The sequence below is a fragment of the Janthinobacterium sp. OK676 genome (assembly GCF_900103595.1).
Lineage (GTDB): Bacteria > Pseudomonadota > Gammaproteobacteria > Burkholderiales > Burkholderiaceae_D > Janthinobacterium.
Genome location: NZ_FNHA01000016.1, coordinates 1 through 56,334, shown reverse-complemented (window position 1 = coordinate 56,334; position 56,334 = coordinate 1). Strand labels below are relative to the sequence as shown.

The 56,334-nt window shown below is 63.6% G+C and carries 53 protein-coding genes and 1 pseudogene (1 of these 54 only partly in view); 28 read left to right on the top strand and 26 right to left on the bottom strand.

Annotated elements, in window-relative coordinates; genetic code table 11:
• Window positions 1–583: the 5' portion of a LysR substrate-binding domain-containing protein gene (locus BLU39_RS25845; protein WP_092718723.1), read on the bottom strand. Its footprint begins 320 nt before the window's first position; 583 of the gene's 903 nt are visible here — the first part of the coding sequence; it begins with the start codon at window positions 581–583; the stop codon falls past the left edge of the window.
• Window positions 580–1,344 (bottom strand): RNA methyltransferase, encoded by a 765-nt coding sequence (locus BLU39_RS25840; RefSeq protein WP_092718720.1) that lies wholly within the window; start codon window positions 1,342–1,344, stop codon window positions 580–582. The genes BLU39_RS25845 and BLU39_RS25840 overlap by 4 nt, the downstream gene beginning before the upstream one ends.
• Before the next feature lie 195 nt (window positions 1,345–1,539).
• Between BLU39_RS25840 and BLU39_RS25835 the strand changes: the two genes are divergently transcribed.
• The gene (locus BLU39_RS25835) at window positions 1,540–2,322 is read left to right on the top strand and encodes an inositol monophosphatase family protein (RefSeq protein ID WP_034758799.1); all 783 of its coding nucleotides are present in this window, start codon (window positions 1,540–1,542) and stop codon (window positions 2,320–2,322) included.
• Window positions 2,323–2,374: 52 nt separating this feature from the next.
• On the opposite strand, the gene BLU39_RS25830 is transcribed toward BLU39_RS25835, so the two are convergent.
• The 4 genes from BLU39_RS25830 to BLU39_RS25815 all read right to left on the bottom strand — a co-directional run bounded on the left by BLU39_RS25830 (window position 2,375) and on the right by BLU39_RS25815 (window position 5,302).
• Window positions 2,375–2,533: a XapX domain-containing protein gene (locus BLU39_RS25830; protein WP_046682465.1), complete on the bottom strand. Its 159-nt coding sequence runs from the start codon at window positions 2,531–2,533 to the stop codon at window positions 2,375–2,377.
• Entirely contained in the window at window positions 2,530–2,721 is a 192-nt protein-coding gene (locus BLU39_RS25825; RefSeq protein WP_092718718.1) for a DUF1427 family protein, read from the bottom strand. The genes BLU39_RS25830 and BLU39_RS25825 overlap by 4 nt, the downstream gene beginning before the upstream one ends.
• A 9-nt stretch (window positions 2,722–2,730) precedes the next feature.
• On the bottom strand, window positions 2,731–4,581 hold the full coding sequence (locus BLU39_RS25820; protein WP_092718715.1) for an amidohydrolase: 1,851 nt from the start codon (window positions 4,579–4,581) through the stop codon (window positions 2,731–2,733).
• 67 nt (window positions 4,582–4,648) lie between these two features.
• Window positions 4,649–5,302, bottom strand: a complete 654-nt coding sequence (locus tag BLU39_RS25815) for a hydrolase (protein ID WP_092718713.1) — start codon at window positions 5,300–5,302, stop codon at window positions 4,649–4,651.
• A gap of 219 nt (window positions 5,303–5,521) precedes the next feature.
• Between BLU39_RS25815 and BLU39_RS25810 the strand changes: the two genes are divergently transcribed.
• A complete protein-coding gene (locus BLU39_RS25810) occupies window positions 5,522–5,773 on the top strand; it encodes a hypothetical protein (protein WP_092718710.1) in 252 nt (83 codons plus the stop codon).
• A 6-nt stretch (window positions 5,774–5,779) separates the two neighbouring features.
• Here the strand turns inward: BLU39_RS25810 and BLU39_RS25805 are convergent, their stop codons facing one another.
• The 3 genes from BLU39_RS25805 to BLU39_RS25795 all read right to left on the bottom strand — a co-directional run bounded on the left by BLU39_RS25805 (window position 5,780) and on the right by BLU39_RS25795 (window position 9,801).
• Window positions 5,780–7,918 (bottom strand): TonB-dependent receptor plug domain-containing protein, encoded by a 2,139-nt coding sequence (locus BLU39_RS25805; protein WP_092718708.1) that lies wholly within the window; start codon window positions 7,916–7,918, stop codon window positions 5,780–5,782.
• A 74-nt stretch (window positions 7,919–7,992) separates the two neighbouring features.
• Window positions 7,993–9,420: a M23/M56 family metallopeptidase gene (locus BLU39_RS25800; RefSeq protein WP_092718705.1), complete on the bottom strand. Its 1,428-nt coding sequence runs from the start codon at window positions 9,418–9,420 to the stop codon at window positions 7,993–7,995.
• A 3-nt stretch (window positions 9,421–9,423) separates the two neighbouring features.
• Window positions 9,424–9,801: a BlaI/MecI/CopY family transcriptional regulator gene (locus BLU39_RS25795; RefSeq protein WP_092718702.1), complete on the bottom strand. Its 378-nt coding sequence runs from the start codon at window positions 9,799–9,801 to the stop codon at window positions 9,424–9,426.
• Between the two features lie 406 nt (window positions 9,802–10,207).
• Here BLU39_RS25795 and BLU39_RS25790 point away from each other — a divergent pair, with 406 nt between their 5' ends.
• From BLU39_RS25790 to BLU39_RS25765, 6 genes are all read left to right on the top strand, one after another.
• Complete coding sequence (locus BLU39_RS25790; RefSeq protein WP_092718700.1) at window positions 10,208–11,578, top strand: DEAD/DEAH box helicase; 1,371 nt, start codon at window positions 10,208–10,210, stop codon at window positions 11,576–11,578.
• A gap of 233 nt (window positions 11,579–11,811) precedes the next feature.
• Window positions 11,812–12,603, top strand: a complete 792-nt coding sequence (gene otnI / locus BLU39_RS25785; protein ID WP_092718698.1) for a 2-oxo-tetronate isomerase — start codon at window positions 11,812–11,814, stop codon at window positions 12,601–12,603.
• Window positions 12,604–12,691: 88 nt separating this feature from the next.
• On the top strand, window positions 12,692–13,498 hold the full coding sequence (locus BLU39_RS25780) for a hypothetical protein (RefSeq protein WP_092718695.1): 807 nt from the start codon (window positions 12,692–12,694) through the stop codon (window positions 13,496–13,498).
• Window positions 13,483–13,956 (top strand): hypothetical protein, encoded by a 474-nt coding sequence (locus BLU39_RS25775; RefSeq protein ID WP_092718694.1) that lies wholly within the window; start codon window positions 13,483–13,485, stop codon window positions 13,954–13,956. The genes BLU39_RS25780 and BLU39_RS25775 overlap by 16 nt, the downstream gene beginning before the upstream one ends.
• An 80-nt stretch (window positions 13,957–14,036) precedes the next feature.
• The gene (locus BLU39_RS25770; RefSeq protein ID WP_092718691.1) at window positions 14,037–14,456 is read left to right on the top strand and encodes a VOC family protein; all 420 of its coding nucleotides are present in this window, start codon (window positions 14,037–14,039) and stop codon (window positions 14,454–14,456) included.
• A gap of 108 nt (window positions 14,457–14,564) precedes the next feature.
• Complete coding sequence (locus tag BLU39_RS25765) at window positions 14,565–14,945, top strand: TraR/DksA family transcriptional regulator (protein WP_092718689.1); 381 nt, start codon at window positions 14,565–14,567, stop codon at window positions 14,943–14,945.
• A 163-nt stretch (window positions 14,946–15,108) separates the two neighbouring features.
• Here BLU39_RS25765 and phbB read toward each other — a convergent pair whose 3' ends face one another.
• Window positions 15,109–15,855, bottom strand: coding sequence for an acetoacetyl-CoA reductase (gene phbB / locus BLU39_RS25760; RefSeq protein ID WP_092718686.1), 747 nt, complete (start codon window positions 15,853–15,855; stop codon window positions 15,109–15,111).
• A 168-nt stretch (window positions 15,856–16,023) separates the two neighbouring features.
• Between phbB and BLU39_RS25755 the strand changes: the two genes are divergently transcribed.
• Complete coding sequence (locus BLU39_RS25755) at window positions 16,024–16,890, top strand: universal stress protein (RefSeq protein ID WP_092718683.1); 867 nt, start codon at window positions 16,024–16,026, stop codon at window positions 16,888–16,890.
• A gap of 20 nt (window positions 16,891–16,910) precedes the next feature.
• Here BLU39_RS25755 and BLU39_RS25750 read toward each other — a convergent pair whose 3' ends face one another.
• The 7 genes from BLU39_RS25750 to BLU39_RS25720 all read right to left on the bottom strand — a co-directional run bounded on the left by BLU39_RS25750 (window position 16,911) and on the right by BLU39_RS25720 (window position 23,270).
• Entirely contained in the window at window positions 16,911–17,270 is a 360-nt protein-coding gene (locus BLU39_RS25750; RefSeq protein WP_092718681.1) for a hypothetical protein, read from the bottom strand.
• Window positions 17,271–17,461: 191 nt separating this feature from the next.
• Window positions 17,462–18,028 carry a glycine zipper domain-containing protein gene (locus BLU39_RS25745; protein ID WP_092718678.1) on the bottom strand — a complete coding sequence of 189 codons (567 nt, stop codon included), beginning with the start codon at window positions 18,026–18,028 and terminating at the stop codon, window positions 17,462–17,464.
• Between the two features lie 106 nt (window positions 18,029–18,134).
• A complete protein-coding gene (locus BLU39_RS25740) occupies window positions 18,135–18,878 on the bottom strand; it encodes an amino acid ABC transporter ATP-binding protein (protein WP_092718675.1) in 744 nt (247 codons plus the stop codon).
• Window positions 18,875–19,567: an amino acid ABC transporter permease gene (locus tag BLU39_RS25735; RefSeq protein ID WP_092718672.1), complete on the bottom strand. Its 693-nt coding sequence runs from the start codon at window positions 19,565–19,567 to the stop codon at window positions 18,875–18,877. Before BLU39_RS25735 ends, BLU39_RS25740 begins: the two co-directional genes overlap by 4 nt.
• Complete coding sequence (locus tag BLU39_RS25730; protein WP_092718669.1) at window positions 19,567–20,244, bottom strand: amino acid ABC transporter permease; 678 nt, start codon at window positions 20,242–20,244, stop codon at window positions 19,567–19,569. Before BLU39_RS25730 ends, BLU39_RS25735 begins: the two co-directional genes overlap by 1 nt.
• A gap of 19 nt (window positions 20,245–20,263) precedes the next feature.
• The gene (locus tag BLU39_RS25725; RefSeq protein ID WP_092718666.1) at window positions 20,264–21,094 is read right to left on the bottom strand and encodes a transporter substrate-binding domain-containing protein; all 831 of its coding nucleotides are present in this window, start codon (window positions 21,092–21,094) and stop codon (window positions 20,264–20,266) included.
• A 91-nt stretch (window positions 21,095–21,185) separates the two neighbouring features.
• Entirely contained in the window at window positions 21,186–23,270 is a 2,085-nt protein-coding gene (locus tag BLU39_RS25720) for a serine hydrolase domain-containing protein (RefSeq protein ID WP_157808910.1), read from the bottom strand.
• Between the two features lie 164 nt (window positions 23,271–23,434).
• On the opposite strand from BLU39_RS25720, the gene BLU39_RS25715 reads away from it, so the two are divergent.
• Complete coding sequence (locus BLU39_RS25715) at window positions 23,435–25,084, top strand: histidine kinase (RefSeq protein WP_092718660.1); 1,650 nt, start codon at window positions 23,435–23,437, stop codon at window positions 25,082–25,084.
• Window positions 25,081–25,770 carry a LytR/AlgR family response regulator transcription factor gene (locus BLU39_RS25710; RefSeq protein ID WP_092718657.1) on the top strand — a complete coding sequence of 230 codons (690 nt, stop codon included), beginning with the start codon at window positions 25,081–25,083 and terminating at the stop codon, window positions 25,768–25,770. The genes BLU39_RS25715 and BLU39_RS25710 overlap by 4 nt, the downstream gene beginning before the upstream one ends.
• A gap of 4 nt (window positions 25,771–25,774) precedes the next feature.
• Here the strand turns inward: BLU39_RS25710 and BLU39_RS25705 are convergent, their stop codons facing one another.
• Both BLU39_RS25705 and BLU39_RS25700 read right to left on the bottom strand, forming a co-directional pair.
• Window positions 25,775–26,647: a M90 family metallopeptidase gene (locus BLU39_RS25705; RefSeq protein WP_092718654.1), complete on the bottom strand. Its 873-nt coding sequence runs from the start codon at window positions 26,645–26,647 to the stop codon at window positions 25,775–25,777.
• A 234-nt stretch (window positions 26,648–26,881) separates the two neighbouring features.
• On the bottom strand, window positions 26,882–27,382 hold the full coding sequence (locus tag BLU39_RS25700) for a winged helix-turn-helix domain-containing protein (RefSeq protein WP_223278908.1): 501 nt from the start codon (window positions 27,380–27,382) through the stop codon (window positions 26,882–26,884).
• A gap of 467 nt (window positions 27,383–27,849) precedes the next feature.
• On the opposite strand from BLU39_RS25700, the gene BLU39_RS25695 reads away from it, so the two are divergent.
• The 12 genes from BLU39_RS25695 (at window position 27,850) to BLU39_RS25640 (ending at window position 40,941) form a co-directional block, all read left to right on the top strand.
• A complete protein-coding gene (locus BLU39_RS25695; protein WP_092718652.1) occupies window positions 27,850–28,086 on the top strand; it encodes a hypothetical protein in 237 nt (78 codons plus the stop codon).
• Between the two features lie 398 nt (window positions 28,087–28,484).
• Entirely contained in the window at window positions 28,485–29,486 is a 1,002-nt protein-coding gene (locus tag BLU39_RS25690; RefSeq protein WP_092718649.1) for an ABC transporter substrate-binding protein, read from the top strand.
• Between the two features lie 24 nt (window positions 29,487–29,510).
• Window positions 29,511–30,332, top strand: a complete 822-nt coding sequence (locus BLU39_RS25685; protein WP_092718646.1) for an ABC transporter permease — start codon at window positions 29,511–29,513, stop codon at window positions 30,330–30,332.
• 11 nt (window positions 30,333–30,343) lie between these two features.
• On the top strand, window positions 30,344–31,135 hold the full coding sequence (locus tag BLU39_RS25680) for an ABC transporter ATP-binding protein (RefSeq protein ID WP_092718644.1): 792 nt from the start codon (window positions 30,344–30,346) through the stop codon (window positions 31,133–31,135).
• Between the two features lie 122 nt (window positions 31,136–31,257).
• Window positions 31,258–33,156, top strand: coding sequence for a sensor histidine kinase (locus BLU39_RS25675; protein ID WP_092718641.1), 1,899 nt, complete (start codon window positions 31,258–31,260; stop codon window positions 33,154–33,156).
• Entirely contained in the window at window positions 33,143–34,489 is a 1,347-nt protein-coding gene (locus BLU39_RS25670; RefSeq protein WP_092718638.1) for a sigma-54-dependent transcriptional regulator, read from the top strand. Before BLU39_RS25675 ends, BLU39_RS25670 begins: the two co-directional genes overlap by 14 nt.
• Window positions 34,490–34,605: 116 nt before the next feature.
• Window positions 34,606–35,070, top strand: a complete 465-nt coding sequence (locus BLU39_RS25665; RefSeq protein ID WP_139178490.1) for a hypothetical protein — start codon at window positions 34,606–34,608, stop codon at window positions 35,068–35,070.
• Window positions 35,071–35,097: 27 nt separating this feature from the next.
• The gene (locus BLU39_RS25660) at window positions 35,098–35,610 is read left to right on the top strand and encodes a hypothetical protein (RefSeq protein WP_092718632.1); all 513 of its coding nucleotides are present in this window, start codon (window positions 35,098–35,100) and stop codon (window positions 35,608–35,610) included.
• Window positions 35,611–35,724: 114 nt separating this feature from the next.
• Window positions 35,725–36,054 (top strand): hypothetical protein, encoded by a 330-nt coding sequence (locus BLU39_RS25655; protein WP_139178488.1) that lies wholly within the window; start codon window positions 35,725–35,727, stop codon window positions 36,052–36,054.
• A gap of 69 nt (window positions 36,055–36,123) precedes the next feature.
• Complete coding sequence (locus BLU39_RS25650; protein ID WP_139178486.1) at window positions 36,124–36,702, top strand: hypothetical protein; 579 nt, start codon at window positions 36,124–36,126, stop codon at window positions 36,700–36,702.
• Between the two features lie 193 nt (window positions 36,703–36,895).
• Window positions 36,896–39,211: a T6SS effector phospholipase Tle3 domain-containing protein gene (locus BLU39_RS25645; protein ID WP_092718624.1), complete on the top strand. Its 2,316-nt coding sequence runs from the start codon at window positions 36,896–36,898 to the stop codon at window positions 39,209–39,211.
• Complete coding sequence (locus tag BLU39_RS25640) at window positions 39,208–40,941, top strand: type VI lipase adapter Tla3 domain-containing protein (protein ID WP_092718621.1); 1,734 nt, start codon at window positions 39,208–39,210, stop codon at window positions 40,939–40,941. The genes BLU39_RS25645 and BLU39_RS25640 overlap by 4 nt, the downstream gene beginning before the upstream one ends.
• Here BLU39_RS25640 and pbpC read toward each other — a convergent pair whose 3' ends face one another.
• Together pbpC and BLU39_RS25630 are read right to left on the bottom strand one after the other, a co-directional pair.
• The gene (gene pbpC / locus BLU39_RS25635) at window positions 40,942–43,038 is read right to left on the bottom strand and encodes a penicillin-binding protein 1C (RefSeq protein WP_092718619.1); all 2,097 of its coding nucleotides are present in this window, start codon (window positions 43,036–43,038) and stop codon (window positions 40,942–40,944) included.
• A 17-nt stretch (window positions 43,039–43,055) separates the two neighbouring features.
• Window positions 43,056–48,797: an alpha-2-macroglobulin family protein gene (locus BLU39_RS25630; protein WP_254789067.1), complete on the bottom strand. Its 5,742-nt coding sequence runs from the start codon at window positions 48,795–48,797 to the stop codon at window positions 43,056–43,058.
• A 471-nt stretch (window positions 48,798–49,268) separates the two neighbouring features.
• Here BLU39_RS25630 and BLU39_RS25620 point away from each other — a divergent pair, with 471 nt between their 5' ends.
• On the top strand, window positions 49,269–50,297 hold the full coding sequence (locus tag BLU39_RS25620; protein WP_092718613.1) for an OmpA family protein: 1,029 nt from the start codon (window positions 49,269–49,271) through the stop codon (window positions 50,295–50,297).
• 70 nt (window positions 50,298–50,367) lie between these two features.
• A complete protein-coding gene (locus BLU39_RS25615; protein WP_092718610.1) occupies window positions 50,368–51,315 on the top strand; it encodes a YihY/virulence factor BrkB family protein in 948 nt (315 codons plus the stop codon).
• Window positions 51,316–51,370: 55 nt separating this feature from the next.
• Here BLU39_RS25615 and BLU39_RS25610 read toward each other — a convergent pair whose 3' ends face one another.
• The 3 genes from BLU39_RS25610 to BLU39_RS25600 form a co-directional block, all read right to left on the bottom strand.
• Complete coding sequence (locus BLU39_RS25610; protein WP_092718851.1) at window positions 51,371–52,465, bottom strand: AI-2E family transporter; 1,095 nt, start codon at window positions 52,463–52,465, stop codon at window positions 51,371–51,373.
• A 177-nt stretch (window positions 52,466–52,642) separates the two neighbouring features.
• Window positions 52,643–52,954: a BON domain-containing protein gene (locus BLU39_RS25605; protein WP_034758914.1), complete on the bottom strand. Its 312-nt coding sequence runs from the start codon at window positions 52,952–52,954 to the stop codon at window positions 52,643–52,645.
• 82 nt (window positions 52,955–53,036) lie between these two features.
• A complete protein-coding gene (locus BLU39_RS25600; protein ID WP_092718607.1) occupies window positions 53,037–53,591 on the bottom strand; it encodes a hypothetical protein in 555 nt (184 codons plus the stop codon).
• 254 nt (window positions 53,592–53,845) lie between these two features.
• Here BLU39_RS25600 and BLU39_RS25595 point away from each other — a divergent pair, with 254 nt between their 5' ends.
• Genes BLU39_RS25595 through BLU39_RS25585 form a run of 3 tightly spaced genes read left to right on the top strand, consistent with a single transcriptional unit; the run spans window position 53,846 to window position 54,851 of the window.
• The gene (locus tag BLU39_RS25595) at window positions 53,846–54,292 is read left to right on the top strand and encodes an outer membrane lipoprotein (RefSeq protein ID WP_092718605.1); all 447 of its coding nucleotides are present in this window, start codon (window positions 53,846–53,848) and stop codon (window positions 54,290–54,292) included.
• Window positions 54,293–54,351: 59 nt separating this feature from the next.
• Entirely contained in the window at window positions 54,352–54,504 is a 153-nt protein-coding gene (locus BLU39_RS25590; protein WP_010396415.1) for a DUF3309 family protein, read from the top strand.
• Window positions 54,505–54,548: 44 nt separating this feature from the next.
• Window positions 54,549–54,851, top strand: coding sequence for a hypothetical protein (locus BLU39_RS25585; protein WP_092718602.1), 303 nt, complete (start codon window positions 54,549–54,551; stop codon window positions 54,849–54,851).
• A gap of 61 nt (window positions 54,852–54,912) precedes the next feature.
• Here BLU39_RS25585 and BLU39_RS25580 read toward each other — a convergent pair whose 3' ends face one another.
• Window positions 54,913–56,067: a patatin-like phospholipase family protein gene (locus tag BLU39_RS25580; protein WP_092718599.1), complete on the bottom strand. Its 1,155-nt coding sequence runs from the start codon at window positions 56,065–56,067 to the stop codon at window positions 54,913–54,915.
• A gap of 96 nt (window positions 56,068–56,163) precedes the next feature.
• A pseudogene (locus BLU39_RS28415) lies at window positions 56,164–56,334 on the bottom strand (IS1595 family transposase); the annotation flags it as partial.

The following is a 56,334-nucleotide window of genomic DNA, read 5'->3' as shown; positions in this document are numbered from 1 at the left end:
CGACGAAATCATCTTGCGCCAGGTCCGCCAGGTCCACCTTCGCCTGGCCCGCGCAGCGGTGGTCCGACGGCAGCGCGATCACGATGTCTTCGCCGGACAGGCGCTCGAAGCGCAAGCCCGGCGTGCTGCGGCCCGGTGCGCGCAGCAAGGCGATGTCGATCTCGTTTTTTTCCAGCCACTCGACCTGCTGCTGCGTCGACGCTTCGCGCAAGGTGAATTGCACGGCGGGCGAGGCGGCGCGAAACGCACGCAAGGCGCCCAGCACGTGGGCATACGGCGTGATGTGGATGAAACCGAGGCGCAAGTGGCCCTCGATGCCCTGCGCCACGCGGCGCGCAGCGGCCACGCCCTCTTCCAGGCTGGCGAGCACCTGGCGCGCCGTGGCCAAAAAAGTGCTGCCGGCCGGCGTCAAGGCGACCTTGCGGTTCGTGCGCTCGAATACGGGGTAGCCGAGCGCCTCTTCCAGCCGCAATATCGCCTGCGACAACGGCGGCTGCGCCATGTGCAGCCGTTCGGCCGCGCGGCGAAAGTTCAGTTCCTCGGCGACGGCGATGAACTGGCGCAGCAGCCGGGTCTCGATCATGGGCCTTTTTTGGCTACCGCCAGGATATGCCGCGCGATGCCGCGCAGGATGTTGACTTCTTCCGTTTCCAGCCCCGTGCGCGAAAACAGGCGTTTCAGGCGCGGCATGAGTTTTTTCGGGTTGTCGGCGTCGAGGAAATCGATGGCGACCAGCGCCTGCTCCAGATGCGCGTACATGCCGTCAACCTGCGCCAGGCTCGCCGCGTCGCCATGGAAACCGACGGGGCTGGCCATTTGCCCATCGCCGAGCGCCGCCACGCGGCATTCATAGGCGACGACCTGCGCCGCCTGCGACAGGTTCAGCGAGGAATACTCGGGATTGGCGGGGATGTTGATCAGCACATTGCACTGCTCGACGATCTCGTTGGGCAAGCCGAAGCGCTCGTTGCCGAAGATGACGGCCGCGTGCAGCTCTTCGCTGGCCGCCAGCTGGGCCGCGATGGCGCGCGGCGCCGTGACGGGCGGCGAGAATTCGCGCAACCGGGCCGACACGGCGGCCGCGTAATTGCAGCCTTCGAGCGCCTCGGCGATCGAGCCGACGATGCGCGCGCCCGACAAAATATCCTGCGCACCGCTGGCGAAGGCCACCGCTTCCGCATCCGTCAAGGCATCGGGAAAGCGGGGGTTGACCAGCACCAGATCGGAAAAACCCATCGTTTTCATGGCGCGCGCGACGGCGCCAATGTTGCCAGAGCGACTAGTTTCGACAAGAATAAATCGCAGGCGTTTGAAAAGAGACGTGTTGATTTCGGGCAGATTCATTTAAAATAGCGCTATTGCGCGGTATCGATACAGGAAATTTCGGGAAACGGAGTCACAAAACGCTGACGCCAGGCCGGGATTTTAACCACTTCGGCACCGCTCCGCTCTTTAATTCATTCTTGCACTCTATCGTACCGGCGCCGAAAGGCGACGCTGGGCGGTCGCGTGCTTTTAACGGAAGCTCACATGCACCCAATGCTCAACACGGCGATCAAAGCCGCCCGCCGCGGCGCCGCCGTCATCAATCGCGCCTCTTTTGACCTCGACCGCGTCGTCGTCACGGAAAAACAACATAACGATTTCGTCACCGACGTCGACCAGGCGGCCGAACAAGCCATCATCGAGGTGCTGTCCAAAGCCTACCCGGACCACGCGTTCCTGGCTGAGGAATCGGGAGCTTCCGCCAACTCGCACGACGAGAATGAATATCAGTGGATCATCGATCCGCTGGACGGCACCACCAACTTCATCCACGGCTTCCCGCAATACTGCATCTCGATCGCCCTCGCGCATCGCGGCGTCGTCACGCAAGCCGTCATCTACGACCCGGTCCGCAACGACCTGTTTACGGCCACCAAGGGCGCCGGCGCCTACCTGAACGAAAAACGCATCCGCGTCACCAAGCTCGACCGCATCTCGAACGCCCTGCTGGGCACCGGCTACGTGGCCGGCAGCGCCCGCGCGCTGGACGAATACCTGAAGATGTACGCGATCATGGGTGAGCGCAGCCAGGGCGTGCGCCGCGCCGGCTCGGCCGCGCTGGACCTGGCCTACGTCGCTTGCGGCCGCCTGGACGGCTTCTACGAAAAAGGCTTGAAGCCTTGGGATATCGCCGCCGGCGCCCTGATGATCACGGAATCGGGCGGCATCGTCGGTGAATTTTCCGGCGAATCGGACTACCTGTACAAGGGCGACGTCATCGCCGCCAGCCCGAAGATCTTTGGCCAGATGATTACCTTGCTGACACCATTCGCATAAGGTTGCGCACGCGGCATCCATAAAAAAACCGGCCAAGGCCGGTTTTTTGCATTCAGGGGCTGACCTGCCCCGCCACGACAAAGCCCAATGTCATGGCCACCACCATCGCCGCGCCCGTCGGCGTGGGCGGCGTGGGCGACGGCAGGTCGAACCAGCGGCACACGGCGCCCACCAGCAAGCCCAGCAGCGACCCTGCCAGCATGACGTTCATGGCGCCTCCCTTTTCATGTCACGGCGCTGCAGGTACAAGCCCGTGAGCCAGTAGCCGCAACTGGTCAAAAACACCAGCAGCGCGGCGCCCAGCACGGGCGGCGCCGGCACGGGAATGTGCGTCAGCTGGCAGACGAAACCCACGACAAAAGCCAGCAGCAGGCCCAATATCACTTTTTTGTAATACATGAAATTCTCCTAGAAGGCGAAGCAGCTGCAGCCCAGGGTGCCCCAGAAACCGGAAAAATCGGAAATCGGCACGGCCGACTTGCGCGCCCTGTCGTGGGCATGCGCATGCACGCCGCAGGCGCCCGCGCACTGGTGCGGCATGGCCGCTTGCGCCTGCTTCGCCACGGGCCGGTAATGGCCGGGCACCGTGCGCACGGGCGACCATTCGGGCAGTACGGGAATCGGTGGCGGCGCCAGATGGGTGAACTCCGACTGACCGTAGACGACCTTGCCGCCCACCATGGTCAGCACGGAGTCGATCGACTTGATCGCCTCTTCCGGCACCGTGAAATAATCGGCCGACAGCACGCAGAGATCGGCCAGCATGCCCTCGCGGATGCGCCCCTTCTTGCCTTGCTCGCTGGAGAACCAGGCGCTGCCCGCCGTCCACAGTTCCAGCGCCGTGTCGCGCGACAGTCTGCCCGCCGCATCCGTCAGGGCCAGGCCGCCGACGGTGCGCCCCGAAACGAGCCAGTACAGGGCCGTCCACGGGTTGTAGCTGGCGACCCTGGTCGCATCCGTGCCGCCGCCCACGGGCACGCCCGCGTCCAGCATGCGCTGCACGGGCGGCGTGGCTTTCGCCGCGTCCGCGCCATAGCGCTCGACAAAATATTCGCCCTGGAAGGCCATGCGGTGCTGGATGGCCAGGCCGCCGCCCAGCGCCTTGACCCGGTCGATATTGCGCGGGCTGATGGTTTCCGCGTGGTCGAACAGCCAGTGCAGGCCGCCAAACGGCGTGTCGCGGTTGACCTTTTCAAACACGTCGAGCATGCGGCTGATCGATTCGTCATAGGTGGCATGCAGGCGGAAGGGCCAGCGCTGCTCGACCAGGTGGCGCACGACCTTTTCCAGCTCGTCTTCCATGCCGGCCGCCAGCTCGGGGCGCGGCTCGAGGAAATCCTCGAAGTCGGCGGCGGAAAACACGAGCATTTCGCCGGCGCCGTTATGGCGGTAAAAGTCGGTGCCGTCACCGGGCTTGATCATGCCCGTCCACTTCTGGAAATCCTGCAATTCCGCGCCCTTGTTTTGCGTGAACAGGTTGTAGGCGATGCGGATGGTCAGCTGCTCCTTTTGCGCCAGTTCGTCGACGACGGCGTAATCCTCGGGATAATTCTGGAAGCCGCCACCCGCGTCGATGGCGCTGGTGATGCCGAGGCGGTTCAATTCGCGCATGAACTGGCGCGTGGAATTGACCTGCAATTCGAGCGGCAGCTTGGGGCCTTTCGCCAGGGTCGCATATAAAATCATGGCGTTCGGGCGGGCGATCAGCAAGCCCGTCGGATTGCCTGCAGCGTCACGCACGATTTCGCCGCCGGGCGGGTTCGGCGTGTTCTTGTCGTAGCCGACGGCGCGCAGGGCGGCGCGGTTCAGCAGGGCGCGGTCGTACAGGTGCAGGATGAAGACGGGCGTATCGGGCGCGGCCGCGTTGATCTCATCGAGGGTCGGCATGCGTTTTTCCGCGAACTGGAATTCCGTCCAGCCGCCCACGACGCGCACCCACTGCGGGTTCGGCGTGCGCAAGGCCTGTTCCTTCAGCATGCGCAGGGCGTCGGCCAGCGAGGGCACGCCTTCCCAGCGCAATTCCAGGTTGTAGTTCAAGCCGCCCCGGATCAGGTGCAGATGCGAGTCGTTCAGGCCGGGAATCACCGTGCGGCCAGCCAGGTCGATCACCTGCGTGGCCGGGCCGCGATGGCGCATCACGTCTTCCACGTCGCCGACGGCGAGAAATTTGCCATCGGCGATGGCGACGGCGGACGCCAGCGGCTGCGTCCTGTCGACCGTGTGAAAACGGCCGTTGAGCAAGATGGTGTTTGCGTGCATGGGAACTCCCGGATCAGGTGAAAAAACGGCCCCGCCGGCGGGCGGCGGAGCCGGAGTCAGTGAAAAATCAATGGCCTTCGCTGGCGTTGAACATCGATTTGGCGTAGATCAGGCCCAGGCCATAGCCGCCGCCGTGCGCCACGGCCGTCGCCACGGTTTCATTGTAGGTCTCGCCGCGGGCCCAGTCGCGCTGCAGTTCCAGCAAGTATTGCACGGACGTCATCGGCTGCGCGCCCGCCTGTATCATGCGCTGCATGGCCATCGCATGGGCTTCGTCGGAGACGTCGCCGCTGGCGTCGGCGATCACGTAGACTTCAAAACCCTGTTCCAGCGCCGACAGCGCGGGGCCCACGATGCAGACGGACGTCCACAGGCCGGCCAGCACGATCTTGCCCTTGCCGTAGCCATTGACCTTGTCGGCGATGCGCGCATCTTCCCAGGTATTCATGCTGGTGCGGTCGATCGGCGCCTGCTCCGGGAAGACGGACTGGATCTCGTCGAAGATCGGGCCGGAGAACGATTTGGCGGCCACCGTCGTCAAAATCGTCGGCACCTTGAATTCCGCTGCCGCCTTGGCTACCAGGGCCGCATTGTTGCGCAGCAGGGCCAGGTCGATGGAGCGGGTGGCGAAGGCCATCTGCGACTGGTGATCGATCATGATCAGGGTATGATCGTTCGGGGTCAGCAGTTTTTGGGCGGCTTGGGCGGTGGCGATAGGCATGATGTTTTCCTTAGTGAAAATAATTGAATATAAAAAAAGAGAGGTCGTTATACGGTGCTTCTGCTCCTGCCCTTGCGTCACGCTGTGTGTGCCGGGCCAGTGCTATGCAGTATGGACGAGATACTTTGAAAACAAAAACGGAAAGAATGCCAAGCTATGTGCAATTTTTTCGATAATGAAAAATAGCGGCAACAGCAAGCTGTACATCAAGGAGAAAACATGGGATTTGAATTCAGGATCACGGCCAGCCTGACGCAGGAACAGCGCCGGCACCTGGCGCAGCTGTCAGAGCTGGCGACGCCGGCGCCGCGCGCGCCGGGCGCCATGCCCGACACCGACGCAAGGCTGACGGACGCCGGCCTGTATGTGTGCCAGCACCTGCGCCCGGACCCGTGGCACGGCCTGGCCGCCGTGCGCGACTGGCTCGATGCGCAGGGCGTGGACTACGCCGTCGCGGAGATCGACGACTGAAAAAACCTACAAGGAGCCTTCGAGCATGACGCGCAGGGTGCGGTAGCTGCCCGTATCGACCGTGCGCAGCAGGCTGCCGCCGCCATCCGCATACAGGCTGCGCGTGCGCTCAAGCTGGCGCAGCAGATTGGCGCCCGACAGGCGCAGGCGCAGCTGGTCGCTGAACTTCCACAACGCGTACAGATCCAGTTCGCGCCGGGCGCCCTGCCAGGCCAGCAGCTGGCTTGACGCGCGCGAGCGTCCACCGCCCTTGAAATGCAGATTGCCGCCCAGGGTCAAGGGCTTGCCGGTCAGCCGGTAATCGGCGCCCAGGTTGGCGCTCCACGGCAGCTGGCCATCGAGGCGGTTGTCCGGGCCGGCGACGGCGTCCAGCGTCGACCAGTTGCGCGCCACGTTTGTCCGCAGGTCCAGCGCGGGGGCGCCCGCCCACAGCGCCGACAGCGGCAGCTTCGCTTCCAGTTCGATGCCGCGCACCTGCGCCCTGCCCTGATTGACGGGCGTGGCCACCCAGCGCCCCTGGTCCTGATACAGCCGGTCCAGCATCACGTCGCCGATGCGCCGCAGCGAAGCGCTGGCGCCCAGCATGGCGCCTTCCCCAAGATAGTATTCGTAGGCCGCATCCAGGCCCCACGCCAGTTCCGGGCGCAGCGCCGGGTTGCCCTGGTTGTCAGGATTCACGGGGCTATTGCCGTTATCGTTGAGATAGGGGCGCGGGATCAGCTGGAAAATCTGCGGCGCCTTGTAGGTGCGGGTGATGGCAAGGCGCAGCTGATCCTTGCCGGCCAGCTTCCACAGGCTTTGCAGCACGGGACTCCATACCTGCGCGCGCACGTCGACGCGGCGCTGCGCGCCACCATTGGCGCTGGCCGTGCGCAAGGTTTCCCAGCGCAGCCCCAGATACAGCGACCAGCGCGCGGAGATATCCCATTCATCCTGCGCGAACAGGGCCAGGCGCCGCACCGTGGCCGCATAGTCTTCGTCCGGCAGCACGGGCGGCCCGCCCGGCGACAACTGGCGTTCGCGGCGGAACTCCGTGCGCCGCCGGTTACCCGCATCCCAGCCCGCCGCCAGCGCATGTCCCTGGCCCAGAGTCCGGCGATAGGTGCCGCTGGTCTGCACGCCCACATCATCGAGGCCCGCATCGACCCGGCGCACATTCGCCGGTCCTGGCGCGGCGCTGACGCCCTGGAACAGATAGTCGCTGCCACGGCGGTTGGCATCGAGGCCCAGTTTCATGTCGAGACTATCCCCTGGTCCGAACTTGCGCAGCCAGTGCAGATCGCTGCGCACGGTGCTGCTGTCCTGACTGAACGCGGCGTCGTTGTCCGGATAGTCGGTATGGCCGCCCAGGTAAGCCGTTTCCACGACCTGGCGGCGGCTGGCCAGGCGGCGCAAGCTGACCAGGCTTTGCCAGGCCAGGCTGTCTTCGCCCGCCAGCGCCCATTGCAAACGGGGCGCCAGCTCGAACGTATCGCTGGTTACGCGCTCGTTCAGCGGCATATGGCGCACCACCGTGGGCCTGCCTTCGCCATCAAATGCGCGGTTCCATTCGTCGAGCAAGCCCCGGCGTCCCGTGTGCGCGAGCGTGCCGGCCAGCGCATACGACAGGCGGCCGTCCTTGTCCGCCCACTGCACGGTGGCGCTGCCGGCGGGCATGCCGTGGCTACCGGCCGCCCCCAGCTTGAAGGTGTGTTCGCGCCGCCTGCCCGATTTTTTCAGCACGATATTGATGGAACCGGCGATCGCCTGGGCGGAAAATTGCGCCGTGGCGGCACGCATGATTTCCACGCGTTCGACCAGTTCCGGGTCCAGAGAGTCGAGCGAAAAACCCGGCGGCACGGGCACGCCGTCGAGCATGATCAAGGTATAACCCTGGCCCAGTCCGCGCAGCTGGATTTGCCCGCCAGCCGTGCCCGAAGCCGTGCCGCCGATGGTAATGCCGGGCAGGCGTTTCAGGGCGTCGGACAGGGCACGGTCGCCCTGGCGTATCAATTCCTCGTGGTCGACGACGATGGCGGCGACGGTGTCGTTGCGGCGCTGCTCCACTTTGCCGGCATTGACCGTCACGGAAGGCAGGACGTCTTCGGCACGCACGTGCGCCGTCAACGGCAGCGCAAGGCTGCACAATACAATACTCAATCGCATGGAAAATCCTGAAAGGTCTATGGTGGTGACGGCTTGCGCGTTCCCGCGCTCAGCCGACCTGCGGCCGGATCACGCTAATGGCCGAATTGTTCCTTGCGCATGCGCAGGGCGCGCGCGGTGGCGTTGGCATCGAGGCCGGCCAGCCACTGTCTCGGATCCTGCAAGCGCCCGTCGCGCGTGACCTCGAAATGCAAATGCGGCCCCGTCGCCAGACCGGTGGCGCCCACGGTGCCGATGGCCTGCCCTGCCGTGACGGCCATGCCGGTCGTCAGCGTGACCCGGTCGAGATGGGCATACAGCGACTCGACGCCAGCGCCATGGTCGATGCGCACGGTCTTGCCAAGGCGCGCATCTTCGCTGACGCTGGCGATGCCGTCGGCCGCCGCATGCACGGGCGTGCCGCGCCTGGCGCCCAGATCGATGCCGCGATGACCTTGCGGCGTCATCTGGCGCACGACGCCAAAGAAGCCGGTCACGCGCATGGTGTCCAGGGGATTGCGCCAGAGAGCTGGCGCCGTCGCCGGCGCAGCGAGCATGCTTGCCGGCGCGGCTGCCACGGCCCACGCCAGTGCCGGCTGCAGCGCCAGGCTGGCCGCGCCAATCGCGCACAGCAGCAGCGCCGTCAGCGCCCGCAGGGCCGTGGATGGACGCGCCTGCCCGTCACGCATGCGCAGCAGGCGCTCGGCCATGCTGCCGCCACCAAAGGCCAGCCCCGGCAGCGGCTGGGCCTGCAGGCCCAGTTGCCTGACCAGGGCCGCCGCATATTGCTGGCGCTGGCGCGGGGGCCGGCCAGCCAGTACCTGGCGGTCGCAACCGAGCTCTTGCGCCCAAGCCAGCTGGCCGGCCAGCCAGCGCGCGGCGGGATTGAACCACAGCAGCGCCTGCAGCATGTTGGTCAGCAGCAAGAGTACGGGATCGCGCCGGCGTGCATGGGTCAGCTCATGGGCGATCACCAGCTGCTGCTGTTCCGGCGTAAATTGCGCCAGGTGCGCCGGCAACAGCAGACGCGGCTGCCACACGCCCACCAGCATCGGCGAGATCGGCGCCGCCACTTCCAGCACGTCCACGCCGTGCAGGCGGCGGCGCTGCGCCAGTTGCAACAAGCTGCGCAACATGGCGTGGCCTCGCTGCCAGCGCCAGGCTGCGCAAGCGACGCCCAGCAGGTAAATCAGGCCCCAGGCGGATGGCACCCAGGCCAGCCAGGATGCGGCCGATGGCAGCCCGGCAGCTGGCGCAGCCATGGCCAGCTGCACGCCGGGCGCCGAGCCGGCCAGGGAAACGGGCACGCTCAGTTCGGGCACCACGCTCAGTTGCCGCGTGTCAGGCAGCAGCGGCAGCACAAACACGGCGACCAGCACGAGCTGAGCACCCAGCCACACGCTGCGCTGCGCCGCCAGCGCGGGCCAGCGCCGTTGTGCCAGACTCAGCAATGCCCACAGCAGCAAGCCGGTCACGAGACAGGCGGCGCTGGCCTGCAACAGCGTGAGGGAAAACAGCAGCATCGCTCAGTCCTTTCCCTCAAGCGGCCAGTCCTGCAGCAGTTGCTCCAGCGCCGCCAGTTCCTGCTGGTCCACGAGTTTGCTGCCCGTAAACATACTGACCGGCAAGGGACTGTCGATTTCCATCACGCGCCGGCCAAAGTCGTGGGCGAACGCGGCCAGGGTGACCACCTTGTCCACGTTCGCCTCATACACGCGCACGCCATGCACGCTGCGCTGCAGCAGCATGCCCTTGTCCAGCATGCGCTCGACGGTCTTGCGCGTGGATGAGAACGACCATCCCAGCTCGTCTTCCACCCTGGCGTGCAATTCACGCGCGGACAGCGGATGATCTTTCCACAATGCTTTCAATAACGACAGCTCGGTGACGGAGGGCGTGCTCATGGTGCATCCTTTAGTGACTATTGACACAATTATGCGACAACAGCCACACGCACACAAGCACTATTTGCGACAGCTGTCGCATGCGCTAAAACGCCTCCCGTGCGTCTTCCGCTCGGGCACGCCCTGTCCAGGTGGCCGCGAAAGGCCAGTGATCACGTCGCCACTGCCCAGTTTCCATATCGTATAACTCAGGCTTTCCAGAACGACAGCGTGCCTTGGCCTCGCTTTTCTTTACTTGCGACATTGCAAACCTGAAACAAAACAGGCGCGTTTTTGCCAGGCTGTTATACTTCGCGTGTGCGGCACATATGACCAGTCCCCTTGCCGCTGTCTTTCGACCCCTAATCTGATTGCCTGCGACTGGCGCCTCACGATGGCGACAGGCCGATCTCACAATAAAGTTACCATGTCCTTTTCCTCCCTCGGATTGTCCGACGCTATCGTACGTGCCGTTACCGAACACGGCTACACCGTGCCGACCCCGATCCAGTCGCAGGCGATTCCCGCCGTGCTGGCTGGCGGCGACTTGCTGGCCGGCGCACAAACCGGTACCGGCAAGACGGCCGGCTTCACCCTGCCCGTGCTGCACCGCCTGTCGACCGACGCCAATGGCGCGGCCATCACCAGCAACACGTCGACGCGTCCTATCCGCGCCCTGATCCTGGCCCCGACGCGCGAACTCGCCGCGCAGGTCGAGGAAAGCGTGCGCGCCTACAGCAAGTACACGAAATTGAACTCGGCCGTGATCTTCGGCGGCGTCGGCATCAACCCGCAAATCAAGCAGCTCAAGCATGGCGTCGACATCCTCGTCGCCACGCCGGGCCGTTTGCTCGACCACATGGGCCAGGGCACCGTCGACCTGTCGAAAGTGGAAATCCTGATCCTGGACGAAGCCGACCGCATGCTGGACATGGGTTTCATCCGCGACATCAAGAAAGTGCTGGCCGTGCTGCCGCCAAAACGCCAGAACCTGCTGTTCTCGGCTACCTTCTCGGAAGAGATCAAGGCCCTGGCCGACGGCTTGCTGAACAAGCCGGCCATGATCGAAGTGGCGCGCCGCAATTCGACCGTGGAAGTGATCAAGCAAAAGATCCATCCGGTCGACCGCGACAAGAAGCACCCGATGCTGTCCTACCTGATCAAGTCGAACAGCTGGACGCAAGTGCTGGTCTTTACGCGCACCAAGCATGGCGCCAATAAGCTGGTCGAGCAGCTGGGTGCGGACGGCATCGGCGCCCTGGCCATCCACGGCAACAAGAGCCAGTCGGCGCGCACGCGCGCGCTGTCCGAGTTCAAGGATGGCACCCTGCAAGTGCTGGTCGCCACCGACATCGCCGCGCGCGGTATCGATATCGACCAGTTGCCGCACGTCGTCAACTACGACTTGCCGAACATTCCGGAAGACTATGTGCACCGTATCGGCCGCACGGGCCGTGCCGGCGCCAAGGGCGAAGCCGTGTCGCTGGTCTGCGTGGATGAGCACGAAATGTTGAAAGACATCGAAAAGCTGATCAAGCAAACCCTGCCGCGCGAAGTCATCGCCGGTTTTGAACCGGACCCGACCGCACGTGCCCAGCCTGTGCAATTGCGCAGCGGCACCGGCGGCCACCGCAACAACAGCCGCGCGCCAGCGGGCGCCGTCGTGCGCGTGAAAACCGGTGGCGGCGGCGCCAAGCCACGCAGCGCCGGCCCTTCGGGCGGCGGTGGCGGCGGCAACCGCAGCGGCAATGCGCCGCGTTCGGCAGCATCGCACCGTTCCGGCGGTCGCGGCCGCTAAAACGCAGCCTTAAAGCTACTGCGCGGGGCGCTATTGCGTTTGCGTTGCTCGCCGTACTCCTGTACGGCTGCGCTACTCGACGCAATATCACTCCCGCTCGCTACGCTTTCAGGCGGCGTTTGTCTTTCTTGAAATGCGCTCCCCAACCTCGTTGGCGGGCGCATTTTTCATGCCCGCCACCAATTGCGGATTTGGGCTACGATAGTGCCCATTGCCCTCACCTGCGTGCCGCCATGCCGAACTTCGCTGCCAACCTCAGCATGATGTTTACCGAACTGCCCTTCCTCGACCGCTTTGCCGCCGCCAGGGAAGCGGGCTTCGATGCCGTCGAATTCCTGTTTCCCTATGCCGTCGAGGCGCGGCAGATCGCCATGCGGCTGGAGCGCCACCAGCTGCAGCTGGCCGTCTTCAACTTCCCTCCCGGCGACTGGGAACACGGCGAGCGGGGCATCGCCTGCGACCCGCGCCGGGGTGAAGAGTTCCGCAGCAACGTGCAGCTGGCGCTCAACTACGCGCTGGCGCTGGGGGCGAAACAGCTGCACTGCATGTCCGGCATCGTGCCGCCCGGCATGAGCCTGGAGCGGGCGCGGCAAAGCCTGATCGGCAACCTGCAATATGCGGCCGACGCCTGCCGTCCGCATGGCATCAACGTGCTGATCGAGCCGATCAACCACCACGACATGCCCGGTTACTTTCTGAACCATAGTCAGCAGGCAGCCGACATCATCGCCGACTGCCAGCGCAGCAATATCTTCCTGCAGTACGACATTTATCACATGCAGCGCATGGAGGGCGAGTTGAGCAACACCATCCGCGCCATGCTGCCCCTGATCCGCCACATCCAGATCGCCGACACGCCGGGCCGCCACGAACCGGGCACGGGCGAGATCAACTACCGCCATCTGTTCAAGCTGCTGGACCAGGTCGGCTACGCGGGCTGGGTCGGCTGCGAATACCGTCCCGCCAGCGACACCGTTTCCGGACTGGGCTGGCGCGAACAATTGGCAGGCGGCGCGGGCGCCTGATCGCAGCCCGCTTGCGCCCGCACAAGGCGGGCGGCGCAGGCCGGCACGACAATACCTTTCCATACAGTATTTCCTGTCGAGAGGTGTCGTGTCCGCCCTGCCCGCCCGCCATCGCCGCACCGTTTTCCTGAGTTTTTTCCTGGCTGCCGCGCTGTGCGGCTGCGCCACCGCGCGCCCCGAGCTGGCGCAAGTGCGGGCCCTGGCCGCCGGCACCGATGGCCTGACCGCGTTCAGCGAACTGTCGCAGCGCCACGTGGACAGCTACCAGCGCACCCGCCCCTATCTGTCGCCATCCGAAGACGCGCGCGAACGCCTGCTCGACGCCCAGCGCCGCGCCGCGCAGGCCGACGTCGCCCGCCTGGCGCAAGCCGTACGCCAGTACCTGCAGGCCCTGGGCCGGCTGGCCGATGCCGACGCATATGACGTGCAGACGGAACTGGCCGGCGCCGGCTCCGCCATCCGCGCCTGGCCGGGCAACGGCATCGACGACCGCCAAGTCAACGCCTACACCTTGCTGCTGCAGCAACTCGCGCGCCTGGGCGGCGCGGCCAGCCAGCAGGCGCAGCTGGCGCAAGTGCTGCACGACGGCGACACGCCGCTGCAAGCCCTGCTGGCCGCGCTCGACGGCTTGCTGGCGCTGTACGACAAAAGCGGCGACAACGAGCGCGACATGGTGCTCGCCTTGCTCGAGGTGGAAATCGCCTATGCGGACGCGCCGCGGCAGCGCCTGCTGGCCGTGCTGGCGAAAAACATGCAGCAAAACAAGACCGAGGAATACCGGCTGTACGGCTTGCGCCACACCCTGGCGCGCCGGCAACTGGCGGCATTGGGACGCGAACACGCCCGGCTCGCCGCCGCCCTCACCACCACGGAGGCAAGATGGACGGATCGGTAGGCAGGAGCGGCGACAGCGAACGCCGCGAAGCGGCTCTCAGCAGCGCCATGCGCGTCGAGCAACTGGCCGACAGCCTGTCGCAGGCGGCCGTCACCTTGCACGGCGCCGTCATGCGCGCCATCCGCAAGCGCGCCAGCCAGGGAGAAAATGGCATCAGCCACAGCCAGGCGCAAGCCGTTTTCGCCCTGGAAGTGGCCTTGCGCCAGCAAGCCAACCAGCTGTATGCCGATGCGGCCGGACACACGGTGGCGGGCCTGGAGACGGCGCAGCGCCAGCTCAGCGGCCTGCTCGACGCGGTGCGCCTGCGCATCGCCCGCAACGATGACGTGCGTCACTGGATCAGCCTGGCGACGAGCTTGCTGCACCTGGGCAGCGCCGTGCTCGCTGGCAATCCCGAACGCATCCTCAGCACCCTGGGCAAGGTGCGTGAGCGGCTGCAAGAGATGGCGCCGGACTGATTGAAATCGGCCAGCGAGCGCCTATACTGGGACGTCCCCGCCTGGCAATCGTGCCCGCGGGGCCACCAGAGGAGACCAACATGCGTATCGAACCGTATTTGCAATTCAATGGAAACTGCGCGCAAGCGCTGGAATACTACCGCCAGCACCTGCATGGCACGGACCTGTGCCTGATGCCATTTCGGGGCACGCCGGGCCAGGAGCAAGTCAAGGAAGACTGGTATGACAAGATCATGCACGGCTCCGTGCAGCTGGGCCCCACGATGCTGATGGGCTCGGATGGCGGCTGCAACGAAGACGGCGCCAAGGGCATGAACGGCTGCTCGGTCTGCCTGACCGTCGATACGCCGGAAGAGGCGGAACAGGCTTTCGCCGCGCTGGCCCGTGACGGCACCGTCCAGATGCCCATGGAAGAAACGTTCTGGGCCAAGCGCTTCGGCATGCTGAAAGACCAGTTCGGCGTCGCCTGGATGATCAACTGCCTGAAAGAACCAGCATAAAACGGCCCATGCCCGCCTGCGCCGCGTCAAACGCGGCGCGGGTGCTGGCGCAAGCAAAGTCGCCCATCCTGGACTACCATAGAGGAGAGACTCCTATCGGGGACAGCCATGAATGGATTGCCGCAAGACCAGTTGCAACGCCTGCAGGGCGTGCTGGAGCAACGCAAGCTGGCGCTGCAGGAACAGATCGATAGCGAAGCGGCCGAAGCGGACGCGCGCGCCTCCTTGCTTAATGAAATCGAAGCCTCGCCGGCCGACAACGCCAGCGTGCGCACCTTGAACGCCCTCGTCAGCGAAGCGGCCGAGCACAATCAGGCGCAACTGGCCATCATCAAGCACGCGCTGGCCAAGTTTGCCGATGGCAGCTACGGCCTGTGCGACAGCTGCGGCGAAGCCATCGGCCTGTCGCGCCTGAACGCCCGCCCGGAAGCGCGGCTGTGCATCGATTGCCAGACGCGGCTGGAAAAAGCCCGGCGCCCGGTACCATAAGGGCTGCATGACTGCGCAACAACAAAGGGCAAGGCATCGCTGCCCTGCCCCCTGTATTCCAGCGTGACTGCCATTGCCTGCCGTCCTGCGCCAGCGTCTGTGCGCCGGCTGGGTGGACGGGTCTCCTCTACTGCCATTGCCTCTGTGCAAGCTGTTCGCTTGCTTAACTCATGTGCTGCCCGCCATTGATGGCGATGTTCGCGCCCGTCACAAACGCGGCCTCGTCCGATGCCAGGTAAGCGACCAGGGCGGCCACCTCGTCCGGCTCGCCCAGGCGGCCCAGGGGAATTTGCGGCAGGATCTTCGTTTCCATGATATCGGTGGGCACGGCCGTCACCATCTGCGTGCGCAAATAGCCGGGCGAAACCGTATTGACGGTGATGCCGTGGCGCGCCACTTCCAGCGCCAGCGCCTTGCTGAAGCCATGCACGCCCGCCTTGGCGGCCGCGTAATTGCACTGACCAAACGCGCCCTTCTGGCCATTGACGGACGAGATATTGATGATGCGCCCCCATTTATGTTCGAGCATCGGTTCGAGCACCTGCTTGCTCATGTTGAACAGGCTGTCGAGATTGGTACGCATGACCTCGCTCCAATGCGGCAATTCCATCTTGCGCATGCTCTGATCGCGCGTGATGCCGGCGTTGTTGACCAGCACGTCGATGCGACCGAACTGCGCCAGCACGCTGGACACGGCCTCGCCGCAGGCGGCGAAATCCGTCACGTCGAGGGCCAGCGGATGAAAATAATACTGCTGCGCCTGCTGCTCGTCGAGCCAGCCAGCCACCCGCGCATTGCCCGGCGTATGCGCGGCCACGACGGCAAAGCCCGCCCCATGCAGGCGGCGGCACAAGGCCGTGCCCAGGCCGCCCATGCCGCCCGTGACCAGCGCTACTTTTTGCTCCTTCATGACTGTTTCTCCCCGCTTGTTATGGTTGTTCTGCGTGGCATCAAGTGTAGGAGCAGTTTTTATAGCCAGCCTTGCGCCATATCAAATGCCCAGTCTGATGCAGTCGTGCGCGACGGGCACCCGGGACTGTGCCAGAATGGCCGCTACTGCACAGCGAGAGGACAGGCCATGACGTATAAAACCGTATTGCTCCACGTCGACGACAGCGCGGGGCGCGCCGCCCGCATCGAAGCGGCGGCCAGCATCGCCCAGGCTTGCGGCGGCCACCTGACGGGCGTGGCGCTGACGGGCGTGTCGCGCCTGCTGTACCAGAACCAGCCCGACCTCGATGCGGACCCGAATCTGAGCCTGCACCTGAACTTCCTGCGCGACCGGGCCACGCGCGCCCTCGACGGTTTCGAGGCGCAGGTGCGCGCGGCCGGCGTCGCCTCGTTCGAACAGCGCGTGCTCGACGACGAGGCGGCGGGCGGCATCAGCCTGCTCGCCCGCTATGCGGACCTGGTCGTCATCAGCCAATACAATGCCAAGGATAAATCGCCGTCCGTGATGCGCGACTTTCCCGCCTATGTGCTGCTGCATTCGGGCCGACCCGTGCTGATCGTGCCGTATGCGCCGCCGCTGCCCCTGCTGGCGCCGCCGGCGGCCGCGCGCAATGTGCTCATTTCCTGGAATGCCAGCAAGGAAGCGAGCCGCGCCGTGAGCGCCGCCCTGCCCCTGCTGCAGCGCGCCGGCCAAGTCCACGTGGCCATCTTCGACGCCCAGGTGCATGCCGCCGAGCACGGCGAACAGCCGGGCGCGGAACTGACGCAATACCTGGCGCGCCACGGCGTGGAAGCGCGGCTGCATTTGCTCGATGGCGGTGGCGTGCGGCGCGGCGATATCGGCGAAGCGCTGCTGTCGCAGGCGGCCGACCTGTCGGCCGACTTGCTGGTGATGGGGGCGTATGGCCATTCGCGCCTGCGCGAAACCATCCTCGGTGGCGTCACGCGCACGATTTTGCAAAGCATGACGATCCCCGTGCTGATGGCGCACTAGGGATTATTCAAAGGGGCGGGCTAGCCGCCCTGCCAGGGCTGGCTGCGGATTTTCGCCACCTGGCGCTGCGCCAGCCACTGCCACAGCTGCAAGGCGGCGTCCTGCGGCAAGGCCGACATGTGGCGCGGACTGGCCAGGGCGATTTCGCAATCGCGGTCCGACCATTCCTCGAAAGTGACTTCGCCTCCGCTAGCGACTTCGACCTGATACATCAAGCCGTCGTCGTAGCCAAAGCGCAACAGCACGGCGGCCGGGCCGCCGTCCTGCGTGGCGCCGCCGCCGCGGTAGACCTCGGCCAGCGCATCGGCCAGCTGTGCCGGCGAGGGCGCGCAGATGTCGCGCCCGTCGGCCCGTGTCAGAATGAACCATGCCTGTGTCATGACGCGACCTCCTATTCATACTCGTTAGCATGCGAGGCAAGTACTACAGGCAGTCACCTGGGTCCAGTGTCACTTCGGGCGCGCGGAAACTATCCCTGTCGGCATTGAATTATTACGAATACTAACAAGGATCATACCTAAAATTTCATGCGGCGCGGCATTTATGCATATTCCACAGCCGGCACGCCGATTCAGGCCACCAGCACGGGAATGCTGAGCGGGTCGAAATCGTGCCAGTCGCCATTGGCGATCGTGCCTTCCGCTTCCTCGATGTGCTCGGCGCCCAGCCGGTGCAAGGTCTCGAGCGCCCGTTCGCGCTCGTCGGGGCCGCCCAGCGCGACAGCGATCAGCATGCCAGGGTGGCGGGGCTGGCGGCGGTTTTCGCCATTTTCCTCGCCATTGGCTTCCGGCTCACCCGCCTCCTTCATCTTGTTGAAACTGTAGAGCGAGCCCACGTGGGCGCCCACCAGCGCCCCCACCACCGGGCCCAGCGGCCCCGTCGCCAGGGTGGTGGCCGCGCCGATGCCCGCACCCACGGCGGCCCCGACGGCCACGCCTTCGGCGACGCCCTCGGGCGTTTCCTTCGCGCCCGGCGACACGTCGCGGTCGCCGCCCAGCGCATGCAAGTCGTGCTGGCCCGGCTGGTTGACAAAGAAGGAACTGATGCGGCTATCGGGAAAGCCCGCCTGGTTCAGGGCCGCGCGCGCGGCGTCGATCTGTTCCTGCAACTGAAAATGACCTGCGATGATGCGTGACATGGTACGGCCCTCCTGGTCGGCTGCTGGCGCAACGCGCGCCGCTTGCCTGGCTAGCGTGCGCTTGCCGCCAGCGAAATACCGTTCGCTTGCGCACACAGCCGCCCAATCATGCGGCCGCGCCGAAGGGACTGCGGATATCGGACAGGAATTGCTGTGCGCGCGCATGTTGCGGCCGCGTAAAAAATTCATCGGGCGTGGCCCGTTCCAGTACTTGTCCGTGGTCCATGAACCAGACGCGGTCCGCCACTTCGCGCGCAAAGCCCATTTCATGCGTCACGCACACCATCGTCATGCCGCCCCGCGCCAGGTCGCGCATCACTTGCAGCACCTCGCCCACCATTTCCGGGTCCAGCGCACTCGTCGGTTCGTCGAACAGCATCAGCGGCGGCTGCATGGCCAGCGCGCGGGCGATGGCCACGCGCTGCTGCTGCCCGCCCGACAGGGCCGCCGGCATGGCCCGCGCCTTGTGCGCCAGCCCCACCCGTTCCAGCAGGGCCAGCGCCCGCTCCTCGGCCTCGCGCCGGGTCAGGCCGCGCAAGCGCTGCGGCGCCAGCGCGCAATTGTCCAGCACGGACAAATGCGGGAACAGGTTGAATTGCTGGAATACAAAACCGATGTGCGAGCGGAAGGCATTCACGTCCAGCCCCGGCGCGTAAATGTCCTGGCCCGCCACCGTGATGCGACCCGAAGCGATAGGTTCGAGCCGGTTGATGGTGCGGATCAGGGTCGACTTGCCGGAGCCGGACGGCCCGCACACGACCAGCACCTCGCCCTTGGCCACATGCTCGTTGATGCCATTCAAGGCGTGATAATCGCCATAGTATTTGTTGACGTTGTCAAAGTTGATCATGCCGCCGCTTTCAAGAGACGCGCCTGGCGCCGCTCGAGCCAGAAGGCGGCGCGCGACAGGCTGAAACATAAAACAAAATACGTCATGCCCAGCAGGAAATACACTTGCACGGGTTTCGTCAGCACCAGGCCATTGACTTGCGTAGCGATGAACGACACTTCAGTCAGGCCGATGATGGTTCCCAGCGAGGTTTCCTTGATCGTCGAGACGAACTGGTTCACCAGCGAAGGCAGCATGTGGCGCAGCGCCTGCGGCAGCACGACCTGGCGCATGCTGTCCAGATAGTTCAAGCCCAGCGAACGGGCCGCTTCCACCTGTCCGCGCGGCACGGCTTGCACGCCGGCGCGCACGATCTCCGCCAGATAAATGCCGTCGAAAATGACGAGGGCGGCCAGCATGGTGCCGAACTGCCCGCCTTCATGGCCCGTGATGCTGGGCAGGAAAAAATAGGCCCAGAAGATGACGAGCAGCAAGGGGATGCCCCGTACCACGTGGATCAGCGCGGCGACGGGCCAGCGCAGCAGCCGCCAGGGACTCAAGCGCGCCAGCCCCAGCAGCAAGCCGAACGGCAAGCTGAGCACCAGTGCCAGGCTGGCCAGCAGCACCGTCAGCGCGAGGCCGCCCAGCGGTCCCTCGGGATAGCGTCCGACGAGGAAATACAGCCAGTAATCGTGTATCAGTTCCAGCATCAGGACACCTTCTTTTGCAGCCAGGCCGCCAGGCCCGCGATGAGCAGGGAAACGGCCAGATACGCCGCGCTGGCGAAAATGAACGCATCGACGCTGCGGAACGAAGCCGCCTCCACGCGCTGGGTCTGGTACATCAGTTCGGCCACGCCGATGACGGTGGCGATGCTGGTGTTTTGCCACAGGTTCAGGGTTTGCGACAGCAGCGGCGGCGCGGCCAGGCGCAGCGCCTGCGGCACGATGCACAAACGCATGGTGGCGAGAAAGCTGAACCCCAGCGCCCGGCCCGCCTCGAATTGCTGGACAGGAATAGCGCGGATGCCGCTGCGGATGTCTTCCGCCATGTAGGCGGCCGTGTACAAGGTCAGGGCCGCGATGGCGCTGGCAGCTTCGATATTGCCGGCATACAAGCGCTCCTTCCACGTGTCGGGCAGCAATTCGGGCGCGCCGAAATACCAGAACAGGAAGTGGGCCAGCAAGGGCACGTTACGGATCAGCTCGACATACGCGGCACCCAGCCCGTTGAGCAGGCGCGACGGCGCCAGGCGCAGCATGGCCACGCCGCACGCCAGCGGCAAAGCCAGCAGCAAGGTGACGCCCATCAGTTGCAGAGAGAGCAGCAGGCCGGACAGCAACCAGTCGCCATAGTCTCCGGCCAGTAAAAAGTTCAGATCAAACATGCGGAAGAGGCGGCAAGATTCAGGCGTCGATCTGGTCCGATTCAATCCTAAATGTGCGTTTCTGGAATTTCACATTGCTCGTCGGGCCATACCATTTGAAGAACAGTTTTTCTGCCTCGCCCGACTTTTCCAGTTCCCGCAGCACCTTATCGACGGCTGTTTTCACGCCCGTCTCGCCCTTGCGTATGCCGAAGGCAAACACTTCCTGGCTGATGTTTTGCGGCAGCACAATGTAATCCTTTTGCGCGGCGCCCAGCTTGGCGTAGTTGTTGAGCAAGGAAACTTCATCGTCGACATAGCCGACGCCTTTTCCCTGCTGCAAGCCCAGGTAAGCCTGGCCCGCCGTCTCGAACGTCACCACGTCCACGCCGGGCACGGCCTTGCGGATATTCGGCTCCTGCGTGCCGCCCTTGACGGTCAGCACTTTCTTGCCAGCCAGGCCAGCGACCGTCGTGATATTGCTGCTTTTTTTGACCAGCACGCGCTGGCCCGTGTAGAACGTGGACAGGGAAAAATCGACGAGCGCTTCGCGTTCCTTGTTGTGCGTCAGGGACGCCGTCAGGATGTCGATGCGGCCCTGCTGCAATTCGGGAATGCGGGCGGCCACGGCCAGTTGCTTGATCACCGGCTTGACGCCAAGGCCCTGGGCGATGGCGCGGCACAAGTCCACTTCATAGCCGACCAGCTGGCGCGACCTGGCGTCGATGAAACTGTTGGGCTCGTCCGTGCCCAGGGTGCCGCAGACCAGCTCGCCCTTTGCCTTGATGCTGGCCAGCTGGTCCGCTTGCGCCACCTGGGTGAAGGCAATGGTGGTGAAAAGAAGCGCGGCGAAGTGAAGACGGGTCTGCATGGGATTCCTCTGGTGGATAACGAATGCCGCCATTAGACCGCGGCGCTCTTATTTCCAAAAAGGAATCTTTTCACCCTTGCTTATAAAGAATTCATCTAAGACGGATGATCGCCGCTTTGGCGCCCACGGCACCCGGATAGCCGGGGTCGAGCTGCAGCGCCTGGCGGTAGGCTTCGATGGCCTGCGGGCGCAAGTCTTGCTCCACATAAAATTCGGCCAGACTGTCCTGCAGATTCGCGTTGCGCGGATGCAGGCTGACGGCCGCTTGCAGCACGGCCATGCCTTGCGCCACGGCACCGCTGCCTTTCAAACGGTAAGCTTCCAGGTTCAGCGCCGCCGGACTGGCCGCACCCAGCGGATCGCGCTCCAGCGCCAGGCGCAGGGCCGCGAGGGCCGCTTCCGGCTTGCCGGCATGCAGCAAAGTCAAGCCTTGCAGCGCATGCGCGCGGTCGCTGAGCGGATACAGTTCCACGGCCAGGCGGCCGGCCGCCAGCGCCGCCTCCATCTCGCCGCGCGCGGCCGACGCTTGCGCCAGCTCCTGCAGCTCGGGCACGAAATCGGGATAGGCGCGCTGGCCGCGGAAGGCCGTGCGCAACTGGCTATCGCGTGCGGCGATGGATACCGGCGCGGCCGGCCAGGCGATGGCGGCCGTGCGGTCCCAGCTGCCAGCCAGGGTCACGATGGCTTGCTCGAAGGAAGCCTCAAAACGGGGCAGGGTACCTGCCTGTGCTCCTTGCGACAACAGGATATAGTCGCGTGCAAACGCCAGCGCGCCACCGCGCGCGTATTGAGTCAGGTCGACGCCTGCCTCGCGCAACTGCCTGGCCATGCTGGCGCCGGCCGTGAGAAACACGCGGCCGCCTGCGGGATGGCGGGCCGCGTCGATGAAGGCGCGCGCCGCCTTGGCCTCCGGCGCCAGCGCTTGCCGGTTGATTTGCGTAAAGGCTTCGCGCGTGGCGGCCGCATCGGCATACGGCTGATCCGTGCGCTCGGCGTACGCCCTGCCCTCCTCGAACAGGCCTTGCGCCACTTGGTACGCGCGCTGCGCGCCCGCATCGGCGATATACGTGTTCAGCTGCCACGGTTCGCCCGTGACCACCTCGAACAGGCGCTGTACGAAGACTTCGGGATTGACGCGCTCGAGGTTGGCGGCGACGGCAAGGGTCAGCTTGCGCGATGGAAAACTGTACAGATAGGTGACGGTTTCCGGCTGCTGGCCGCTGTGGGCGATGGCGTAGCGCCCGCCCGTCGGGACGACTTCCCAGCCCATGCCATAGTCCGTCAAGCGGCCGGCGCGCGTGACCATCGGCTGCACCATCGCGGCCACGCTGGCCGCCGACAGGATCTTGCCTTCATGCACGCCCCTGCCAAACGCCAGCATGTCAGGCACGCTGGCGCGCGTGCCGCCGGCGGAAAAGCGGCTGCTGATGTCGACGAATTCCGCATTCTTCCACTCCTTGCCGTCCAGGCGGTAGCCGCGCGCGCGATGGGCGATCACGGCGTCCGGGTCATCCATCACGATGGTGTCCATGCCCAGCGGCCCCCACACGTGGCGCCGCATGTAGCCGCCATAGCTTTCGCCCGAGGCACTCTCGATGACGGCACCCAGCAGGTTGTAGCCATAGCTCGTGTAGCGGAAGCGCGTGCCCGGTTCGGCGATCAGGTCGAACTGTTCGAAGACGGCGATGGACTGGCGCGTATCCTTGTGTTCCTTGAAGTGCTTTTCCGCCTTGCTGTCGCGGTAGGCGTCGATGCCGCCCAGATGGCCCAGCAACTGGCGCACGGTCACGGGAAACGGCTTGACGGGGAAGTAGGGCACATAGGTTTGCACGGGTGCGTCCAGGTCGATCTTGCCCTGTTCGACCAGTTGCAAGATGGCCACCGCCGTCATGGGCTTGGTGACGGACGCGAGCCGGTAGCTGGACCGGGCCGTGGCCGGCACGCGGTTTTCCAGGTCCGCATAGCCATAGCCTTTGACCCACTCCACGTCGCCCTGGCTGAAACCGACGGTGACGCCCGGGATGCGTGCCGTGTCCATGCGCTGGGCCACCCAGCCGTCGAAGTCGGCCAGGCGCGCGGCCAGCGCAGGAGCGGGAACAGAAGCGGGAGCGGAAGCGGCCTGCGCCACGCCGCAAAACAGCGCCAGCGCGCCGGCGAAACAAGTCTTGCTTTGCATAGTCATGAGTCCATGGTGAGGGCCGTGTCCACAGCACGGCGCTGAGGCATGGTAAGTGTCTTTTACACATTGTTGGCGGGCCGTGCACGAACTGCACGTGGCCAGCACGAACGGCACCGAAGTGGGTGAAAATGTTGCAAAGGGTTGGCAAATGAGCAGCTACAATGCCCGCCATGCCCTCCTGCTTCCGCTACCTGCTGCTGTGCTGCCTGGCCTTGCCCTCTTTCGCCATGGGCATGGACAGGCTATCGCTGGCCGAAGGCTGGCGCGCCTGCGGCGTCAGTGCTGCCACGCCCGCCGCTTCGCTGCGCCAGCTGCTCAAGCCTGGCCAGCTGCTGTGCGCCGAGCGCGACATCACCGTGGCCGCCACGCCCTCGTCGACGCAGCTGCTGGTGCTGTCGGCGCTGGCCGCCAGCGAATTCTGGCTGGACGGCATATTGATCGGCAGCAATGGCCAGCCGGCCCGCCAGGCCAGCGGGGAGCGCGCGGGCGACATCGATTTCGCCATCCACCTGACGCCACGGCAGTTGTCCATGGGCACGCACCATCTGCGCCTGCTGCTGTCGACGCAGCAGGCGCCGGCCCGCCTGGCGTCGCCATTCTATGCGCTGTACCTGGTCGACCGGCAAGACTACCGCGCAGCGCTGGCCTGGTACCGGCTGCCGCCGCTGCTGCTGGCCGGGGCTCTGGGCGCCGCCGCCCTGCTTTTCTTTTCCTTGACGACGCTGTACCAGCGGCAGCGGCACTGGGCCATGTTTGCCGCGCTGTGCCTGGTGGCGGCGCTGCTGCTGGTGGTGGAACTCTGGCGCAGCGTTGCCGGCTATGCCTATCCCTTGCACTTGCCGCGCCTGTACGCCGTCAGCGCCCTGACCTGGCTGTTTTCCGCCTTGCTGCCCCTGTATTTTTATACGGCATACCGGCTGCCGCGCTGGCCGCTGGCGGCGGCCTTGCTGCTGGCGGGCATCGCGCTGGCCGGCGCGCTGCCCGCGCATTTCGACTCGCGCTGCTGGTCGATGTTTTTGACGGGCCTGGCAGCGAGCCTGGCGCTCAACCTGGGCGCCCTGTGGCGCCGCCTGCCGGGCAGCCGCGGCGGCGCCTTGATCGCGCTGGCGTCTTGCGCCCTGTTCCTGCTGACGGGCAGCCAGTTTGCCGAAGGCGGCTTCGCCCTCGTCGTGTGTTTCTTGCTGCTGCCCCTGTGCGCGCAATTGCTGGCCCAGCTGCTGCGCGAACGCGGCAAGGCGGCGCGTGCCCGGCAGCTGGAAAACCAGCTCTTGCGCAAAAGCATGCAACCGCATTTCCTGATGAATTCCCTGAGCCTGATCGGCGAACTCAATGCGCAATCGCCGCAGGCGGCCGAAACCTTCATCGAAGCGCTGGGCGCCGAGTTGCGCATGCTCAACGAGTTCGCCCAGCAGCCCAGCATTGCACTGACGCAGGAACTGGCCCTGTGCCAGAATTACCTGAGTATCATGGGCACGCGGCTGCAGCAACCGTGCAGCCTGCAGCTCGATGGCGAAGCGGCAGGCATCACCGTGCCGCCCGCCATGTTGCTGACGGCGCTGGAAAATGCGTTCAGCCACAACCGCTACCGCCACGGCGCGGTCTTTATCCTGCGCATCGCACACCATACGCAAACGCAGGTGCTCACCCTGCTCCTGCCTGAAGGCGAGACGCGACCGCACGCGGGCGGCGGCGTGGGCGAACAGTACATCCGCGCCAGCCTGCACGCCGTGTTTGGCGACAGCGCCCGCTATGACAGCGCGCCACGGCAACCAGGCTGGCGCCTCACCTTTACCTTGCCGGCGGCGCCATGAAGGTGTTGATACTGGAAGATGAACCGCTGATCGCGCAAGGCCTCGAACGCGAGGTGCGCGCGCATTTCGGCGCGCGCCTCGGCAATCTCGTGCTGCATGACAATGTCCCGCAAGCGCTGGCCGCGCTGGCCCAGGGACAGGTCGACTTGCTGCTGCTGGACTTGAACCTGCATGGCGCGGACGGCTATGACTTGCTGCGCCTGGCCCAGACAGCCCCGTTGCAGACCATCATCGTCTCGGCCCACGCGGAACGCTCGATCACGGCCTTCGAGTTCGGCGTGCTCGACTTCGTTGCCAAGCCTTTCAGCCGCGAACGGCTGCACAAGGCGCTGCAACGCTATACGGGACGGCATACGCAAGCGGCCTCGCTGGCCGTCAAGAAACGCGGGGCGCTGGAATGGATCGCCATGGCCGACATCGACCACGTACAAGCCGATGGCCACTACAGCAACATCGTGCTGCGCAGCGGCGAACAGTGTTTTCACGACCTGGCCATCGACAAGCTCATGGCCCTGCTGCCGCCCCACTTCCTGCGCGTGCACCGCTCCTACATCGTCAACAGCCTGGGTTTCAAAAGGCTGCAGATCGCGGCGGGCGGCAAATACGCGCTCGACACGCAAACGAGCACGGGCATACCCGTGTCGCGCAGCAGCTATCCCGCGCTGAAACGGCGGCTGCTGGGCTGAACGCCTACCAGTGCGGCGCGTAGTTGGGAAACGGCGAGGCCATGTGCTCGGGCTCCAAGGGCGGCGCCATCCAGTCGCGCGGATCGACCTTGTAGTACTGCAAGAATTGCGCGTACAGTTCCTCGTGGTGCTCGGCCATCTGGTACGGTTTTTCAAAGAAGGTTTCCGTGGCCACGGCAAAGAATTCGGCGGGATTCGTGGCGCCGTAATGGTCCATCACGCTGTGCTGCTGGTAGATGGCGTCATGGCGCAGGTTGTCGAAGTCGCGCGACAGCACGGTGGCCCAGCTGCGGTAGCTCGACACGCTGGGCAAATACGGTGCGCCATTCGCGGCGCCCGATTCGCTGTCGAGCTGGTGGGCAAATTCATGCAGCACGACATTGTGGCCATCGGTCCAGTCGGCCGCCCCGCGCTGCACGTGGTCCCAGGCCAGCACCACTCTGCCATCGCCCCAGGATTCGCCCAACAAACCATTGGCCGATGGCGTGACCACGCCGCCCGGCCCCACTTCATCGCGCGTGACGATGAATTCCGTGGGATACACGAGGATGGTGTCGAGTTCCGGATACACCTGGGTCTGGCGGTTCAGCAGCAGCAAACAAGCCTGGCCGGCGATGGTATAGCGCATCTCGTCCGTGATCTCCAGGCCGCCGCAACCGACGAATTTCTTCTGATACAGGAATTGCACGACGAGGCGGCGCAATTGTTCCTGCAGCGGCGCCGGCATGCGGGGATAGACGGGAATATTCTTTTCCAGCACGGCCAGGCCTTCAGCCGGCAAGGGCCTGGACAGGGCCCGCTTCAGGCGCCAGCGGGGAAACCACAGCGAAAAGACGATGGCGGCCGTGACGAGGGCGATCCACAGCAGCGGATTCATGCGGCGGCCCGCGTCAGGACTATGGCGGCGATGGGGCAAAAGAACACGGCGTAGGCAGACAAGGACAAGCTCCTTCAAGTGAACCCGCGCGTTGCGGGCAGCAGTCCAGCCCACATGGGGATGCTTGCAGTCTTTTCAATCAGACGACGTAAAATGGCCTGCCCCAACGCCAAAAGCCGGGTTGCAACCCGGCTTTCATTACAACGTCACAACGCCTGACAAAACCGTCAGCTATTACTCGGCCGACTTTTGCTGCGGCGCACCGAACAAGGCTGCCACCAGCGGATCGCGCGTCACGGGACCGCGGTTGACGCGGATGGCGTAATGCGTGTCATCGGCCAGGATGTGGAAGTGACGGCCGCTGCCTGCCATGCTTTGCTCGCGCAGGCCTGGGCGGTCCTTGCGCGGTGGCGCGCCTTCGCGTTTCGGCTGGACGATGGCGGCCAGGAAGGCGCGCACGCGCTCAGGGTCAGGGGTCAGCTGGTACACTGCCTTGCCCAGGTAGGTGGCGGTACCTTCGATGTAGCGTGCCAGTTCGATCACGCCCGCCTCGCGCAGGTCGCGGATGTATTTGCGGGCGCCCGATGGCGAAAACTTGAGGAACCAGGCGATTTCATCGGCCAGCATCTCGTGCAGCGACAATTCGCCGATCAGCTTTTGCATGTTCTCGATGCGGCGCAGGGTGGCCGACGTCGAACGCACGCGCTCGATCGGTGCCATGGAAATGGGATTCATGCGTTCCGGGGGGATGGGTGCTGCGCGTTCGACCATTTGCGAGCCTTTTTCGGGGCTACGAAGTTCCTGGTGCGCTGCCTTTAATTCGCTCTTCACGTGAGACTGAGTCATTGCATGCATTTGAATACTCCTTTTAAACGATTGCCGGTAGCCCGGATTGTTAAGTTCTTGGCAATTTTTATACCAGAACGCCACGAATCCTGAGCGTCTGGGCACAGAATGCCTGTGTCGGCGGCTGCGGTCTGTGCGTTAACGAACATTAGAAGCAAGAAAGTGAAAAATATTGCCCTACTGAATTATTTCTCTCGTGGCATTCAAAAATGACATCTCCAAACTCCGTACTCGCATTTGCACACAAAGTGAAATAGCGAACAGAAGCGTGGGCACTCTTGCAATAAATTCAAGCCTCTTGGGCGGCGCCCGCCGCCCGCATCGCGCCAATCTTGATACTTTGCAAAGGAACCATCATGAACATGCCTAGTCTGCTGGCCGCCGCCGCCCTGATCACCTTGTCCGCCTGCAAAAAACCGGCCGAAGCACCGCTGCCGGAAACGGCACCCAATCCCAGTTCCGCGCCACAAGTGATGCCGCCTCCCGTCGCGCCAGCCACGCCGGAAGCGGGTCCTGGCAGCACGACGCCGCCCGCGCCGCTGACGGACCCGGCCACCGCACCCGCCCTGCCGCCCGCCACGACGCCGAAGTAAGCGCGGCAGACAGAGCTATCCATCAAGCGCCCGCGCGGCGCCGCCCCTACTCCACGGGGGAGTTACGCGTTGCCAGCCTGTTTGCAACGCGTTTTTTTACGATTGGAGTCGGCCATGCCATGAAGGTTCAACGGCATGTAAGCCCGCAAGCCGATATCGAACCAGACCCCTCCAAAATGCGGCAATCCGCACAGCCATTCCACTCGCCGTGCGGAAAGACGGAATTCCACCATTTCCCATTTTCAACAGATTCAAATTAAACCTTTATAAACAATCACTTGCAATAAACGCCAAAATGCGCTCCACTGGCACGGAAGATGCTTTTATATTTTCATACCGCCGTCAGAGCGGCAGCCTGACCCATATATAAAAACCATCTACCTTTTGGAGACAACAGCATGGCACGCACCTTCCGCATCTCGTCCTTCCTGAACACCAAGGCACTGGCCATCGCCGTCGCGCTGGCCGCGCAATTCCCGCTGGCCGTGCATGCGGCCGATACCGTACGTCTGGGCAACCTGAAATTCGCCCATTACGGCGCCGTCGCCTACATGAAGGAAATCGCGCCGAAATACGACCTGAAAATCGAAGAGCGCATCTTCGCCAAGGGCCTCGACATCGTGCCGGCCATGATCGCCGGCGAAATCGACGTGTCGGCCAGCGCGCTGGAAGCGGCCATCACGGGCCGCGCCACGGGCTTGCCCGTCTACCTGGTGGGCGGCTTCGCCAAGGGCGGCGTGCAGATCGTCGGCCGCCCGGACTTGAACATCAAGGGCATCGCCGACCTGAAAGGCAAGAAAGTCGGCGTCACGCGCGGTGGCCCGCAGGAAATCCTGCTGTTTGCCGAATTGTCGAAGGCGAACCTGACCTGGTCCGACAAGCCGGGCAAGGACGTGCAGATCCTGTACATGGGCTACCCGGACCTGAACCAGGCACTGCTGACCAAGGATATCGACGCCATGAGCCAGTCCGAGCCGTACTCCACGCAAGCCATCCACAAGAAATACGGTTCGGCCATCCTCAAGCCTTACGACACCCCGCTGGGCGAGCCCGTGCGCGCGCTCGTGATGACGGAAAAGATGTACAAGGAAAAGCCGGCCGTGGCCCAGCGCTTCATGGATTGCTTCGTCGCCGCCACCCGCGCCTTCCTGGCCGACCCGAAACTGGCGGAAAAATACGTGCGCGAATCGATGTTCAAGAACCAGATCACGAGCGATGATTACCGCGACGCCATCGACAATGCCATCTTCACGGAAGACATCACGCAAAGCCACGTGCAGCTGACCACCGACTACATGATGAAATTCGGCGTGGGCCGCATGGCCAAGCCGCCTGTCGCCAAGGATTGGGTCAAGCTGGACCTGCTGGAAAAAGCCAAGAAATCCTACGCTCCACGCTAATCACGCCAATCTGAAAGTCTCACGATGAATATGCAAATGATGAAACGCTTCGCGCACGGTGCCGCCGTGCCCGTCGCCGTGCTGTTGCTGTGGCAAGCCATGTCGACCTTCGGCTGGATCAATCCGCAAATCCTGCCCTCGCCCGTGGCCGTGGTGGTGAAGTGGTATGAATACCTGATGCCGCTGCAAGCGTACACGCCCGAAGCGGGCAATTACCTGGTGTGGATGTTCTCGGGCGAATTGCCGCACGACGCCTGGGCCAGCCTGTCGCGCGTGCTGGGCGGCTTTGCCATCGGCGCCGGCCTGGCCTTGCCGCTGGGTTTGCTGATGGGCACCAACAAGACCATCTACAAACTGTTCGACCCGCTGGTGCAGGTGCTGCGCCCGATTCCGCCCATCGCCTACATTCCGCTGGCGATCTTGTGGTTCGGCCTGGGCAATCCACCTGCGTTCTTCCTGATCAGCATCGGTTCCTTCTTCCCCGTGCTGATGAATACCATCGCCGGCGTGCGCCAGGTCGACGGCATCTATATCCGCGCCGCGCGCAACCTGGGCGCTAGCCAGATGACGATGTTCCGCCGCGTCATCCTGCCGGCCGCCACGCCGTATATTTTGGCCGGCGCGCGCATCGGCATGGGCACGGCCTTCATCGTCGTGATCGTGGCGGAAATGATCGCCGTCAACAGCGGCCTCGGCTTCCGCATCCTGGAAGCGCGCGAGTACTTCTGGTCCGACAAGATTATCGCCGGCATGTTCACCATCGGCCTGTTCGGCCTGGCCATCGATATCGCCATGAATGCCCTGAATAATCATTTGCTGCAGTGGCACCGCGGCCTGGAACACTGAGAGGAACGGCCATGACCACGATCAATATCAATGCAGTCAATAAAATCTTCACCACGGGCGGCGCGGACGTCATCGCCCTGAAGGACATCAACCTGGAAATCGCCAGCGGCGAGTTCATCTGCCTGCTGGGACCGTCCGGCTGCGGCAAGTCGACCCTGTTGAACGCCATCGCCGGCTTCTCGCAGCCGACGTCGGGCCAGATCTTGGCCGGCGGCAAGCTGATCACAGAACCCGGTCCCGACCGCGGCATGGTGTTCCAGGAATACGCGCTGTTCCCGTGGATGAGCATCGAAGCCAATATCGCTTTCGGCCTGGAAATCGCCGGCAAGACGCCGGCCGAGATCCGCGAACGGGTCGACATGCTGCTGAGCATGCTGGGCTTGACGGAATTCCGTGCCCGCTACCCGAAAGACTTGTCGGGCGGCATGCGCCAGCGCGTGGCCATCGCCCGCGTGCTGGCTCTCGATTCGCCCATCATGCTGATGGATGAACCGTTCGGCGCGCTGGACGCCTTGACGCGACGCAACCTGCAAGATGAATTGCTGAAAATCTGGAAAGTCTTCGGCACCACCATCGTGTTCGTCACGCACTCGATCGAGGAATCGATCTACCTGGCCGACCGCACTATCGTCATGACCTACCGTCCCGGCACCATCAAGCGCGACGTGGCCATCGACCTGCCCCGCCCGCGCGACCCGAGCGACCCCGAGTTCAACCGCTTGAAGCGCATGCTGGGCGAGATGGTGATGGAAGAGCAGCAGCGTCATCACAATGCGGAGACGATGGCAAGTACCGCTGATTAATCGTCGTGCAAGCTAACCCGAAAGCAAGTGCCGGGGTCGGACCTTAAGGTCCGACCCCAGTCTTCGACTTGCGGGTTTCAGCCTTACAATACCGTCGTATTTCACCCGACACACGGAGCACCATGGCAGCCGGCAAATGGCCCCTGAGACAGCTACTCGCCCCCCTGCTGGCCGTGGGGTCGCTGGTCGTGCTGGCGTGGGCGTCGTATGCCTGGGTGCGGCAGCGCCAGCTCGATGAATTGCACCGCACCCTCGATTCGCGCGCGGAACTGTATGCGGCGTCCATCGGCGGCGCACTCAACAAGTACGAATTCCTGCCCCTGGCCGTGGCCCAGAGCGATGCGGTGGCGCAATTGCTGGAACAGCCCAGCGCCGACAAGGTCACGCAGATCAACGCCTACCTGGTCGACATGAACCGCCGCGCGGGCGCCTTTGCCGTCTACGTGCTCGACGACAAGGGCACGACCCTGGCGTCGAGCAACTGGCAAGACCGCAGCTCGTACGTGGGCGTCAACTACGGCTTCCGTCCGTATTTCAAGAACGCCATCGCGGGCGGCATCGGCCGCTTCTACGGCATCGGTTTTTCCACCTTCGAGGCCGGCTATTTCATTTCGCAGCCCGTGCAGCGCGACGGGCGCATCATCGGCATCGTCGCCGCCAAGGTCAACCTGGACTGGATCGAGCAATCGTGGCGCACGCCCGGCGCGGGCGAACAGATCTGGGTCAAGGATGCGAATGGCGTGATCATCCTGGCCACCACACCCGCCTTCAAGTTCAAGACGCTCGCCCCGCTGTCGGCGGACGCCAAGAAGGACATCAGCGAACAGCGCCAGTTCCTGCAGGAAAATCTCCCCATCCTGCCGCACCGCGTCAGCCGCCAGTTCGCCGACGGCGCCAGCGTGATGACACTGGAACGTCCGCAGGCTGGCGACACCCCCGCCCTGTCCGGCAGCGCCGACTATCTGGCAGTGAACCGCGCCTTGGGCCCGTTGCAATGGCAGATCACCGTGCTGGCCGAGCTCGACCAGGTGAGTGAGGCGGCGCGCAACGCGGCCATCGCCGCCGCGCTGGGCTGGGCCTCGCTGCTGCTGGCCCTGATGTATGCGCGCCAGCGCCGGCGCCGCATCGCCGACAAGCTCAATGCGCAACAAACCCTGGCGCGCGCGTATGAACAGCTGGAAATCAAGGTCGAGCAGCGCACGGCCGACCTCGTCCATGCGAATGGCCGCCTGCAGGCCGAGGTGACGGAACGCGAGCGGGCCGAGCAAACCTTGCGCTATGCGCAGGCCGAACTGGTGCAAAGCGGCAAGCTGGCGGCCATCGGCCAGATGGCGGCCGGCGTCACGCACGAGCTGAACCAGCCGCTGGCCGCCCTGCAAACGTTTTCCGACAATGCCAAGGTGTTCCTGGCGCGCGGTCAGATCGACGACGCGCTCGACAACCTGTCGACCATATCCGACCTCGTCAAGCGTCTCGGCTATGTGACGTCGCAACTGAAAGGCTTTGCCCGGCGCAGCGACGATGCCCGCAAGCCCGTCAGCGTGCGCCAGGCGTTCGCGCAAACCATGCTGCAAATCCGCACGCGCAAGAACTCGCAGCGTTTGACCCTGCATGAAAGCTGGCTGGAGGATGACATCATCGTGCTGTGCAACGCCATCGGCCTGGAACAGGTGTTTACCAACCTGATCACGAACGCCATGGATGCCGTGCCGGAAAGCGAGCCCGTGCAAATCTGGTTCCAGGTGCGCCGCGAAAACGACCTTGCCGTGCTGCATATCACCGATAATGGCCCCGGCATCCCGCTGGCCTCGCTCGACAAGATTTTCGACCCCTTCTACACCACCAAGGAACACGGGCTGGGCTTGGGTTTGTCGATCAGCGCTGGCATACTGCGCGCAGCCGGCAGCGCCCTGGCCGTGCGCAACCGCAGCGCGCAGGAAGGGGGCGGTGCGCAATTTACCATCACCCTGAGCTGCGACCCGGGGGAGAGAGACAAGGAAACATCTGATGCACGAGAATAATTTTGAAGGCATGCAAGTGCTGCTGGTGGAAGACGACGCCGTCGTGCGCAAGGGCGCCCGGCAATCGCTGGAACTGGCGGGCTTGCAAGTGACGGCCGTCGCCACGGCCGAGGAAGCGCTGCCCTATCTGGTGCCCGAATTTGCGGGCATTTTATTGAGCGACATCAAGCTGCCGGGCATGGATGGCTTGAAACTGCTCGATATCGCCGTGGCGCAGGATGCCAGCCTGCCCGTCATCCTCGTCACGGGCCACGGCGACGTGTCGATGGCCGTGGGCGCCATGCGCCGTGGCGCCTACGATTTCATCGAAAAACCGTTTTCCGCCGACTTGCTGGTGGAAGTGTGCCGCCGCGCACTCGACAAGCGCCACCTGGTGCTGGAAAACATGAACTTGCGCCGCCAGCTCGAGCAGCGCGTCGGCATCGAGGCGCGCATCGTCGGTCGCAGCGCGGCCATGGCCAAGGTGCGCCAGCTGGTGCTGAACCTGGCGCCGAAATCGGCCGACATCATCATCCTCGGCGAAACGGGGACGGGCAAGGAACTGATCGCCCGCTGCCTGCACGACTTCAGCGAGCGGCGCGACCATCCTTTCGTGGCCATCAACTGCGGCGCCCTGCCCGAGTCGATCTTCGAATCGGAACTGTTCGGCCACGAGGAAGGCGCGTTTACGGGCGCGCAGCGCCAGCGCATCGGCAAGATCGAGTACGCGAACGGCGGCACCCTGTTCCTCGATGAAATCGAAAGCATGCCGCTGGCCCTGCAAGTGAAACTGCTGCGCGTGCTGCAGGAGCGGCAGGTGGAACGGCTCGGTTCGAACAAACTCATTTCCGTCAATTTCCGCGTGATCGCCGCCGCCAAGGAAGATTTGAATGTGCTGGCCGAACAGGGCAAGTTCCGGCCCGACCTGTATTACCGCCTGAACGTGGCCAGCCTGACCCTGCCCGCCCTGCGCAACCGGCGCGAGGATATCCCGCTGCTGTTCGAGTTCTTCGTGCTGCAGGCGGCGCTGCGCTATGGCCAGCCGGCCGCCCTCGTCAGCGGCGAACTGGTCGCGTCCCTGATGGCGCAGCGCTGGGCCGGCAATGTGCGCGAGCTGCACAACGTGGCCGACCGCTTCGTGCTGGGTCTGCTCGACGACACGCTGAGCCCGGCCGGCTGCCGCGAAGCGTCGCTGGCCGAGCAGGTGGACACGTTCGAAATTTCCATCATCGAGGAAGCCTTGCGCCGCCACAATGGCAACGTCGTCGACGCGGCCGCCAGCTTGAATATTCCAAAGAAAACCCTGTACGACAAGCTCAAGCGTTTCGACATTTCAACCGAGCAGTTCCGCTGACGCCTGCGCCGCGACCAGCCATGCCCCCACAGCAGCAGGCGGCGCGCTCCTACTTGCCGCCCTGCCCGCGCGTGCCAGAATCGTGACTCCATTTCCTGCCACGAGAAGGAGTTCCCATGAAACCATCCGCATTGATGCTGGCCATCCTGCTGTTCGGTAGTGCAAGCGCCCTGGCACAGGCGCAATCGACGGGCACCGGCAATACCACGGGCAGCACTGGCAACACCGGTACGTCCGCCCAGCAAAATACATCGCAAGACGACACGACGACGACGCGCAAACATGGCAAGAAACAGCACAAGAAATCGGACAAATCGCGCAGCCACGACACGGGACAATCGACCAGCGGCAGCAACTCGGGCGGCGGCGCCCCGGGCAGCGCCGGCCAGTCCGCAGGCAACGCCGCGCGCAGCGGCACGCAGAACATGAACGGCAACACGGGCGGCACAGGCACGTCGGGGACTTCCGGCAATAGCGGCACCTCTGGCACGTCGGGCAACACCGGCAACAGCGGCAACAGCGGCAATTCCGGCACCACGGGCAACACGGGCGTGGTGCCGCCGCGCCAGCCCGGCCGCTAAGCGCCGCCAACGCGGCACGGGACGGCCATGACGGCGCTGCAGGTCGCGCTGCTGTTGCACGGCCTGCTGGGCGGGGCCGACGTCATCCTCAACCACGAGCTGCTCGTGCGGCTGCCGTCGCGTCCGGGCGCGGCCGCCGAGCAGCGCCTGCACAGCGCGCGCGAAGCCATCTTCGGCCTGCTGTTTCCCTCGCTGGGCCTGTTCAGCTGGCATGGCTGGCTGGCCTGGTGGCCCGTGGCATTGCTGCTGGCGGAGATACTGGTCTCGCTGCGCGACACCGTGGTCGAAGGCGACACGCGCCGCTTGCCCGTGCCAGAACGCATCTTGCACGTCCTGCTGTTCATTAACCTGGGCGTGATCGCCACCTTGCTGTTGCAAGCGCTGCCCGGCTGGCTTGCCCTGCCGACCGCCATGCAAGCCCTGCCGCCCAGCGCAGCTGGCCAGTGGCTGGCCGCCATGGGTGCCATCTCGCTGGCATGGTGCGTGCGCGATGGCTTGAGCGCGCGGCGCCTGCGCTTGCGTGCGGGTCAACAGGCTTAAACACTGGCAATATGCTCACACGCGCATGCGGCATATTCCTACTTGGAAACGGCGACACGCATGTGACAATCTAGCCTCGACAGCAACTCCCAACTTTGACACAGGACACGCACCATGAAAACTCCCGCTCTCTTGCTGGCAGCCATCCTGATGACCATCGGCGGCGCCTGGGTGCAAGCCCAGTCGACGACGAACGTCAACCAGACGGGCAACCACACCAACAATGCCAACGATCCGGGCCAGCAATCGGATGCCTCCGACAAGCTCGACAACAAAGGCAAGCTGGTCCACGACGCCAAGCCCGCCAAGACCCGCACGGACAAACGCACTCGGCGCGGAAAACCGACGGCCAATCACGGGAACAAGCCACACAGCGGCGCGCCTACCGAGCCGCCAGCGTCGACGCCAGCGGTCCCCAGCATCCCCGTCGCCCCCACCAAATAAGTTCAGCACTGCGCCACCTTGCTTCCAGGCACGCTATCATCGCGCCTTTACAAGATAGCCAGGAAGACAATGAAAGCAGCATGGTTCGGGATGATGGCAGCAGGCGTTTTGGCGGCCGCGAGCGTACGGGCGGCGCCCACGGTGGGCGAGTGCATGGAATTGACGACGGGCATCAAGTTCAGCAAGAACAATGGCGATGCGCAAGTCAATGTCGAGGAAAACTTTGAAGGCAAGAAACAGAAGGGCACGCAGCTGATCCTCAACGGCGGCGTGCTGCTGGCCACGTCCTACCAGGACATCCGCGATGGCCAGGTATTCCTGACGGGCAACGTCCACTACAATGAAGACGGCACCGTGCGCAGCAAGAACGTCTACACGCCGCAGTCCGCCATCCCCGCCAACATGCGCCCCGGCCAGGAAGTGCGCGTGCAATTTTCGGACACGCAAACGAGCACCCACTACCCGCTGGCGGGCCAGTCCGACAAGATCACCACCTCCACGCGCACGGACGAGCGCAACTTCTCCATCACCTTCCTCGGCTGGGAACGCCTGGAGCTGGGCGGCCGCCGCTTCCCCGACGCCTGCAAGTTCGAACTGCGCGACGTGGGCGGAAAAAGCAAAGGAAAAAGCGGCGAATACGTATGGTAAGCGCAGGGTTTCGGCGTGATCATGACGGACAAGCTGGACAAGAATGGCGAGGTGCAGCCCGCGTATCGGATTGCGCTGACGAACATTATCAGCGCGCCATAAGACGGCCTTCTCTCCGCAATGCTTGCGTAAACGCAATTAATCTGCCGTCCCACTCCTCTACACTGAACTGTCTGGTCAGCATGGAGCGGCGATGGCGTATCCCAAACTTCCCTACACCAGCGGCAAGAGTACCGCCCTGCTCCATTGCGGCCGCCTCAACGACGCCATCGTGCGCATCCGGCCTGAACTGCCCGGCAACGTCATCGTCATCCATGGCGTGAACGACGTCGGCACCAGTTTCAGTGCCGTGGAAAAAGGGCTGTGCCAAGGCCTTGATGCGCGCATGTACGGAGGCGGCCATGTGTTCACCCCGGCCGCCTACCGCCTGCCGCAGGAGTCCGACAAGCATGAAACCATAGCCGATCCGGACGCCATCTTTTTCAAGCGCCAGCCTGATGACGCGACGTACAGCCCCGTGATCCCCTTTTACTGGGGCTTTCGCGAACAAGGCAACGCCTGCAAAGTGGTCAACGGACAGAACACGGACCGCTACGGCAACCGCCTGGACAAGGACATGTCGAAGAATGGCGGCCCGTTCGGCAACGCCACCAACACCCTGCCCGACATGTGGAACAAGGGACTGTTTTCACCCTACGATGTGGGCGGCGACCCCGTGCGCCCTTTGAAGACGGCGCCGGGGCGCATGTACATGGTGCTGGCCGCCAAGCGCCTGGCGGCCCTCATCGCCATGATCCGCGATTACGACAGCAACGATGTGGTCTCCATCGTCGCGCACAGCCAGGGATGCCTGATCTCGCTGCTGGCCCAAGCCTTTCTGCTCGACGAAGGCAAGCGGCCTGCCGACACCCTGATCCTCACGCATCCGCCCTACAGCCTGGTGGAAGACACGACCATGTTTTTCGGCGCGGCGGAATCGAGCCGCATCTTTGGCGGCGGCAGGGATGCGGCAATGGAAAGCCAGTACGACGCCATCGACAACCGCCAGACCCTGCATGCGCGCCTGCAAACCCTGGCGCAGATCGTCCAGGGCGTAGTGGCAAAAAAGCACGCCACACCCGCCTTTGCGCACATCCAGGATCACACCGTCTGCCATGGCATGGCGGGCGCGGCATGGCGCGCGGAAGCGGACCGCGACAACCGGGGCAAGGTCTACCTGTACTTTTGTCCTGAAGACATGACGGTGGCACTGGATAATATGCAAGGCATCGGCTGGCAGGGCATACCCGACCACATCGACGGTCATGGCCTGTCCAAAACCAAGGGCAAGACGGACAAAAGCATCTGGGGTGATGGCCCCACCTACTGGGACAAGGAATCCCAGCACCGACAGCCGCTGGCGGAACTGGGTAAGGGATTTTACCAGCGCGTCTTTACCAACAAGCAACGCCTTGACGCCGCTGGCAAAAACAATGGGCCTGTGCTGGTGGGCCAGCCGCCGCACGACTTCGCACTGAGGCTGGAAGGCGAGGACGACCATGCCCACGTAGCCGGCGCCAACCGGGGCCACCGTGGCAACCATGACGAGGTGCCATGGCCGCCCGTCAAACCCGGCAAATGGAATATCTTTTCCACGGAAGCGAGTCGCCGCGAAGGCTTGCGCACGATCAATGGCGAAGCGCTGCGCGTGCCCATGAAAGCCGTGCTGGACGGCGGCGAGATCCGCCCGGCGCAATTCCCCAAGGATTCCGACCAGGCCAAGCTGCCGCGCAGCCAGCAGGGACCGTGCGAGGAAGTCGATCCGATCGACGCGGCCATCGCAGTGACCAGCAAGAAAGGTTTGCGGATGCGCAAACAGGAAATCATCGCCGACCCGCGGCCGCTAAAGCACCGCATCCCCGAATACGGCGCCGGCATGTTCGGCGCTGGCGAGCGCGATCAGGTGGAAAAGGCCTTGAACCTGGGCAAGGAAGCGGGCGACCAATGCAAAATCGACCGCGTCTCGCGCCATCCGGGTGGCGGCGACAAGCTGCTTGTGAACCGCGAAGAAACCCCGAACGAGGCTCGCAAGCGCTGGCAGAACGAGGTCAGCCCCAAATCCTTCCACGGGGCCATCATCGGCAACGCAGAGAATCATCGCAACGTGACGGCGTATGACGTGGCCATCGGCGGGGGCAAGGCGAGCAGCGATCCGAAGTTTTACCAGTATTTGTGTGCGGTGGCGGATTGGCGGTTGAAAACAGATGACAAAATACCGCGCCCATCCATATTGAAATGGGATACCTTTGCAAAAAATTTCGCAGTCTACTTGTCTGTCGAACCGGCGGCACGTAAAGCGATCATCGTAGGTAATGCGCGCTATTACAGTTCAGGGGAGCTTCCCGCTTGCATTCCTGCCTTACATGCGGGCCTGCCTTCCACCGTTGTATGTGAAATAGTCAACGGCAGGCGCACCGAATCGGTCATCACGCCAGTCGTCCACAAGCCAAGCGACGATATCCCAAAATGAAAAGCAAATTTCCACGGTTGCGATATCCACTCGGTGCAGCCCTCATCGTCCTGACAGTGCTTGGGTCTTTGCTGATCAATCCATCACCTTTCTTATTGGAGCCCACAATGAGCAGCAAAATATGGTGGTACCTGCAATGGCTATTGCTCATCCCACCCGTTGTAGCTGCCACATTGCTCGGTTCTCGCTGGCTGCATTCGTCCAAGCCTGTGGCCGTCGCAAAACCACAAGTGCAACTGGCGACACCCACCGAGCAAGAGAAACGCGAGTATGTACTGGAAGTCATCGGCCTCGGCGTCACCTTGGACAGGTATCGCCAGGGCAAGCTTTGGGAAGCCCTACAAACTGGAAACGCTTATACCAGCATCCGCGAACAAGATAAGAAGAAATATCCATGGAGCAGCCTGGACAAAGCAGGCACCAGTGGGGGGCGTGCAGGCGACTCACTCGAAAATGGCGCGCTGAATACGCCAATGTATTTTGCCGTACCCATATTTAACGCCGAAGGCCCCATTGCAGATCCTGCGCTGCAAGATACACCACACTCGCCCATTATGGGTCTGGCAGGCAGCACCGCCTCTTCCGGCATGCACTGGCACCTATTTGTGGCGGGACCACGACGCTTCGAAGAACACCCAGAGCATATTCTAGAAAATGTTTTCGCATTTTTTGACGCCCATCCTGACGTACCATACATCATCTTGAATTCGCATGATGGCATGGAATCGCGCGATATCAATCGCAGTCCCAACACTCCCGAATTGCTCAAAGACGGCTACTACATCCCCGAAATGCCCGACGCCTCCGCCCTCTTCGTGCTGGCGCGTCGTGAACGCATCGACGCCGTGCGAAAGTTCGCTTACGAGGACGCCCCGCCAGAAGACAGCGTCGATGATTTGAATACCTACGGTGTAGCCCGGCGGCTGTATCTGGCGTACTATGAGTTGATGGGAACAGTGCCGCAGGCACACCTGGAAACCGATCCGACAGCCATCACCCGGCGCCAGCCCAGCATCGCCGAATGGCTCCCCGTGGCCGCGCAATTCGCGCAGCGCCCCGACATCCGTGACACCGGCACTTTCAGCATGGTCGACAGACTCAAGCACAAAACGTATCACCCACCAAAAGACTGGCAACCCACGCCCTGGTTTCCCCTGCCGTTCAACAAGGAGCAGCTGGCGCAGCTGGACCGCCTGCCCACCTTCGGCTTCATCCACAGGCCCACGTTTGTCAGGATGAAGGATGAACACGGCAAGCCGCTCACGCGACGCGACCAGCGCGAGCAAGCGTTGCAGGCAGGCTGGCAAGAAGCCTTGCGCAGCTTGCCGGAAACCGAGCGTCCCGCCGCGCCGACGCGCCTGATCGCTGCCACCGGCGGCAATCAGGCGCAGCTGCTTGCATTGCACAAGACCGTGCTGAAACATGCGGAAGATGGCGGCACGGAACTCGACAGCGGCAACACGGCGCAATGGATCGATACCGACCAGCGCCTGGGCAATACGGGCGCGGCCACCCTGTTCGTGCAGATGGCCATCGGCGTGATGGGCAGCTACCGCGATGGCGGGGTCAGCGCCGTGGTGAACTTGCGCAACAACGAGGAAGCGACCATCGTCCTGGTCAGCCCGCCGTCGGAAGAAAAACGCCGCACGCAAAAACATCCGCACGGCGGCGATGTATTGCGGCACTACGTCACGCCGGCCATCGACCCGGCGAATTATCCATCGAACTGATTATTTATCGTGTGCGGCAAGCTGCGCCAGCGCATTCCCCCGCACCTGGAACGCCACCTTGGCCACAGTTTTTCCAGCATCATCGACGAGGGCCAGCGCGTGCTTGCCCGGCACGGGGCGCCAGCTGATGCTTTCCGCCGCGCCGCCCAGGTCCTTGCCGTCGAGCACCCAGCGCAAGCCGTGGCTGCCTTGCGCCTGGAAGAACACGCGCTGCAGGGCGGGCGGGATGTCGGGGTCGATGGCGAGGATGCTGTCCTCGGCCGGATACACGATGGCGGGCGGCTTCACCGTGTCGCCCAGCACGGCGATGACGGGGCTTTCCGTGCCGGCAATAAACCATTCGCGGCGCGGCGCTTCCAGCGCGGGCTGGTAGGCCACCATCTGCTGCAGTACGCCTGGCGGGGCTTTCGGGGCATGGCTGGGAACGTTCTTGTGCAGGTAATCCATCACGTCGCGCCACACGGGCGCGGCGCCCGTCACGCCCGACACGTCCCACATGGGCTTGCCGTCAAAGTTGCCCACCCACACGCCCACCGTGTAGCGCGCCGAATAGCCCATGCACCAGTTGTCGCGCATGTCCTTGCTCGTGCCCGTCTTGACGGCGCTCCAGAAATTCGTCCCCAGCTCATTGCGCAAGCCAAACGTCATGCTGCGCGCGGCACGGTCGGCCAGGATGTCGCCCACGATGAAGGCGGCGCCCGGCTCCATCACGCGGCGTTTATCCTTGCCAGCCTGTCCCGGCTGCAGGCTGGCCGTGCTGTACAGCCCGCCATTGGCCAGCGCGCGGTAGGCGTTGGCCAGTTCCAGCAAGGTCACTTCAGACGAGCCCAGCGCCAGCGACGGGCCATAGTATTCGGCCGGTTCCGTCAGGCTGGACAGGCCCACGTCCTTGAGACGGTTGTAAAAGCCGTCCTGTCCCGTCAGCAGCACCGTGCGCACGGCGGGAATGTTGAGGGAGCTGGCCAGGCTGGTGCGGGCGCTGACGTATCCCTTGAAATTGCGGTCATAGTTTTGCGGCGCATACATGCCGGACGCCGTGGCGACGTCGAGCGGCGAGTCGTCCATGACGGACGCGGCCGTCATCAGCCGGCGCTCGATAGCCAGTTCATACAGAAATGGTTTCAGGGTGGAACCGGCCTGGCGCAGGGCCGTCACGCCATCGACGTGGCTGCCGCCCGCATTGCCGACATACGAGAGAATCTCGCCGCTGCGGTTGTCCAGCACGATGATGGCGCCATCGTTGACATTGCGCTCGCGCAAGGAGGCCAGTTGCTGGCGCAGGTTTTCTTGCGCGAAACGCTGCAGGGGACCATCGAGCGTGCTGGCGACCTGCGCGCCCGGCTGCTTCAACAACTGCTGCGCCACTTGCGGCGCCGGCGCCAGTTCCGCATACAACGCATTGCGCTGCAGGGCCGTCTGCACGCGCTGGCCGATCAGCTGGCAACTGCTGTCCATGCGCCACTCTTTCGCCAGCGCGCAGGCGCGGCGCGACACGATGGCCGGCGCCGCGTTCGGCGCGCGCACGAGGCTGGCCAGAATGATGGCGTCCGTCTGGTTCAGGCCGGACGGCGCCTTGCCGAACAGGCTGTACGAGGCGGAGGCGATGCCTTGCAGCTCGCCGCGGAACGACACGAGATTCAAATACGCTTCGAAAATCTGCGCCTTGCTCCAGCTGTCCTCGATGGCTTGCGCCGCGCGCATCTGGTCCCATTTCTGGCGCAGGCTGCGTCCTCCCGACGACGCCTGCAAGTCCACGTCCAGCTGGCCCGCCAGCTGCATGGTGATGGTCGACGCGCCCCGGGCTTTCTTGGAAAACAGGTTGTCCCAGGCGGCCGTGGCCAACGCGGACACATCCACGCCGCCATGGCGCATGAAGCGCTGGTCTTCCGCCAGCAGCACGGCCTGCTGCACGGCAGGCGAGATGTCGGCCAGCGGCACCCACGGCAGACGCCGCACTTTCATGTCCACGCGCAAGGATTGCAGCGGTGCGCCGCTGCGGTCCAGCAACTGCGCTTCCGAACTGCGGTAGGCGGCCTGCACCTGGGCTGGCGTCGGGACAGTCTCGGCGAAGACCGGACTGGCCAGCAGGCAGCCCATCAGTAAAACCTTACCTTTCACTGCGCCACCTTCACATTTGCGTTCGGCGACTCGCCAAACATTTCGGGCGAATACATGGCTTCGATGCGCGTGGCTGGCAGGCTGAAGTCGCCGGCATTGTTCAGGCGCACCGTGTATTCCACGCTCCAGTTACCCTTCGGCACGAACGCGTAATACGCACGGAAGGCGTCGAAAGCCCGTTCCTCGAAGGTAGGCCAGACCCAGCCCGTGGATTTCTCGCCGGCCGTCATCAGCTGTGAATCGCGGCCCAGGCCCTTGCCCAGCACCGTGGCGCTGGCCGGAATCGGGTCGTCGACCACCACCCAGCTCATGTCCGCCTGCGCCGACAAGTCCAGGCGCACACGGTAGACGTCGCCACGCGACCACTGGCCAGTGGTCTTCTGCTCCACTGGCGTAATCGTTTTCTTGATCGTGTAGCCGCTGGAAACGGGCGCCGTCAGCGGGATGGCCGCCAGGCTTTGCACGGTGGCCCAAGGCTTGCCCGTGCCGCTGTGCGCCAGGCCCAGGGTATCCGTGCCTTTCGGCCACGCCTGCAGCAAGGGTCCCACTTTCGCCGCGCCATTCCACACAAGCGCTTGCGTATCGCCGCCCAGCTTGACGGCGCTGGCGCCCGTCACGGGGGTGGATTCGAACTTGGCCGAGAATTTATTGATGGCCAGGGTGCCCCAGGCGTTGGCCACCGTCGTATCCCAGCGGCCCTTCTTCTGGCGGCCCATGCTGCCGCGCACGAGGCGGCCGATGTCGTCTTTCCACGCCGGATTGTCCATCACGGCCAGCAGCAGGCGATTGGCGTTGACGTCGCCGGACACCATCAGCCACCACCAGTTATCCTTGCGCTCGGTGGAAAATCCCATGGTCGTGCCCTGGAAGTTCAGGCGCGAACGCAAGATCTGCTGCGCCTCGGCCAGCAGCACGTCGCGGCGCGCCAGGCCTGGCGTGCGTTGCAGCAACAGGCTCCAGTCGATGACGGCGGAAGTCGGCCACAGGTTCGGATTGATGCTGATGCTCTCCAGGGCATCGGGCGGCACCTTGTTGGAACGCGACAGCGCTTCCAGGGCGGCAAGTTTACGCACGGCCAGGTCCGTCGTATCCAGCGCGGAACGCCGCACGATGCGGCCCTGCACGAAAGCCGTCAAGGCTGCTTCCATGCGGTTTTTCGTCTGTTCCGGAATCGCATAGCCCGCTTCTTTTGTTGCCGACAGCACGTAGGCCGTCAAGCTGTCGCTGCCCTGTTCCATGATGGGGAAATATTTCAGCATGCCGTCACCGTCGAGGTAGGCGGGCAGGCTGGCGGCCAGCTTGTTCCACGCCTCCTCGTCTTGCAAGGCAATGGCTTTCGACGTGTTTTGCTCGAAGCAGGTGTACGGATACGCGGCCATGTACTCGCGCACGCCGGGCAACTCACCACCGAGCTTGGCGACAAAGCTGGTCTGGATGCCGCCCCGGCCCGGCAAGGCGCCGGCCGGCATGTGCACGGACATATTGACGGGCTTGTCAACTTGCTGCAAGGTGGCCTGGTACATGCGCACGGGCGTGGCCTGGCCCACCTTTTGCGTGATTTTCAGTTTATCGGTATGGTTGCCCGCTTTCGCAGCGACCTCCCACACAATCTGTTGCGCACCCAGCGGCACCTGGTAATCCCAGCCTACTTCGCGCGCTTCGCCGGCCGTCAGGGTCAAGCTCTGGCGCGGCAAGGCCTTGCCGGCCGCCGTGGCATTGAGGTCCACACTCAAGGCTGCGGCCGAGGTGTTGCGCACGGTGAAGCCTGCGCGCAACTGGTCGCCTTCGCGCACGAGGGTCGGCAAGCCCGACATCAGTATCAGGTCTTGCGAACTGCGGATATCCGTGCTGCCCGTGCCAAACAATTCCTTGCCCGCGCTGGCGATGGCGACGATGCGGAACGCCGTCAGTGAATCGTTGAGCGGAACCTGCATGGTTGCCTCGCCCTTGGCGTCAAGCTTGACCGTGCCTTTCCAGAACAGCAAAGTGTCGAACAGTTCGCGACTGGCGCCCTTGCCGCCACCACCGCCGGCCGGGAAAGCCTTGCGGCCGAAGTGGCGCTTGCCGATCACCTGCATCTGCGCCGTCGCCGTTTCCACCTGCAGACTGCGCTGGGCCATCATGGTGTCGAGCAGCTTCCAGCTATCGTTGGGCATCAGTTCCAGCAGCCCCGTGTCGACGGCCGCCAGCGCCACTTCGGCGCCGGCCGGCAACGGTTTCCCGTCGGCACGGCGCACGCGCACGGAAACCTCCGCCTTGTCGCGCGTCTTGTACACCTCCTTGTCGGACACCACCATCACGTTCAGTTCATGCGCCTGCCACCCCACGTTCAGCGGCGCGATGCCCATCTTGTAGGCCGGCTTGCCCAAGTCGACCAGGGCCGTCGGCTGCACGCCGTCCACCCTGCCCCGCACGACGAACACGGACACGTACGCATTCGGCGCATAGTTCGGTTTGACCGGAATATTCACCACCGGTTCCCGGCCATTGAGCTGGCGCACATAGGTGTCGAGGATGCCTTCGCGCTCGACCGTAATCAAGGCCGTGCCCGAGCGGAACGGCATGCGTACTTGCAAGCTTGCTTCCTGGCCCGGTTCATAGCGTTTCTTTTCCGGCAGTAAGTCAATGCGGTCATTGTCGCTGACATTGAACCACCAGTCACCGCTGCCGGCCACCCAGGTTTCGCGGTTGGCGACGGCCGCGTTGCCGGATGCATCCTGCGTGCTGGCGCGCAAAATCAGATTGCCGCTGGCGGGCGCCTTCACGTCGCACATCAACAAGCCCTTGCCGTCCGTCTTGCCTGAACACGCCGGACCCAGCTTGACCACTTCGCTGCTGTTTTCATAGGCATAAAAGCCGCCGATCAGCCGCCGGCGGTGCGAATAGCTGTTGCGCTGGAAGAAGTCGACGGCGACCGGGGCGTTCGCCACGGGCTTGCCATTGGTGCCCAGCACGGCCACCGTGAACTTGAAGGCATCCTTGCTCAAGGCCCAGGCGTCGGGCTTGATGCCGATCACATAGTTCGATGGCCACAGCGGTACGCGCGTGGCCACGGAAGCCGTCTCGCCATTCGCATCCTGGAACGCCATTTCCGCCACCAGGTCGCGCGGTGTGGACAGCTGCGGCAACTGGTCGATGACGATGCGCGCGCCGCCCGCCTTGTCCAGGGTCAAGCTTTGCGTGCGTGCGGCCGCCGCGCCGGGGCCACCCGCGCCATGGCCTTCATCCTGCCACTCGCCTTCATCGTCGTCGTAGCCGGTGCCCTGCTTCACCAGGCCTTCCTTCACGTCGCCATTGCTGAAGCTGTATTCGGGATAGTCGGCAAACGTCACGCTCTTGTCTTGCAGCACCGTGCGCAGCTTGACGGGCGCGTTGGTGGCCGCGCCGCCGGCCAGGTAGGTGATCTGCGCATCGAGGGCCAGCTGTTTCGCCTGCACGGCAGGCGCTTTCGGGCCTTGCAGCACGGCTTTCATGGTGGGCACGCGGAACGCTTCCACGCGGAAGCTGCCGGACGGGCGGCCCGCCATCGTCACGCTGTACTCGCCCTGCTTGGCGTCGGCGGGAATGAGCCAGTCGCTTTCCGCCGTGCCGCTGGCCGACCAGCGCAGCGGCAATTGATAGTTCTGGTCGCTGCCCTGGTGCGTGATGACAACGGAGGTGGCGCTGCCGGGACCGTTGTTCTTGTCGACCAGGCTCATGCCCTCGCCCGTGTGCTTGCGGATGAAATGCTTCATGTGCACGGTTTCGCCGGCGCGCAGCAAGGTGCGGTCGAATACCGTGGCCAGCAGAGTGTTGTCGGCGCGCGTGTCGTCCGTGGGTAAGTTGAATCGCCACGCTTCGATGCCGCCCACCCAGTCCGACAGGGTGAACGTCATGTCGCCGCCGCTGCGCGCACTGATAAAGTAGCGGCCATTGTTCTTGCAGCTGGAATTGGCCAGCTCGCCGGGGATATGCGCCACGCCGTCCGCGCCCGTGGCGCCTTGCCACAGCAGCTTGCCGGCGCAGTCGCGCACGGCTACTTGCGCTTTCGCAACAGGCGCGCCCTTGTCGAGCGACGTCACCCACACGAGCGACGATTGCGCGCCATGCTTGAAGTGGGCGGCCAGATTCGTCACCAGCGCGGCCGTGCGGATGTAGGCCGTCGTCGGTTTGCCCAGCAGCACCTTGCCAAGGATGGGGCTGGCCAGCTCGACCACGTAAAAGCCCGGTTTCAGCAAAGGGATGCCGATCACTTCAAAGGTTTTCTTGCCATCGGGGCGCGGCAGGCTGATGGGGCGCGTACCGGACGCGCCCGCCAGCACGGATTTGCTCATGTTGCCCGCATATTGGGCGTACGGCTGCCAGTATTCGCCCCCGTCGCCATTGCCGGCCAGGCGCTGCATCCATTCGATGATGAACTTGTCGTCATTGTCGGGCACGCGCAAGGTGGCGCCCGTGGCGGCAGCGGATGGCTGGGCGATTTCCTTGCCCGACAGCACGGGCTCGATATTGCGCACGGTGACGGGCAGCAAGCCATCGCCCTTCGCTTCGATGATGCCGAACGGGGCCGGGAATTTCAGCAGCGGCGGCTGTTCGCCCGTGCGCACCGTCATCGGGAAGCGCGCGCGGTTGAGCAAGGCGCGGCCCGCGTCATCCGTCAGCTTCGGCGGCAGATTCAAGACAAAACTGGTTTGCACGGGGAAGGGGCCGTTGAAGGCGGCGCCGTACAGGAATTCCGCCTTTTCTTCCTCTTTTGAAATCGTCGGCGCATACGTCTTGCCGCCTCCCCGCAAGGTCATGGCGCGCACCAGCGACGCCTTCACGGGCGCGGAAAACTGCACGCGCATGGGCAGGAAGGGGATGCATTGCTCCTTCGGATTGCTGCGCTCGCAACTGAACTTGGCCGTGAAATCGGGACGCGTCTTGAACTGCAGGGTTTGCGCCTTGTCCGTGGCAATGCCGCTGGCGCTGGCGATGCCTTCGCCCCACACGAGCGACACCTTGGCATTGGCGGGAAAGCTGCGCTTGCATTGCAGCACGGTGACGGGCAGCGGCGGCGCGCCCTTGCTGGCGACGGGCATGCCCACTTTCCACACGATGCCCCGCTTCTTGAAATACACGGTCAGATAGCGGTCGAGGAAGCTCTTGCGCAGGGTCAAAACCTGCTCCAGCTCCTTGCCTTTGAGCAGGCGCACGGGAATCTTTTCATTGATGCCATCGGCGCGGCAATACGCGTTCGCGGCCACGCTGGCCTCGTTCGGCGCGGCGTCCAGGCCCAGCACGAAGATCTGGTTTTCATCGATGTAGGGCTGGCCGTCATACGGTACGGCCTCGACGATGGCCGGGCCGCCCGTGGAAAAGCGGTACGAAGCCGTCCCCTGCAAGGCCTGGCCCGCCTGGTCCTTCAGCCCCGGCTTCAGGGTAAAGCTGCAGGCCACGCCGGCCGGCAAGTCGCGCTCGAAATCGAAGTTCCAGTTGCGCTCGTCGGCCCAGCGCCCCGCTCCCGCCACGACGCCAGGCTCGGCCTTGCCGCAATCGATGGCGAACGGTGCGGGCAAGCCCATGTCGCCGAACGGCACCATCGGCGTGGCGAACTGGGCCCGCACCTGGCGTACGGCCTTGACCGTGCCGCTCGGCGAAAACACGGACACGCCGCTATCGGCCCAGACCGGCGCCGCCATACCCAGCGACAGCAGCAGGCACAGCTGCCCCAGTTTGCCAGGCAGCGGGGAAGAAAAAACACGGGACAGGTCAGGCACGGGTAACTCCTTGATGAAAAGTGGCGGAGCTGGCTGCGGCGTGCAAGAGTTGCCTTGAGGAAGCCCTATATGGCAACAGAACGCGGCAGGAATACAACATCAATGTAATATTAGTTATCAAGCTCATCATTGTTGCTAATATACAGTGGCATGCAGGTAAGAAGTCGTACGATTGCCTCTTGTCGCGGCGCCAGAAAGTGGCCGTGCTTGTAAAAGTTTCACCGAGCAAATTAGTTTTTTTCAACAGCAAAGCCTTTGTAGTGAATCTGCAACACCATTGATATACCGCAATGCTTTGTGCGCCAGCGCACCGACCAGCTGAACCTGCAACCGTATTCTCTAGTCCAACAGCAGTGCATTTATCGCAAGAATGCGCACCTGGAAGTGTGGTCTATCTCTAGCAATAGCACGTGTAGCAAGAAGTGTTTTGATGCCGTAGAGAAAATCTCTTATTAACGTTGGGAGTTACTTGTGAATAATCTAAAAAAAATCGCCGTTGCCGCCGCAGTCTTGTGCTCCGCCCTCGGCGCACAGGCCCAGGAAATCAATCCCTCCTGGTATATTCAACCTAGCATCAACGCACTCAAGCCAGATTCCGACTTCGCCACGGATAAAACCGGCTATGGTGCAGGCTTGCGCTTCGGTAAGCCTGTTTCCCAGGACTGGGATATCCAGCTGGGCACCACGTATGCCCGTTCCAAGGATGGCGGCCAGCGCTACCAGCAGAACACGCTGGGCGTAGACGGCTTGTACATGTTCTCGCGCAAAGCCTTCCGTCCCTTCCTGCTGGTCGGTGCCGGCATGCAGCGCGACAAGGACACCAGCTTCGCCTTCGGTGAGCGCACAAAAAGCTCGCCATACGCCAGCGTTGGCCTGGGTTTCCAGTCCAGCATCACGGAGCAATTGTCCATCCAGGCTGACGTGCGCAATGTGCACGGTTTCCTGCGCGGCAATACCTTCGACCCGAGCAGCAAGTCCAACAACTACTATTTCACCGTGGGCCTGAACTACGCGTTCGACAAACCAGCTGCACCGCCGCCACCACCGCCACCGCCGCCAGTGCGTGAAGAAGTCGTCGTGGTCGTGCCACCACCGCCACCGCCACCACCGCCAGCACGCTTTGAAAAAGTGACGATGTCGGCAACGGAACTGTTCGCGTTCGACAGCGCCAAGCTGGGCCCGACACAGACCAAGCTCGACGAAATCGCCCGCGTGCTGAACGCGGCGCCTGACGTCAACAACGTCGTCATCAGTGGTTATGCCGACCGCATCGGTTCGCCCAAGTACAATCTGAAACTGTCGCAGCAGCGCGCTGATGCAGTCAAGGAATACCTGGTCGCCCACGGTGTTGCCGCCAACCGCTTGACGGCCGAAGGCAAGGGTTCCACGAATCCTGTCGTCACCTGCAACAACAAGAAACGTGCCGACCTGATCAAGTGCCTGGAACCAAACCGCCGCGTTGAAGTGGAACAAATCACCATCGAACGCCGCGTGCAGTAAGCTGAACAGTGGTACGCCACTTGTGAATTAAAAAAAGGGGCTCGCGCCCCTTTTTGCATTGAAAGCCATCATGAATTTCTCTACCCGCTATCCCAAACTGGCCGGCCTGGCGCCGCTCAGCAAGCAGATGCGCAGTGTCATCGTCTGCTCCGTCACCGAATGGCTGGAACACCGCGCTTCGAGCAAGGGCGCCGCCCTCGCCTATTACACCCTGTTTTCCATCGCCCCCATCCTCGTGCTCGTCATCGCCATCGCCGGCTTTTTCTATGGCCCGGCCGCCGCGCGCGGCGAGCTGATGGGGCAGCTGCAAGGCTTGCTGGGCACGCAGGGCGCGGAAGCCATCCAGCTGGTGCTGGCCGGCGCGAAGAACCATGAACAGGGCCGCATCGCCACCCTCATCGCCAGCGCCCTGCTGCTGTTTGGCGCCACCAGCGTGTTTGCCGAACTGAAAGCGAGTCTCGATGAAATCTGGCAAGTGCCGCCACTGAAGGAAGCGGGTGCCTGGGACATGCTGCGCACGCGCCTGCTGTCCTTCGGCCTGGTGCTGGTGCTGGCCTTTCTGCTGATGGTGTCGCTGGTGGTCAATGCGGCCATGGCCATCCTCGCCAACTTCTGGGAAGGCGTGTGGAAGGACACGGCCGTGCTGTTTACCATCCTGTCGAACCTGATCGGCTTTGCCGTCATCGCCAGCCTGTTTGCCGTCATCTATAAAATGCTGCCGCGCGTGCGCCTGTCCTGGCGCGACGTGCTGATCGGCGCCATCGGTACAGCCTTCATGTTTTCACTGGGGAAATATGCGATTGGCGTGTATATCGGCAATAGCGGCGTGGCCAGCAGTTATGGCGCAGCCGGGTCCCTGGTGGCCCTGCTGCTATGGGTATATTACTCGGCGCAAATCTTCTTCCTGGGCGCCGAATTCACGCGTCAGTTCGCCTTGCAGCTGGGCAGCATGAAGGACATGCCGAAGACGGAAGACGGCGACGTGCAAGTCAAGATACTGAAACGCCACCAGTCGTAAGCAGTCTGCACGCAACAACGGCGCCCGCGGGCGCCGTTTTTTATGAAGCTTCAACTTACTCGCCCAGCAGTTCCGCCACCACTTCCATGCCTTGCACGCGTTCGGCCACGACTTTCACGATGACGATGATGGGCACGCCCAGCAGCAGGCCCCAGACGCCCCACAGCCAGCCCCAGAACAGCAGGCTGATGAACACGGCCGTGGGATTCATGCGGGCGATGCGCCCCGTCATCCACGTGGTGACAAACGTGCCGACCAGGGTAGCGATGGCCATCGACGTGCCCGTCACCAGCAAGACCATTTCCAGCGATTCGAACTGCAAGAAGGCGACGAGGCCCGTGGCGATGGTGATGAGCAAGGGGCCGAAATACGGCATGATGTGCAGCAAACCGGCCACGATGGCCCATGCGCCCGCGTTTTCCAGGCCGATCACGCGCAGGGCGATCCACATCAGCACGGCCAGCAAGACATTCGTGACGAGCAGCATGAACATATAGTTCTGGATCGAGGTATTAATGTCTTCCAGGATATGTACGGTGACCTTCTTGCGGCTCAGTGACGGTCCCGTCAGCTTGACGAGCTTGCGCTTGAAGGTATCTCCCGACAGCAGCAGGAAAAACACGAGGAAGATGACCATGGTGGCCTGGCTGACAAAGCCCACCAGGCCCAGCGAACCGGCCCAGACCCAGTCCATGATCTTGAAATTGGGACCGTCGGATGCCGCCGCCGCGCGGCGCGTGTTGCGGCGCGCTTCGGCGCCGGCGGCCACTTGCTCGATTTCATTGGCCACGGCCTGCATCTTCTGGAAGGTGCTGTTCTTGCCGCCCGTATTGGCGGCGATCAGCCGCGACAGTTTGTGCGTGGCGGCCGGCAACTCTTCAACGATGGATTCGAATTCGCCCTGCACGCGCTCGACCACCACGATGGAGCCGAACAGGATCAGGGCCGTGACGGCCGTGGCGCCGATGGCGCGCGGCAGACGCAGCTTTTCCAGCCAGGCGACGACGGGATTGAGGGTATAGGCAATGAAAATGCCGAAGATGACGGGAATGAGGAATTTCTGTGCCCACTGCAGCGCATAAATGAAGCTGACGGTGGCGATGATGCCCAGCGCCATGCCACGTGCATTGACGTGCAGCGGCAAACGCAGGGATGCGTCTGGCTGCTCCACGGGCGCGCCGGGAGGTGGCCCGGCAGGCTCGGTGGAGACAGCCGCCACCGGCTCGGGCGGGGTATCTGTAGGCTGGATGTGCATGCGATTCCCGCGACGGTCGGTGGTGGGCCGCAGAGCCAGCCGTGGGGCTGGCCGCTGCGGCGGGTCAGGCCATTACTTGACGCGGATGTCGTTTTTCACCGACTTCACGCCCTTGACGCCACGGGCAACTTCACCCGCTTTGGCGGCATCGGCTGGCTGGGCAACGAAGCCGCTCAGCTGAACCACGCCCTTGAAGGTTTCCACGTTGATTTCCGTCGATTTCAGGGTAGGCTCGTTGAAGATGCTGGCTTTCACCTTGGTGGTGATCGCGGCGTCGTCGATGTACTCGCCCGTGCCTTCCTTGGTTGGGGTCGAAGCGCAGCCTGCAACGGCGAACAGGGAAGCGACGAAAAGGCCGGTAGCGATAGATTTAGTGAATTTCATGGTTTTTTCCTTAGGAGTGGTCAATCAATGTGCTCACAATGAGCTTCTTATACCAGTGTGGTGACTGCGCGCCGGATGGAGCTCAGTAGCCAAACTGGGTTTTTGCAGCCTTGATACAGTCATCCTTGGCTGCGCCGGCTAATGCATCGCATTTTTCTGTCGCGACCTTGTACTCGGCTTTTCTTTTTGCTTCACGCGCATCGCTGCGCGCTTCGATGACTTTCTTGTCCGCCTTGGCGTCGGCCAGGGCCGCCACCTTGGTGGACTTGGCCAGCTTGACGCAGACATCCTTGTCGTTGCCCGTCAGCGCATTGCAGCGCGCCAGGTCGACGTCGTAATTGGCATCGGCAATCTTGATGCGCGCCTTGGTGTAGGCACGCAGGGTGTTCGTGTATTGCGCCTGCGCCACGGCTTCATCGTAGGTGCGCACGGCTTTCGCTTCGGCGATGCAGACATCCTTCGGGTTGCCCGTGATTTTTTCGCACTCGGCATGCGCCAGCTTGTAGTTCAGGGCCGCCTGCTCATTGGCGGCCTTGTAGGCTGCTTTCGCTTCCGGCGTGGCGGCCGCTGCCTGGCCGCCCCAGGCGGCACATGCGAGGCTGACGACGACGGCGGTGAAGAGCTTGTTCTTGTTCATATATTTTCTCCCTGGTGTTACCAAGCATGTCTGCTTGGCATGACTACCGTTTTACGTGGATCGCCCCCATTCTTCTGTACGCTGCCGTACACAAGCAATTTATTTTGAAACAAGCAGGCACGCAGGAAGAAATAACAACATTTGTGCGGGACCCAACCGCGCTGGCAGCGAATAAGTACGTGCGGCAGCGTACAGACCGGAAACGGGGGCCTGACTAAGATGGCATGACACCCTTACCTCGTCAGGAGAATAAAATGAAAACCAACGCCACCTTGGCTGCACTGATGCTCGCCGCCACCGCCGTACTCAGCGGTTGCGCCACAGGCCCTTCCCAATCACAACAATATTACCCGGCCAATCAGCCTGAGTCCGCCATGTATGGCACCGTCGATTCCATCCAGATCGTGCAAGGCGGCGGCCAAACGAGCGGCGCAGGCGCCGTGGTGGGCGGCATCGCCGGCGCACTGCTGGGCAATACCATCGGCTCGGGCAGCGGCCGCACGGCCGCCACCGTGGCGGGCGCCGTCGCCGGCGGCGTCGTGGGCAACCAGGTAGAAGGCCGCAGGCAGCAGGCGCAGGCTTACCAGATCAGCGTGCGCCTCGACAACGGCGAATACCGCACCGTGGTGCAGGACAACGCGAATGATTTGCGCCCGGGTAACCGCGTGCGCGTCGTCGACGGCCGCGTCTACCGCTATTAATCCCCTGGCCGCGCTTGCCCGCAAGCCCGCGCCGGACCATGCACCAACAAGGAGATACCATGGGCACCATCATTCTGATCATCTTGATCCTGGCCCTGGTCGGCGTCCTGCCTACCTGGCCGCACAGCCGCAACTGGGGTTACGGCCCCAGCGGCATCGCCGGCCTCGTCGTAGTGATACTGATCCTGCTATTACTGACGGGCAGGTTGTAAAAAAAGGCGCTACGGCGCCTTTTTTATTTCAAGGAGGAAATATCATGACCATCCACAACACACTCTTGGCCACCCTGCTCGCCTGCAGCGTGGCGCCGCTGGCACTGGCCCAGACAGCCACGCCACAGCCGGGCGACCCGCAGCGCTGGTACCAGGAAGACAGCACGGCGCAAGCCCAGCTGCGCACCCTGCGCAAGGAAATCGCCGCCGCCCTGGCCGAGGCCAGGAAAGCCTGCCGTACGGAACCGTCCGCCACGCGCGCCACCTGCCTGAAGGACGCGCAAGACACGTACCGGCAAGACATGGCGAACGCGGAAAAACTGCGTGTGGCGGCCCATCCGCAGTGATGCAGGGATGCTGTTGCAACGCCTGGCAAAACCGTCGCGCAGCAGGTTTTGACAGCCGTCACTAAGCGGCGTCGCGTTCGTATGGCGGCAATTCGTGCACCACGAGCGGCGTGTCTTCCGTGACAAAGGCGAGCCAGCCGGCCGCCTTGATCGCGCGCAAGCCATCCTGGTAGCCCTGCTCCCAGCGCCATTCGATGGAGCCCTTGGAGAAATTGATGTCCTTGGCCGCCATGTGCCAATCGCGCCCCGCATACGGCAGGCGCACGATGTGCATGGTGCTGTCGCAGCCCAGCGCTACCAGCTCTTCCGTCTGCTGGCGGTTGTGCTTGGTGTCGGGCAGGTTGGCGTACAGTTCGCGCAATTTGCGCTGCAAGGTGTGCGTGCTGACGTAATCGGCGATGTGCCGCTTCGAGCGCGACGCGAAAGTGACGTCCTTTTGCCGCGTCTGCACCTCGTCGAGCGTGGTCGGTTCCGGTCCTTCCGAGCTCCACAGGTCCACCATGAAGACCAGGGTGTCGACGTGAGGCGTGTCGTCGAGCACGGTTTCCAGCGGCGTGTTCGAATACAGGCCGCCATCCCAATATAGATCGCCATCGACGCGCACGCCGGCAAAGCCGGGCGGCAAGGCGCCGCTGGCGCGGATATGATCGGCCGTCAGGGGCTGCTGCTGGCTGTCGAAACTGGTCAAGCTGCCGCATTTGACGCGCAGCGCGTTGACCGTCAGGCGCATGCCGCCGGGCTCGTTCAGGTAATCGAAATCGACCAGTTCCTCGAGGGTGCTGGCCAGCTCGCTGGTATCGTAAAAACTGGCCTCTTCCGGCTTGACGGCGATTCCGGCAGGAAACAGGCTGAAAGTGCGCGGCTTGAAGAAGCCTGGCACGCCGCGCAGCACGGTATCGAGCGTGGCCAGCCAGATGTTCGAGCGGCGCTGCTGGTCCGATACGAGGTTCATGTCGACGCTGTCGCGGTGCTCCACACGCTGCCAGAACTGTTTTAAACGCACGAGCCTGTCCTCGTGCTTGTTGCCAGCCAGAATGGCCGCATTGATGGCGCCGATCGAGGTGCCCACCACCCAGTCGGGGACCAGGCCATGTTCATGGAGCGCGTGGTAGACGCCGGCCTGGTAGGCGCCCAGTGCGCCACCGCCCTGCAGCACCAGCACGATGCGCAGGCGCGAGGGATTTAACTGATTGATCGGTGTCTTCGAATTCGTCATCAAGATGGCCCTCTGTCCGCCGCGCGGGTGCGGCGTGAATCATTGTAAGGGATTGCGCCTGTCTGCGCCGGACGTTGGGTACGGGCAAAAAAAAGGCTATGTCACCGTCAGATGTGGGAATGCGCCCAATGTTGCCTTCAATAACGTTTCGGGTGAGCGGATACGCCTGGCATCGAGGATCCAGCGCCATCCCAGGTAGTTCGGCAGATAGCGCGTCGCCACGCCGTGAAACGGGCCCAGCCATTGTCGCAATCGGCTGTGATAGGC

Bases quoted from the DNA above. Each gene is read 5' to 3' on its own strand.
- BLU39_RS25840 (WP_092718720.1), bottom strand. From the start codon at position 1,344: ATGAATCTGCCCGAAATCAACACGTCTCTTTTCAAACGCCTGCGATTT.
- BLU39_RS25835 (WP_034758799.1), top strand. From the start codon at position 1,540: ATGCTCAACACGGCGATCAAAGCCGCCCGCCGCGGCGCCGCCGTCATC.
- BLU39_RS25830 (WP_046682465.1), bottom strand. From the start codon at position 2,533: ATGAACGTCATGCTGGCAGGGTCGCTGCTGGGCTTGCTGGTGGGCGCC.
- BLU39_RS25825 (WP_092718718.1), bottom strand. From the start codon at position 2,721: ATGTATTACAAAAAAGTGATATTGGGCCTGCTGCTGGCTTTTGTCGTG.
- BLU39_RS25820 (WP_092718715.1), bottom strand. From the start codon at position 4,581: ATGCACGCAAACACCATCTTGCTCAACGGCCGTTTTCACACGGTCGAC.
- BLU39_RS25815 (WP_092718713.1), bottom strand. From the start codon at position 5,302: ATGCCTATCGCCACCGCCCAAGCCGCCCAAAAACTGCTGACCCCGAAC.
- BLU39_RS25810 (WP_092718710.1), top strand. From the start codon at position 5,522: ATGGGATTTGAATTCAGGATCACGGCCAGCCTGACGCAGGAACAGCGC.
- BLU39_RS25805 (WP_092718708.1), bottom strand. From the start codon at position 7,918: ATGCGATTGAGTATTGTATTGTGCAGCCTTGCGCTGCCGTTGACGGCG.
- BLU39_RS25800 (WP_092718705.1), bottom strand. From the start codon at position 9,420: ATGCTGCTGTTTTCCCTCACGCTGTTGCAGGCCAGCGCCGCCTGTCTC.
- BLU39_RS25795 (WP_092718702.1), bottom strand. From the start codon at position 9,801: ATGAGCACGCCCTCCGTCACCGAGCTGTCGTTATTGAAAGCATTGTGG.
- BLU39_RS25790 (WP_092718700.1), top strand. From the start codon at position 10,208: ATGTCCTTTTCCTCCCTCGGATTGTCCGACGCTATCGTACGTGCCGTT.
- otnI (WP_092718698.1), top strand. From the start codon at position 11,812: ATGCCGAACTTCGCTGCCAACCTCAGCATGATGTTTACCGAACTGCCC.
- BLU39_RS25775 (WP_092718694.1), top strand. From the start codon at position 13,483: ATGGACGGATCGGTAGGCAGGAGCGGCGACAGCGAACGCCGCGAAGCG.
- BLU39_RS25770 (WP_092718691.1), top strand. From the start codon at position 14,037: ATGCGTATCGAACCGTATTTGCAATTCAATGGAAACTGCGCGCAAGCG.
- BLU39_RS25765 (WP_092718689.1), top strand. From the start codon at position 14,565: ATGAATGGATTGCCGCAAGACCAGTTGCAACGCCTGCAGGGCGTGCTG.
- phbB (WP_092718686.1), bottom strand. From the start codon at position 15,855: ATGAAGGAGCAAAAAGTAGCGCTGGTCACGGGCGGCATGGGCGGCCTG.
- BLU39_RS25755 (WP_092718683.1), top strand. From the start codon at position 16,024: ATGACGTATAAAACCGTATTGCTCCACGTCGACGACAGCGCGGGGCGC.
- BLU39_RS25750 (WP_092718681.1), bottom strand. From the start codon at position 17,270: ATGACACAGGCATGGTTCATTCTGACACGGGCCGACGGGCGCGACATC.
- BLU39_RS25745 (WP_092718678.1), bottom strand. From the start codon at position 18,028: ATGTCACGCATCATCGCAGGTCATTTTCAGTTGCAGGAACAGATCGAC.
- BLU39_RS25740 (WP_092718675.1), bottom strand. From the start codon at position 18,878: ATGATCAACTTTGACAACGTCAACAAATACTATGGCGATTATCACGCC.
- BLU39_RS25735 (WP_092718672.1), bottom strand. From the start codon at position 19,567: ATGCTGGAACTGATACACGATTACTGGCTGTATTTCCTCGTCGGACGC.
- BLU39_RS25730 (WP_092718669.1), bottom strand. From the start codon at position 20,244: ATGTTTGATCTGAACTTTTTACTGGCCGGAGACTATGGCGACTGGTTG.
- BLU39_RS25725 (WP_092718666.1), bottom strand. From the start codon at position 21,094: ATGCAGACCCGTCTTCACTTCGCCGCGCTTCTTTTCACCACCATTGCC.
- BLU39_RS25720 (WP_157808910.1), bottom strand. From the start codon at position 23,270: ATGCAAAGCAAGACTTGTTTCGCCGGCGCGCTGGCGCTGTTTTGCGGC.
- BLU39_RS25715 (WP_092718660.1), top strand. From the start codon at position 23,435: ATGCCCGCCATGCCCTCCTGCTTCCGCTACCTGCTGCTGTGCTGCCTG.
- BLU39_RS25710 (WP_092718657.1), top strand. From the start codon at position 25,081: ATGAAGGTGTTGATACTGGAAGATGAACCGCTGATCGCGCAAGGCCTC.
- BLU39_RS25705 (WP_092718654.1), bottom strand. From the start codon at position 26,647: ATGAATCCGCTGCTGTGGATCGCCCTCGTCACGGCCGCCATCGTCTTT.
- BLU39_RS25700 (WP_223278908.1), bottom strand. From the start codon at position 27,382: ATGAATCCCATTTCCATGGCACCGATCGAGCGCGTGCGTTCGACGTCG.
- BLU39_RS25695 (WP_092718652.1), top strand. From the start codon at position 27,850: ATGAACATGCCTAGTCTGCTGGCCGCCGCCGCCCTGATCACCTTGTCC.
- BLU39_RS25690 (WP_092718649.1), top strand. From the start codon at position 28,485: ATGGCACGCACCTTCCGCATCTCGTCCTTCCTGAACACCAAGGCACTG.
- BLU39_RS25685 (WP_092718646.1), top strand. From the start codon at position 29,511: ATGAATATGCAAATGATGAAACGCTTCGCGCACGGTGCCGCCGTGCCC.
- BLU39_RS25680 (WP_092718644.1), top strand. From the start codon at position 30,344: ATGACCACGATCAATATCAATGCAGTCAATAAAATCTTCACCACGGGC.
- BLU39_RS25675 (WP_092718641.1), top strand. From the start codon at position 31,258: ATGGCAGCCGGCAAATGGCCCCTGAGACAGCTACTCGCCCCCCTGCTG.
- BLU39_RS25670 (WP_092718638.1), top strand. From the start codon at position 33,143: ATGCACGAGAATAATTTTGAAGGCATGCAAGTGCTGCTGGTGGAAGAC.
- BLU39_RS25665 (WP_139178490.1), top strand. From the start codon at position 34,606: ATGAAACCATCCGCATTGATGCTGGCCATCCTGCTGTTCGGTAGTGCA.
- BLU39_RS25660 (WP_092718632.1), top strand. From the start codon at position 35,098: ATGACGGCGCTGCAGGTCGCGCTGCTGTTGCACGGCCTGCTGGGCGGG.
- BLU39_RS25655 (WP_139178488.1), top strand. From the start codon at position 35,725: ATGAAAACTCCCGCTCTCTTGCTGGCAGCCATCCTGATGACCATCGGC.
- BLU39_RS25650 (WP_139178486.1), top strand. From the start codon at position 36,124: ATGAAAGCAGCATGGTTCGGGATGATGGCAGCAGGCGTTTTGGCGGCC.
- BLU39_RS25645 (WP_092718624.1), top strand. From the start codon at position 36,896: ATGGCGTATCCCAAACTTCCCTACACCAGCGGCAAGAGTACCGCCCTG.
- BLU39_RS25640 (WP_092718621.1), top strand. From the start codon at position 39,208: ATGAAAAGCAAATTTCCACGGTTGCGATATCCACTCGGTGCAGCCCTC.
- pbpC (WP_092718619.1), bottom strand. From the start codon at position 43,038: ATGGGCTGCCTGCTGGCCAGTCCGGTCTTCGCCGAGACTGTCCCGACG.
- BLU39_RS25615 (WP_092718610.1), top strand. From the start codon at position 50,368: ATGAATTTCTCTACCCGCTATCCCAAACTGGCCGGCCTGGCGCCGCTC.
- BLU39_RS25605 (WP_034758914.1), bottom strand. From the start codon at position 52,954: ATGAAATTCACTAAATCTATCGCTACCGGCCTTTTCGTCGCTTCCCTG.
- BLU39_RS25600 (WP_092718607.1), bottom strand. From the start codon at position 53,591: ATGAACAAGAACAAGCTCTTCACCGCCGTCGTCGTCAGCCTCGCATGT.
- BLU39_RS25595 (WP_092718605.1), top strand. From the start codon at position 53,846: ATGAAAACCAACGCCACCTTGGCTGCACTGATGCTCGCCGCCACCGCC.
- BLU39_RS25590 (WP_010396415.1), top strand. From the start codon at position 54,352: ATGGGCACCATCATTCTGATCATCTTGATCCTGGCCCTGGTCGGCGTC.
- BLU39_RS25585 (WP_092718602.1), top strand. From the start codon at position 54,549: ATGACCATCCACAACACACTCTTGGCCACCCTGCTCGCCTGCAGCGTG.
- BLU39_RS25580 (WP_092718599.1), bottom strand. From the start codon at position 56,067: ATGACGAATTCGAAGACACCGATCAATCAGTTAAATCCCTCGCGCCTG.